The sequence below is a fragment of the uncultured Lamprocystis sp. genome, from assembly GCF_903933125.1.
Classification (GTDB): domain Bacteria; phylum Pseudomonadota; class Gammaproteobacteria; order Chromatiales; family Chromatiaceae; genus Thiodictyon.
In genome coordinates this window covers 1-46,664 of the sequence record NZ_CAIZIZ010000126.1, presented here as the reverse complement: position 1 = coordinate 46,664, position 46,664 = coordinate 1, and the positions used below count along the sequence as shown (strand labels likewise).

Below are 46,664 nucleotides of genomic sequence, written 5' to 3'. Positions count from 1 at the left end.
GACTTCGCAGACCGACTACTCTGCCATTGATCCTGCCAGAAGCCCGCCGCGGTGTCTACCCCCTTGTGCGAACATTAACTTTCGTTAACCACCGCCAGCCCGCGCCGTGACTGCGGTCGCGCGGTCATGCTTCAGGGCTGACCCGCCGCGCGTGCGCGGGTAATCGTCTCGTAAGCGCTGAGAATCTCTTGCGTCTTCTGGGTCGCCATCTTGAGGGCCTCCGCGGGTGCGCCGCGCGAGACCAGCTTATCCGGGTGATGCTGGTTCATCAGGAGCCGATAGGCGTGTTTGACCTCGGCATCAGTGGCCTTGGGCGTGACGCCGAGGACCGCATAGGCCCCGGACAGGGAGCCGGCGGCCGGTCGCTGGCTCGTGCCCGGACGCTCGCCGCGGGTCCCGCCGCCGCGCCAGGCGCCCCCGCCGCCCAGGATCTGGGCCTGAATCTGGATCAAGCGCTCCACCCGGCGGAAACTGGCCGCGGGAATCTGCAAGCCGACCCGGATCTGCTCCAGCACCAGACGCTCGGCCGGGGCCGGCACTCCGCCCGCATAGGCCGCCGCCAGTTGGATTTCAAGAAAAATCAAATGCAACTGAATCTGACCGTCGCTCAGGCGCCGAAATTCAGCGAGGGCGGGCGCGAGCACGAAGCTGTCCGACTTGCCCTCCTGGAAAAGACGGATGGCCGCACGGCGGCCGGAATCGTCGAGGCCCATCCGCGTCATGACCGACTCGGCAAAGGCGATATCGGTCTCGCTGACCCGACCATCGCTCTTGGCGAGGTGGCCCATGACGGTGAAGGTGGTCTCCAGGAACACTTGCTGGAGGCGCGCACGCTCGGGGGCCCGCAACGGCCCGAACAGGTCGACCAGTGCCGTCCCGCGATCCAGCCCATGACCCAGGGTCGCCCCAACCAGGGCCCCCCAGGGTCCGCCGACCAGCAGACCCAAGGTACCGCCTACCGCTTTGCCCCACCAACCCATTGACGCCCCCTGCTGCCGGTCTTGCCCCGCCCATTGCCTGAAACTGAATCAACCGTTCGCGGCGCGCGACCAAACCCCGTCAATTGATGCGCGCGATGATGCGGGTCACATAGGCGCGGGTCTCGGCGTAGGGCGGGATGCCGCCATGGCGCTCGACCGCACCTTCCCCCGCGTTATAACCGGCCAGGGCGAGTTGAACGTCCCCTTTGAAGCGCGCCAGCAGCCAGCGCAGGTAGGCCATGCCCCCGCGCAGGTTCTGCTCGGGGTCCCAAGCGTCCTGGACACCGAAACGCTCGGCGGTCGCGGGGATGAGCTGCATCAGACCCTGCGCATTCTTGGGTGACAGTGCGCGGGGATTGAAATTGGATTCGGCCTCGATGAGCGCCAGCACCAACTCCGGGTCTAGTTGGTAACCCGGGGCCAACTGGCGCACCAATTCGGCAACCTTGCCCTTGGCCGGATGGGGGCGGGACGCAAAACGCGCTGCCGCCGACGCGGGGGGCACGGGCGGGTCCAGCAGACAGTCCGTCTCGCGCTTGGGTTTCCCGTCGACCTTCAACACCTTGAGCAGGTTGATCGCGGTGCTGTCCCGCTTGCCGGCGGCCTGATAGAACCAGGCGGCTGCCAGGTCTTGATCACGGTAGATACCGCGTCCGAAAGCATAGATTTGGCCAAGCTGCACCGCGGCGCGGGTCGCACCCTTGGCCGCGGCCTTGCAGTAGAGTTGAACCGCCTTGCGGGTGTTCTGAGTGACGCCGCGGCCGTTCTCATAGCGCCCGGCCAACTCCAGAAGTTTGGCCGGCGACTTGCTGAGCAGCGCCTTTTCAAAGGCGGGGTCTTTGTCTTGTTCGCCGATCCGGTCCTTGGCGCAGACCGGCAGCGCGACCAACAGGACAAGCAGCAGGCCGATCCGCGTTATCCGGCGAGTGGGCGCTTGAGCGTGCATGTGCCTTTAGTTCAGACTCGATCGGTTGGGCCGTGTTCGGCCACCGACCAGGTGCACCGTGACGGCGGCATGCGAGCTTGGACTCTGGGGAACGACGTCCGCTTTGCGGCGGCCAGGCGAACATCACAGGGCAGTATACATATTTCAGTCGGTCGGGACGAGCGCGCGCGACCGTGTGGGTGCGATCAGAACTTCTGACGCGCTATTAGGGGGAAATCGTGTCCGGATCCAGCCGATAGACCCGTTCCATCAGCTCGGTTAACCCTTGTTGACGCCATGCCGGTGACTCGTCGAGGACATCGAGTTGCCCCAGCACGCTCAGCCGGTAGCGCTCCCCGAACAACTGCCCGACCTCCTGGGTCTGGACCGAAAACGGCGGTCCGGCGCGCCGCGCCTGATCGTACTCCAGGGTAATCAGGAGATGCGGCACCCGCGTCGGGAGCAGCGCGTTCAGATGGGCCGCGTAGCGGATGCGCAGGTCAGGCGGGAGGGCAATCAGCGCGGCCCGATCGTAAACGGCCCCGATGTCGTCAAGCAGCGCCGGGCTCAGATCGAAAAAATCGCCGCAGAGCACTTCGATCTCATCGACGCGGTAACGACTGAAACCGGATACTCGCGTCACCGCGGGACTCAAGCCGTTCTCCGCGAAAAAGGCATCCACGGCGAGTTGGCTGAGTTCGACCCCCAGCACCCGGTCGCCGCGGCTGGCGAGCCACAGCAGGTCGGTGGTCTTGCCACAGAGGGGCACCAGGACCCGGGTCCCGGTCGGGAGGCCGAGCTGGGGCCAGAACTCACACAGGTGGCGGTTGATTTCATCGCGGTGCCAGCCGGTTTCACCGCGGTGCCAACGTTCCAACCAAAAATCGGGGTTCATCGGATATCTCTAGGGAGCGTGCGGCGGTGCGACAGGCGCGCCTGGGTCCGCCTCGGACCCGGCAGTATCACCGTGTTTTTCAAAACGCAGAAAATAGTTTTCGGTGAGGAAATCGGGTTCCTCGACCAACCGGAATCCCGCCTGCCGGACTTCCGCCACCACCTGGTCGCGGTCCGCGCGCACATGCTGCAGCACCCAGGGTGAACTCAGGCCGGGACGACGGCGGTAGTCGATGATGACCAGGGCGCCGCCGGGGACCAGGGCCTGATGGATCGAATCGAGCATCGCACGCGGGTACTCGAAGTGGTGATAGGTATCGCAGACGAAGGCCAGTTCGATACCCGCGGCCGGCAGCCGGGTGTCCTCCTGGGTGCTGACGGCCGGGACGATATTGTCGACCCGATAGCGCGCGGCCAAGTCATGCAGGCCGGCGACGAAGCTCGGCGAAGTATCCACCGCGTAGACCAGTCCGTCCGGTCCGACCGCACGCGCGAACAGCACCGTAAAGAGCCCGGTCCCGGCGCCGATATCAGCGATCCGCATCCCTGGGTGAGGCCGGACCGCATGCACGATCTTAAAGCGCTGGTCGAAGACTTCCCGCCCCGGCCGCTCGAAAACCTGGGTCCACTCGCGCAGATCGCCGTCCTGGTAGTGACGGTTGAGCAAAGGGCTGACCGCCCGGTCGCTGTGGACGGAACTGCTCGGGGCCGACGGCGCCGCGTCCGACGCCGCGGGCTGCTCGCGGTCCGCCGCAGCCGCAGCCGCGGTCGTGGGCAGACTGGTCAAACCGATCAGTAGCAACGTGGTTGCGTGCAAACCGTTCATTCGTGTCGGACCTAAGACCTAAGTAACGCGTCACAAACCAGTGATAGCCATCGGACGTGACAACCGGACCTGGGGGCGGGTTTCAAACCCGCCCCTACACCAAGGCTCTGTCCGGACTCAGGGTTTCAGCTTCCCCATGATACGGGCGACATAGGATTGGGTCTCGGCGAAGGGCGGCACCCCGCCGTGACGATCCACCGCCCCTTCGCCGGCGTTGTATCCCGCGAGGGCCAGTCGCAGGTCGCCTTTGAAGTAGCCGAGCAGCCACCGCAGATAGGCCATACCGCCACGCAGGTTCTGCTCCGGGTCCCACACATCGCGCACACCGAATCGCGCGGCGGTCGCCGGGATCAATTGCATCAGGCCCTGGGCGTTTTTCGGTGACTGGGTCCGCGGGTTGAAGTTGGACTCAACCTCGACCAGGGCCAAGACCAGATTCGGATCCAGCTGATAATCATCCGCCAGGTCCCGAATCAACGCGGCAATCGGCCCCGCGGCCGGCTGGAGACGCGCCGCGCCAGGTCGCGCCGGGGGCCGCGGGGTCGGCAGCAGCCGCAACGCGTCGCGACCGTCGGTCAGCGCACAGACGGGTGCGCGCTTGGGCTTTTTCGCATAGCCCAGATGGCTCAGGATCCGTTTCGACTGCGCGTCATGCTGCGCGGCCGCCAGATGCAGCCAGGCGGCCAGTTCCTCGTCGCGTTTGACCCCGTTGCCGTTGGCATAGAGCCAACCGAGGTAATACTGGGCATCAAGGTCGCCTTGCCTGGCCGCTTTGCAATAGAGCTGGATGGCATTATCCAAGTTCCGCGGGATACCCTCGCCATGCTCGAAGCGCCGTCCCCATTCGGTCAACTGACGTTTATCCAGCGTGGCGTAGGCCTTGGCGAACGTCGCATCGGCGGCGCCGACCACCGGCAGACCCCCAAGCAAGCAGCTCAGTATCCGGCAGAGCAGTCGCTGGAGGATGCCGTGTCGCATGACATAGGGTCCGCGCGGTGTCGTCCCGGTCTAACGGCGTGCAGGAGTCACGGAGCCGGGGCGTCGATCTGTTAGGATGCCCGATATTACCCGAACCCGGCGGATGCAGTCATGCCCAACCACACCGGACGGCTGGTTCTGACGACCACCGATCCACTGGCTTGCCCCGAGGCAAGCTTGCTGATCGAGTCGCTGTCCCGGGCTGGCTTCATCGCCGCCCCCCTGCCCGGCCATCGCCAGGCTTACACCGTCGGGGCCAACTTCCTGAGCCTGCTCGCCTTCAGCGGCTGCGCGGTCGTGGTTCCCACCACGACCGGCCCGGCCCCGTACACCGCGTTCTGCCATGTCCGGATTTCGACCTTGAGCGTCGCACCGCGCTTATTGTATGGTCGCAACACCCGCCCGCCGCGCTGCCCGAACTGCCGCGCGCGGCTCATGGACTGGCGCGACCGGATGATTGCGCAACTGGAGCGCCCACATCCAGGAACCACCTGCACGGCCTGCGGCGACACCCGTCCACCCTGGCGCTGGGATTGGAAGGAACAGGGCGGGTTCGGCCGCCTGTTCGTCTTGGTCGAGGAAGTCTTCCCCGGCGAGGCGGTACCAACGCCGCCGCTGATCGATTTGCTCACCGACGCTTGCGGCCTTGGTTGGCGTCATTTTTATGTACAGGATTGAACGGTGTTCCGCGCAGGTCAGCCGGCTCGGCAAAACCCAGCCCCTCCGGCAGACCCAGCGTCATGCTGAGCGGAAGGTGGTCGGACAAGGGGTAGTCAATGACATGGGCATTCAGGATCCGCAGCGGCTGAGTCACCAGGATATGATCCAGATTGTGGCGCGGACGCCAACTGGGAAAAGTCTTCAGGTTGTAGTCCAAACCCTGCATCCCGGTGCGTCTGACCATCGCCCGCAGGCTGCGTGAGTCGCTGCCGCAATTGAAATCACCCATCAGCACCAGCAGCGGATGCTCCTCCGCTAAGCCTGCCAGATAGTTGAGCTGACGCTTGCGTGCCCGCCACCCCAGGGCCAGGTGGACGATGCCGATCGCCAGCTGCTCACCATCCGCCAGCGGGATCTCCACCACCACGGCACCGCGGCCGGGCAGCCCGGGAAGTTTATGCTCGGTGACCGGACCCGGCCGCAGCCGGCTCAGCAAGCCGTTGCTGTGCTGGGCGAAGGGACCCAGATCCCGATTGATCTGGCGGTACCAGTACGGAAAACCACCCTGCCGCGCCAGATACTGGATCTGGTCGATGTTGGCACTGCGCAGGCTGCCGGCGTCCACCTCTTGCAGTCCGACCACATCAAACTGCTGAATCAATTGGGCGATACGTGCCAGATTGACGAACCGCTCCGGATGCGGCAGCACATGTTTCCAACTGTTCGTCACATAGTCGCTGTAGCGACGGGAGTAGATTCCACCCTGGACGTTGTAACTCAGCAGTTTGATGTGCTGCATGGAAACGTCGATCCGTAGCTCGGGGCCCGGGTAGTGAATGCCTGCCCCGAGCTAACGCTGCGCCCGGCCGCCGGGTCTGCCCCAGCGACGACTGTTGGACGCGGCCCCGCCACCGGAAACAGGGTCTCCGCTTCGCTGCATGCCAACGTGGACGCTGTTACTGGCTGAGCCCCTGAACGTACTGAGCAACCGCCGCAATCTCGTCGTTGGTCAGGCGGGCGGCGACCCCGCGCATCATGCCGTTGGGGTCGTTCGCCCGGCTGCCGTCGCGGAACCAGGTCAGGGTCTGCTTGGCGTAATCCGCATGTTGACCCGCGATGCGGGGAAATTTGGCGAGCCCCACGCCCATCCCGGCAGGCCCATGGCACCCGATACAAGCGGGCACGCCCGAAGTCGCGTTGCCGGCCCGGAAGATGCGCTCGCCCAACACCGCCAGAGCCGGATCGGCGGTCCCGCCGGTCTGGGATTGTTTGGAGAAATAGGCAGCCACATCGAGCACTTCCTGCTCCGACAGCGGGGCGGCCATCGGGCTCATCTGCGCGTTTTCCCGTCTGCCGGCCTTGAAGTCCATGAGTTGTTTATAGATATACTGGGGATGCTGACCGGCAAGCTTGGGCCAGATCGGAACGATGCTGTTGCCCATGGGGCCATGGCAGGCGATACAAATGGTGTTAGCCTTAGCCTCCCCCGCCTTGGGATCACCGACCGGCTGCGCCCCCTCGTTCGCCGCCTGGTTAGCCCAGGCCGTGCCTGAAAGCCCGCCGATCAGGAGTGCCGCCGCCGAAACCGTCTGTAGCCAGTTGCTAGTCATTTCCAGTGCCCGTCTTTAGGTTGTGCGTGACCGCGCCGGATCGCGGTCACCTTGAAGAGTGAGAAAATCCCCGGATGTATATCAGAGGTAGCTCATACGGGTCAATTTCCCCGCACAAATTCTTGTCGATTGAGTGACGTTTCCCCCCTGCCGATGCAGAGACCCGCGACCGCGCGAAAGATTCCGCTAAACACACCGACCGCAGGGATGACGGCGAGGGAGCCCCGGTAGCATGGGAGGTACAGTCCATCGCGCAGTGTAACCAAACCTTCGCCAGGCCCCAAGGCCGCGCCGCGATCACACGACAAGCGATATCAAATAGTGTATATGATCCAGACCAACTGCCAAACATCGTGTCTCGTGATGCCTCAGATGGGGCCTGTCCGGCACCAGCGCACGTTGATGCCCGCACCAACCGGGGTGCGTTCTTGGGCGTGCTGACCCGTTGGTGGCAATCCCGAGTCCTCGTCCGGGAGCGGCGACGCTACCGCCAGTCGGACTGGCGGGCCGCCCGCGCCGCTCTCCCATTGCTCGCCGGATTGAGCGACGAGCAGGATGGCCGGCTCGCCGACCTTGCTCTGCTGTTCCTGCGGGAAAAGCGGCTGGAAGCAGTGCAGGGGCTGCAGTTGACCGCGCGGATGCGGCTCAGCATCGCCCTGCAAGCAGCGCTGCCGGTCATGGAACTGGGGCTCGACTGGTACCGCGGATGGTATGCGCTGATCCTCTATCCAGCCGAGTTCGTTCCAGCCCGCGAGTACGTGGATGCCGATGGCCTGGTCTGGGTGGACGACGAGGTCAAGAGCGGCGAGGCCTGGGAGCAAGGACCCGTGATCCTTTCATGGGCCGACGTGGCGGCCGGTCGGACCCTGAACGGCTACAACGTCGTATTGCACGAATTGGCCCATAAACTCGACATGCGCGACGGTCCTGCCAATGGTCGACCGCCGCTGCACGCCGACATGTCGGGTCAGTCATGGGCAGAGGCGTTCGCCGCGGCCTATGCGGACCTCAACCGCCGGACAGCGGCGGGGGAGGAGCCCCCGATCGACCCCTACGGCGCCGAGTCACCGGCCGAGTTTTTTGCAGTCGCCAGCGAGGCATTCTTCGAGATTCCCGACCTGCTCAACGCCGAATACCCGGCGGTCTATTCTCAACTACGCGCCTTCTATCGCCAGGATCCGCTGGCGCGACTGGGCGCCGGGGCGCGGCCTGGGGGTCGGTAACCGCCGCGCCGGGCACCGCCCGCCCGCGGGCCAAGGCTTTTCCGTCCTTGATGCATTGAAATACGAAAATTGTTGACTAACTTAGTCAGAGTCGCGTTTGGCCGCGCGATCTTCTGGGCTCAACCCACACCTGGCAGGCAATCATTATGAGACTCTCGACCAAAGGCAGATACGCGGTAACCGCCATGCTCGATCTGGCACTGCACGCCGGCAACGGCCCGGTGACCCTGGCGGATATTTCAGTCAACCAGGGCATTTCGCTCTCTTACCTGGAGCAGTTGTTCGCCGCGCTGCGCAACAAGCAACTGGTGCGCGGTGTCCGTGGACCCGGCGGCGGATACTACCTGGGGCGGCCCGCGGCCGAGGTGTCGATCGCCGACATCATCTGCGCCGTGGACGAATGGGTGGAGTTCACCCGCTGCGGCGGACGCGAGAACTGCCGGGATGGCCAGCGCTGCCTGACTCACCACTTGTGGGACCAATTGAGCGACGAGATTTTCCACTTCCTGAGCGGGATCACCCTGGAAGACCTGGTCGAGCGCGGGCGTGCCGACAAGCAGAAATCCCGGCCGGACTTTCTCACCGCGAACGGAAACCGCCGCGCCGCTTGACGGGTCGCACGCGGTCCGGTGCGCAGGGCGGCCAAGTGTTATCCTAAGCATCCCGCCGTCGATGCGGGAGTGGCCCCCATCCGGTGGGACCACTGAACGAACCGGGAAACGCGAGGCGATGGCCGAACAAGCTGATGGATTGATGACGATCCAGGACTATGTCCGCTGGGGGGCCAGTCGCTTCAACAGCGCTGGGGTTTTTTTCGGCCACGGCACGGATAATGCTTTAGACGAAGCGGCACAACTGGTGCTCGCCGCGCTCTCCCTGCAGCCGGACCTCCCAGCCAGCTTCCGCGACTGCCGCCTGACCTCGGCCGAGCGCACGGTGGTCGCAGACCTGATTGAGCGGCGCGTGAGCGAGCGGCTGCCGGCAGCCTATCTCATCGGACGCGCCTGGTTCGCCGGACTGGAATTCGACATCGACGAGCGGGTTCTGGTCCCTCGCTCACCGATCGCCGAACTGATCGAGGCGGGGTTTGAACCCTGGATCGACGCCGAGCGCGTGGATCGCATCCTGGACCTTTGCACCGGCAGCGGCTGCATCGGGATCGCCGCGGCAGTCTACTTGCCGCACGCGGATGTCGACCTGGCGGATATCTCGCAGGCCGCGCTGGCGGTCACACGATGCAACGTGGAAAAGCATCAGGTTGCCGATCGCGTGCGCGTCCTGGAGTCGGACCTGTTCAACGGCCTCGCAGAGGAGCGCTATGACGTCATCTGCTGCAATCCGCCCTATGTGCCGCGGGCGGAACTGGACGGCCTGCCTCCCGAATACCAGCGAGAACCGCGGTTGGCCCTGCTGGGCGGCGAGGACGGACTGGATCTGTTGCTGCGCATCCTGCGTGAGGCCGGACAACACCTGACCGATGAGGGCATACTGGTTCTGGAGGCCGGATCCGCCGCCCCTGGGCTGGAGCAACGGCTGCCACGGGTGCCCTGGACCTGGATCGAGTTCGAACGTGGCGGCGAGGGCGTGCTACTGTTGTCACGCGCACAAATCAAGCAGTACCAACGCGAGTTTGAGGAGGCCTGACCCATGAGTTTGAGACGGGCGCGCTGCGCGGATGAATATGTTGATTGGGTGTGCCAGGCAACCTTCGAGGTCGCTGACCTGCGGGACTGCCTGGAGTACGAACTCGATGACCTGACCCGATTTCCCGTATTTCTCGACCCCTTGGAAGACAGCATCAAGGCGGTCTACCAGTCCATGCAGGAGGGAACCTACCGCTTCGGACGAGATGATTTGCCGTTCATGGACCTGGCGGGGCGGTATGCCGACGAGATCCCCTTTATTACACTGCTGCGGCAAATCAACGAGACGCATCGGCGCGGTCTCGATGTCGCGGGCACCGACACCTGAGCCGGCCCCGAATGAACACATGCAACCAATTTGAGGCGCCACCGTCGGCGCTAGAGGTTTGAATCGATGGAACAGGGTATCTCTTTCGACCTGGACCTGATCCGCCGCTACGATCAAAGCGGCCCGCGTTACACCTCTTACCCGACGGCAGTCGAGTTCCATGAGGGCTTCGATGCGACCGCGTACGCCGCGGCCTGTGCACGCAGCAACGCCAGCAAACGTCCGCTGTCCCTGTACTTCCATATTCCGTTTTGTGACACGGTTTGTTTTTACTGCGCCTGCAACAAGATCGCCACCAAAGATCGGTCGCTGGCACCGCCCTATCTCGACCACCTCTATCGTGAGATCGAGATGCAAGCGGCCCTGTTCGACCGCGATCGGGTGGTTGAACAACTACATTGGGGCGGCGGTACCCCGACCTTCCTGAGCCACGACCAGATGCAGGGGCTCATGCAACAGACCCGTCGCTACTTCACCTTGGCCGACGATGCGACCGGCGAGTACTCCATTGAGATCGATCCCCGCGAGGCGGACGCGGCGACCGTCGCGTTGTTGCGGCGGATTGGATTCAACCGCATGAGCCTGGGGGTCCAGGACTTCGATCCCCGCGTTCAGGAGGCGGTGAACCGCATCCAGACCGAAGCCCAGACCCTGGAGGTGCTCAACGCGGCTCGCGCGGAGGGTTTCCGCTCCATCAGTCTCGATCTGATCTACGGCCTGCCGTTCCAAACGGTTGCCAGCTTCCTGCGCACGCTGGATCGGATCATCGCGTTCGCCCCGGACCGGGTTTCGGTGTTCAACTACGCGCACCTGCCCGAGCGTTTCAAACCCCAGCGGCGCATCAATGAACCTGACTTGCCGGCACCGGAGGTCAAGCTCGATATTCTGCAGAGCACGATCGCCCGCTTGAACGAGGCGGGCTATGTCTACATCGGCATGGATCACTTCGCGCGGCCGGACGACGAACTGACGCTGGCGCAACGCGCCGGAACGCTGTATCGCAACTTCCAGGGCTACTCGACCCATGCCGACTGCGACCTGATCGGGCTTGGCGTGACCTCCATCGGGAAGGTGGACACGACCTACGGTCAGAACCGGCGGGCACTGGACGAGTATTATGCGGACATCGATGCCGGGCGCCTGCCGGTCTTCCGCGGCTTGGAACTGAACCGCGACGACCTGATCCGCCGAGACGTCATCACCCGCCTGATTTGCCATTTCGAGCTCGCGATTCCGACCATCGAATCGACCTGGGACATCGTCTTCGCCGACTATTTCGCCGACGCACTGACGCGACTTACCCCCATGATTGGTGACGGATTGGTTGAGATCGACGCCGGCACGATCCGCATCCTCCCGCGCGGGCGGCTCCTGGTGCGCAATATTTGCATGGCCTTCGACGCGTATCTTGCAAACAAAACCGGTCCGATCGGGTTCTCGAAGGTGATCTGAGGCTCGACCGGCGGGGATTCAGGCGCCTGGTCCGAACATGCTCTGAAAGAAATCGCCCGATCCCCAGTCCCGCCAACACAGAACGCGTGCTGATCCCGGCGCGTCACGCTCGCTCACCGCCGCGAGACAGCGGACCACGCCGAGTTGTCCGTGATCGCTGGCGAAATCACCGGCTTTGCCTTGGATCATGAGGGCAAGCCGGGCTATAATCTCATGCTTTTCATGTCGGGCATCGCTGCCCGATGGACTGAATTGATTCGACCCGCGCCGGGGTGATACCCGGCGCGGTGAAGATCGCCTGGACGGTGGGAGACACGACGCATGCAAGTTACGGTGGAGTCGGGAGAGGGTCTGGAGCGGCGGATGCGCATCGAGCTCCCCTTTGAACGCATTCAGGGCGAGGTGGACAAACGCTTGCAGGGCATCGCGCGCTCGGCCCGTCTGCCCGGTTTTCGGCCCGGCAAGGTGCCGATGAAGGTGCTGCGTCAACGCTACGGCAATCAGGTCGAGATCGAGGTGTTCGGCGAGTTGGTCCAGTCGAGCTTCGCCGAGGCAGTGCAGGATCATGCGCTACGCCTGGCCGGCGCGCCGAGCGTCCAGCCCGAGATTGATCAGGCGGCGCGGAGCTTCGGCTTCACCGCGACCTTCGAGGTCCTGCCCCAAATCGAACTCGCGTCCCTGGCCGGCCAAGTGGTCAAGCGGCCGATCGCGCAACTGACGGATGAAGACCTGGTCCTGATGATTGAGCGGCTGCGCGAACAGCGCAAGACCTGGGTGGCGGTCCAGCGGCCCGGCCAAATTGGCGACCGACTGACCATCTCCTATACGGGCACCCTGGACGGCGAGCCCTTCGATGGCGGTTCGGCCTCCGGCACCACGGTGGAACTCGGCACGGGGCGCATGATCCCCGGCTTTGAGGACGCCCTGGTCGGCGCCAGTGCCGGGGAAGCCCGCACCTTGGATCTGAGTTTTCCGGCGGGCTACCAGCGTGCCGACTTGGCCGGGCGCCCGGTGCGCTTCGAGGTCACCGTCGACGCGGTGAGCGAACCCCTGCTACCCGAAGTGGACGAGGCCTTTGCGCGCGCCTTCGGGGTCGCCGACGGCGATGTCGAGCGCTTTCGTGCCGACGTGCGCGCCAATATGGCACGTGAATTGAAGCAGCGCATCCACGGCCGCATCAAGGATCAGGTGATGGAGCTGATCCTGAAGTGCCACACCCTGGATATCCCCAGGGTTTTGGTCGCAGACGAGATCAACGGGCTGAAACAACAGATGCGCGCCAACCTCGGCGGTGCCCAGTTCGAGTTACCCGACAGCCTCTTCGAGGAGTCCGCGCAGCGTCGCGTCAGCTTGGGCCTGATCATCGCCGAGATCGTCAAGCAGAATGGGATCAAGGCCGATCCGCCGCGCATCCGTGCGGCCGTAGAGGACATGGCGTCCACCTACGAGGACCCCCAAGAGGTCATCGACTATTATTACGCTGATCGCCAGCGCCTCAGCCCGGTGGAATCACTGGTCTTGGAGGAACAGGTCGTAGACTGGGCCCTGAGCCAGGTGACAGTGGAAGAGGAACAGTTGAGTTTCGCGCAGTTGACCGACCCGGCGTCGGCAGCCACCGCCGCGGGGCTCTAGCCCCAACGTCCAGGCATCCTGGGATGCCTGAGCGTTGGATCGAGTGCGGATCGACAGCGTTAAGCAGCAGGCGAGTGGAGTTCATGATCAATCCCGTGAGTCACAGCGAGTGGAGCCCGAAAGGTCTGGGGCTCGTACCCATCGTCATCGAGCAAACCGCGCGCGGCGAACGCTCCTTCGACATCTACTCGCGTCTTCTGAAGGAGCGGGTGATCTTTCTGGTCGGGCCGGTCGAAGACTATATGGCCAACCTGGTGGTCGCTCAGATGCTCTTTCTGGAGTCCGAAAACCCGGACAAGGATATCCATCTTTACATCAACTCTCCTGGCGGATCGGTGACGGCCGGGCTGGCAATCTACGATACCATGCGCTTCATCCGTCCGGACGTGAGCACCATGTGTGTTGGCCAGGCCGCCAGTATGGGCGCTTTGCTCCTGGCGGGCGGAGCCGCGGGTAAGCGCTACTGCCTGCCGCACTCGCGGATGATGATCCACCAACCGCTCGGCGGCTTCCAGGGGCAAGCGACCGATATCGACATCCACGCCCGCGAGATCCTCCTGATTCGTGATCGCCTCAATCGCATCCTGTCGCACCATACCGGTCAACCGATTGAGAAGATTGCCGACGACACCGACCGCGACCGCTTCATGGGGGGCGAAGAGGCCCAGGTCTATGGTCTGATCGATACCGTCCTGACCGAGCGCGGTCCGGCTGGAAGCAAGCTCTAAGGGCATCCGCCGCACCATGAGGCACACATTGCGCACGTGGTGCGGCACTCGACGCCGGTTCCGGCCAGACCGTCGGTCTGGTTTTGTGACTTTCTTGCTATACAGATTCAAACCGTTATGATTGACTTAAACGCTCGAGGGACGGCTTGGTCCCCGGCGTAAACCGACCTCCGGAGTGTCAACCCCGATGAGTGGAAGCAACCACGGTAAGAACGACGAGGGCAAACTCCTCTACTGTTCGTTCTGCGGCAAGAGTCAGCATGAAGTGCGCAAGCTCATCGCCGGCCCTTCCGTGTTCATTTGTGACGAGTGCGTCGAACTGTGCAACGACATTATCCGTGAGGAGATGCAGGAAGGCGCGGGCGAAGCGACCAGCAACCTGCCCAAACCACACGAGATCAAAGAGAGCCTCGACCAGTTCGTCATCGGCCAAGAGTATGCCAAGAAGGTCCTTTCGGTCGCCGTCTACAACCATTACAAACGGTTGGAGGTCTCGGAGGCCAAGGAAGAGATCGAGATCGCCAAGAGTAATATCTTGCTCATCGGGCCCACGGGCTCGGGCAAGACGCTGCTGGCGGAAACCCTGGCACGGGTTTTGAACGTGCCCTTCACCATCGCCGACGCAACCACGCTGACCGAGGCCGGGTATGTCGGCGAGGATGTCGAGAACATCATCCAAAAGCTGCTCCAGAAGTGCGACTACGACGTTGAGAAGGCGCAGACAGGCATCGTCTATATCGACGAGATCGACAAGATCTCACGCAAGTCGGATAACCCGTCGATCACGCGTGACGTGTCGGGCGAGGGGGTTCAGCAAGCGCTGCTCAAGCTAATCGAGGGGACCGTCGCCTCGGTGCCGCCCCAGGGCGGACGTAAGCATCCGCAGCAGGAGTTCCTGCAGGTCGACACCTCCAACATCCTCTTTATCGTTGGGGGCGCTTTCGCTGGTCTCGACAAAGTCATCCAGAACCGACTCAATAAATCAGGCATGGGCTTCACGTCCGACGTCCACAGTAAGGATGACAAGCGTCAGATTGGGGAATTGTTGGCGGCGGGTGAGCCCGAGGATCTGATCCGTTACGGTCTGATCCCGGAATTCGTCGGACGCCTGCCGGTGACGGCCACGCTCGACGAACTCGATGAGGCGGCCCTGATGCGCATCCTCACCGAGCCGAAGAACGCGCTGGTCAGACAGTATGCCCGCCTGTTCGAGATGGAGGGTGTCGAACTCGAACTGCGTGACGACGCCATGCGCTGCATTGCCCATAAGGCGATGGATCGCAAGACCGGGGCACGCGGCCTGAGGACCATCATGGAGCAAGTCCTGCTCGACACCATGTACGATTTGCCGTCCATGAGCAACGTGGGCAAGGTCGTCCTGGACGGCTCGGTGATCAGGGGCGAGAACAAACCCTTCCTGATCTACGAAGGCCTCGAAAAGCAGGTTGCCTCCGGAGATTGATTCCGTGAGCCGCGGTTTTCGCGCGGCTTATCGTGTCCTCGTCTGTTGAAGTCGCCTGTTTCTGGCCTGATTCTTTTCCCCAGCGCATCAGCAATCATTCACCGATCTCTGCGCCAGCCTCGCACCCCCGGCACGATGGAGCCGCTCGGGGCTGCGGGCCAGAGTGGTCGTCGTCACCCCACAAGTTTCCGCAAAGAGAGCGTCAATGGCACAGCACGAGTCCTCACGATCCCCATCCACGGCCCCTCAGGAGGTACCGGTCCTGCCGCTGCGTGATGTCGTGGTCTACCCGCACATGGTCATCCCGTTATTCGTGGGCCGGGACAAATCCATCCGCGCACTCGACGGGGCCATGGCGAACGACAAACAGATCCTGCTCGTAGCCCAAAAAAGCGCGGATGTCGACGATCCGGCCGTGAAGGACTTGCATGAGATTGGTACCCTGGCCAACATTCTGCAGTTATTGAAGCTCCCGGACGGGACAGTCAAAGTGCTGGTGGAGGGGAATCAGCGGGCACGCATCGAACGCTTTCTCACGACCGAAGAGTCGTTCTCCGCACTGATCGAGCCCCTGACCGAGACCCTGGAAGCAGACGATCGTGAGCAGGAGGTGCTGATCCGCTCCGCCGTCTCGCTCTTTGACCAGTACGTCAAACTCAATAAGAAGGTTCCGCCGGAGGTCCTGACCTCCCTGTCGAGCATTGATGAGGCCGGTCGACTCGCCGACACCATGGCCGCGCACATGTCGCTGAAACTCGATGAAAAACAGCGTGTTTTAGAGATGATCGACATCCAGGTGCGCATCGAGCACCTGATGGGGCTGATGGAATCCGAGAACGACATCCTCCAGATGGAAAAGCGGATCCGCGGACGGGTCAAGCGCCAGATGGAGAAGAACCAGCGCGAGTACTACCTCAACGAGCAAATGAAGGCGATCCAGAAGGAACTGGGCGAACTCGACGAGGCCCCCAACGAGATCGAAGAGCTCGCCAAACGCATCGAAAACGCGGGGATGCCGAAGGACGTCAAGACCAAGGCGCTAGCCGAACTCAATAAGCTGAAACTCATGTCGCCCATGTCGGCCGAGGCGACCGTGGTGCGCAACTATGTCGACACCCTGGTCAGCGTCCCCTGGAAGGAGCGCACGCGCATCCGCAACGACATCCGGGTCGCCGAACAGGTGCTGGATAAAGATCATTACGGTCTGGAACGGGTCAAGGAACGGATCCTGGAGTATCTGGCCGTACAGCAGCGGGTCCGCAAGCTCAAGGGTCCGATCCTCTGCCTCGTTGGCCCGCCGGGCGTGGGAAAGACCTCGCTGGGGCAATCCATCGCGCGCGCGACCAATCGCAAATTCGCCCGCATGTCCCTTGGCGGCGTGCGCGACGAGGCCGAGATTCGCGGCCATCGGCGCACCTACATCGGTGCATTGCCGGGCAAGATCATCCAGAATCTGTGTAAAGTGGGTTCTCGCAACGCCTTCTTCCTGCTGGACGAAATTGACAAGATGGCGATGGACTTCCGGGGCGACCCGGCCTCCGCTCTCCTGGAGGTTCTGGACCCGGAGCAGAATCATACGTTCAACGACCACTATCTCGAAGTGGACTACGACCTCTCGGAGGTGATGTTCGTCGCGACGGCCAACACACTGAATATTCCGCCGGCGCTGCTGGACCGCATGGAGGTGATTCGGCTGTCGGGTTACACCGAGGATGAAAAAGTCGCCATCGCGGAGCGTTATCTGATCCCCAAACAGATCAAGAATAACGGGCTCAAGGAAGGGGAGTTGACGATCCGCGAAGCGGCCCTGCGGGATATCATCCGCCATTACACACGCGAGGCCGGCGTCCGCAACCTGGAACGGGAAATCTCCAAGATCTGCCGCAAAGTGGTCAAAGAGGTTCTCCTCAAGAAGCGTGGGACCGGCACGGTGGTTGCCGCCAAGTCGCTGGAAAAGTACCTGGGAGTCCAACGCTTTCGCTACGGGCGCGCCGACGAGCACGATCAGGTCGGTCAGGTCACCGGGTTGGCCTGGACCGAGGTGGGCGGCGAACTCCTGCGCATCGAGTCGGCCTTGGTCCCCGGCAAAGGCAAGTTCACCTACACCGGTCAACTGGGCGACGTGATGCAGGAGTCGATCCAGGCCGCCATGACCGTGGTACGCTCCCGCGCGGATGCGCTCGGCATCGTGCCCGATTTTCACAATACCTTCGACGTGCACATCCACGTTCCTGAGGGGGCGACGCCGAAAGACGGTCCCAGTGCCGGTGTCGCCATGTGCACTGCCCTGGTGTCGGCGCTGACCAAGGTACCCGTCCGATCGAATGTCGCCATGACCGGGGAGATCACCTTACGCGGCGAAGTCTTGCCGATCGGCGGACTGAAGGAGAAACTGCTTGCCGCTCACCGGGGGGGAATCGATACCGTGATCATCCCCAGCGAAAACGAGCGTGATCTCACTGAGATCCCAAAGAACATCCAGCAGAATCTCGATATTCGACCGGTCCGCTGGATCGATGAGGTGCTGGAAATTGCCTTGACACGCAGACCCGAGCCGATCATCACCGCCGCGGAGGGCGGAGACGGGGCGAGTCCGGAAGACGCGACCCCGGAGCAGCCGGCAGATCCGGCCCGTGAGCAGCCGGTGCGGACGCATCACTGATTTTTTCGACGTTTCTTGGGCAGAGTCGGCGAAACCGGGTTGCCCCGTTACGGAGTCCGCTTTAGGATTCGAGAACGCGCGCGGTGCCTCCGGTTTCGGTTGCCAGACTTATACTGACGGGGCCTCGACCGATCGCACGCGGGGCAGGACATGGTTTGCTCGCAGAGCAGTGGTCACGACATTGGGGGAATGAATGAATAAATCGGATCTGATTAAGGCGATGGCGGAAGCGGGTGATATCCCGCCGGCCGCGGCTGGCCGGGCACTCGATGCGTTGACCGACGCAATCGCCGTCGCTCTGAAAAATGGAGACACGGTCTCCATCATCGGCTTTGGGACCTTCTCGGTGAAGAAGCGCGCCGCGCGCGCCGGACGCAACCCCCAGACCGGCGCTGCCATTGAGATTGCTGCATCGAAAAACCCGGGCTTTAAGGCTGGCAAAGCCCTGAAGGACGCGATACAATAAGCGTTCGTCTTTAGGGTGCTTAGCTCAGCTGGGAGAGCATCGCCCTTACAAGGCGAGGGTCGCAGGTTCGATCCCTGCAGCACCCACCAAGGGAGCGGTAGTTCAGTTGGTTAGAATACCGGCCTGTCACGCCGGGGGTCGCGGGTTCGAGCCCCGTCCGCTCCGCCAACACAAGATGCGGGGTATCCGTCCTGGATACCCCGTTTTCGTTTGTGTCGATTTCACGCTATCCCGCGGTGCCCCGGTCACCGACGCTGTCGGCGGCGGTGCCGTTCCATTATCAAGACCCCGTGCGAGTATAGAGACATGCTGCAGACCATCCGGGACCGCGCCCACGGCTGGATCGCCTGGACCATCATCATCTTGATCAGTATCCCGTTTGCCCTCTGGGGTATCAGTTCCTATCTCGACGTCGGCGGTGAACCGGTGGCGGCCTCGGTGAATGGGAATGACATCCTCGAACGTGAACTCGATCGACGGGTTCAGACCGCACGCATCCAATTGCGTGAACGCCTCGGCGCCGCCTACGACCCCGCCCAGTTCGACGATCAGCGCCTGCGCCGCGAGGTGCTCGAGGAGATGATCCGCGAGACACTCCTGACCGATATCGCCAACCGCATGGGTCTGCGCGTGTCGGACCAGGATCTGCGTGCCCAGATCCTCATGGAGCCGGCGTTCCAGAAGGATGGTCGCTTCGACCATGCCTCCTACGAGCAAATCCTTCAGTACCAGGGCCAATCACCCGCCATGTTCGAGGCGCAATTGCGCCAGCGGATCATCGGCAGCCAACTGATTCGGGCGGTCACCGGCAGCGAACTGGTGACTAAAGCCGAGCGGTCCCAGTACCAACGGCTGACCAAACAGCAGCGCGAGGTGAGCTGGCTGCGACTGCCGCTCGAGCGTTTCCAGGGACAGGACCCCATCGACGAGGCGGCGATCACCGCCTTCTATGAAGCAAACACGGCGCGCTTCCAGATCCCCGAGCAGGTGAAGCTGGATTATCTGGTGCTGGACGTAGGCGGACTGGCCGCGAAAAACCAGGTCTCAGACGACGAGATACGCCGCCTCTATGACACGGACCAGACCCGTTTCGGCCAGCCGGAGCGGCGCCGTGTCCGGCACATCCTGCTCACGCTCCCGCAAGACGCCGACGAGGCGACCGCCGCGGCCGTACTGACCGAGAGCCTGTCCGTCCGCCAACGCATCCAGGGCGGCGAGACCTTCGAGGTGGTCGCCAAGGCGGCCTCCAAGGATCCCGGAAGCGCCGCCCAGGGCGGGTCTTTAGGCGAGATCGAGAAGGGCATGATGGACCCGGCCTTTGAACAATCGGCTTTTTCTTTGCCCGTCGGCGACCTCAGCGAGCCGGTGCGCAGCCGTTTTGGCTACCACCTGATTCAGGTGGAAGCCATTACCCCCGCTGCCGTCAAACCGTTTGAGGAAGTCCGCGAGCAACTGCGTGGGGAACTGGCAAAGCAGCAGGCCGAGTCCATGTTCTACGACCTGGGGGAGCGCCTGGCGAACGTCGTCTATGAGTCGGCGGACAGCCTGGATCCGGCGGCCCAAGAACTCGGCCTGGAGATCCAGCACAGCGACTGGATCGGCCGTCAGGGTGGTGAGGGCGTGCTGGGTCACCCGAAGGTGACCGGCGCCGCATTCAGCGACGAGGTCCTCAACGAGGGTCGCAACAGCGACTTGATCGAACCCGAAAAGGACGTGCTACAAGCCGTGGTGGTGCGTGTCGTGGATCACCGCGAGGCCACGACCCGGCCACTGGACGAAGTGCGCGAAGAGATCGTCGCCGACCTGCGCAAGGAGCGCGCACGCACACTCGCCGCGGAGGCAGCGAGCGCCGGCGCGGATCAACTCCGCGGCGGCGCGGACTGGTCGGCCGTAGCGGGCGAGGGAAAAGTCGAGGAGTCCGGGCTGGTCGGCCGCAATGACCCCAAGCTTCCCGCTGCCGTGCGCACGACTGCCTTCACGCTCCCGATCCCGGCCGCCGCAACAAGTGCCAGCATCGGCACCGCCACCCTCGAAAACGGCGATGCGGCCATCGTGCGGGTGAGCAAGGTCGAAGATGGCCCGGTCGAACCGACCGGAGGGGCACCAACGGCCGCCGACCCAGCGTCGATGCTCGGTCAGTTGCTGGGGCGCCAGGCCTTCGACGCTGTGCTCAAGGATATGGAGGCCCGCGCCAAGATCGAGCGCAAGGCTCTCACGGCGTCGGCCGAGGGCAGCGAAGGCTGAGAAGCGCGTAGACAGGCCTTGATCGTAAACCCGGCCAGCGGCGTGCGTAGTCAGGGCTTCCAGCCCTGACGGTGTCAGGCCAGGATGGCCTGACTACGCACCCAGCGAGCCCAAGTGGCCGGAATCTTGATCGAGGCCCGTAGACAAGTCCGTTAGTGAACGCCTTTGGCATCGCGGTCGTTGTCGTTGTCGTAATCGGAGAAGCGAATCAGTTTGGGCATGAGCAGCCCGGATCTCGATTACGACAACGACAGGGAGTGTAAGTTGCTTCGGCCTGGCGGGTACGCGATGCGTAGCCTACGGATTTTCGTCAACACATCAGTTTTGATCGCACCCGGGCGCGGACCCAAGACCGCTACGGGGCGCCCCCGCCGGACGACGATCAACGCCGTCCGGGACGATCGCGGGAACCGACGCAACGTCAGCGAATCTGGTTGATTCCCTGACCGAGCATTTCGGGAGAGACCAGGGTAATCCCTCGTTCCGTAACGAAATACCCGGCGCGGCGGTCCGCCGCGGCATCGAAGCCAATGACACTCCCCTCGGGAATCGAGCAGAAGCGGTCGATGATGGTATTGCGAATACGGCAACTGCGGCCGATCTCCACGTCCGGCAGGAACACCGAGTCTTGAACGTAGGCGTATGAGTTGACGCGGACGTTGGAGAACAGCAGCGAGTGCCGCACCGTGGACCCGGAGATGACGCAGCCGCCGGAGACCATCGAGTCCACCGCCATGCCGCGCCGATCATCATCATCGAAGACGAATTTGGCGGGCGGTAACTGCTCCTGATAGGTCCAAATGGGCCAGTCCCGGTCGTAGAGATTGAGCGGCGGAGTCACACCGATCAACTCCAGATTGGCCTCCCAGAAGGCATCCAGGGTTCCCACGTCACGCCAGTAGGCTTGCTCGCCGCTGCGCGGGTCGCGGAAACGGTGCACCATCACCCGATAGCGGGCGATGACGCCGGGGATGATGTCCTTGCCAAAATCATGGGAAGAATCCTTGGTATCCGCGTCTTTGATCAACTGCTCAAACAGGAAGCCGCGATTGAAGACATAAATCCCCATGGAGGCCAGACAGCGATCTGGTTGTCCGGGGATGGTATCCGGCACGTCCGGCTTTTCCTGAAAGCCGATCACCCGACCGTCCGCCTCGGCGGTCATGATGCCGAACTCGAGGGCGCGCTCCCGCTCCACCTCGACGCAGCCCACCGTCATGTCGGCACCGCTCTCGACATGCTGGGCGATCATGGCCCCGTAATCCATCTTATAGACGTGATCGCCGGCCAGAATCAGGACATAGTCCGGATTGTGGTTGCGGATGATATCCAGGTTCTGGAAGACGGCATCCGCGGTGCCGGCGTACCAGGAGGTCTCGGCCACCCGCTGCTGCGCCGGCCACAGCTCGACGAATTCGCCGAATTCGCCGCGCAGGAACCCCCACCCCTTCTGGATGTGCAGAATCAGGGAGTGGGCCTTGTACTGCGTGAGCACGCCGATCCGCCGGATGCCCGAGTTGATGCAGTTCGACAGCGGAAAGTCGACGATGCGGAACTTGCCGCCGAAGGGAACCGCCGGCTTGGAGCGCCAGGCGGTAAGATGCTTGAGACGCGAGCCCCGCCCGCCGGCCAGGATGAGGGCCAGCGTGTTGCGGGTCAGGCGGCTGACGAACCTTGGGTTCGATGCCGACATAGATCCTCCTGGTGGAACCGTCGTGATGATCATCGGTTGATCGTCGTTTTGATCATTGGTCGGCACTGGGGCGTCCCCGCCGACAGCCTTATGGTACCATCCGAAGTCGTCGAGGCATCCACTCGCGGAGGATAAAATCACAATGACCACCCCCAAGCCCGCCGCCCCCAAGCTTCCCGAGCCGCTCGCGCGAATCGTCGAGGCCCGTCACCACGACCCCTTTGAGGTACTGGGACGGCATGCGGCCGGTGATCGTGTCACGGTCCGCGCCTTCCTGCCGCGTGCCCAGTGCGTTCGCGTCGTCGAAGCCGACGCGGAACTGACCCGGATCGAGGGCACCGACCTGTTCACCTGGGAAGGCGAGGCGTCGCAAGTTCCCGAGCGCTACCGCCTGAGCTGGGAGGACAAGGCCGGCATCCAGGGTGTGGCCTATGACCCCTACTGCTTCCCGCCCCAACTCGGCGACCTCGACTTGCATCTCTTCGGTGAGGGCAAGCATTGGGACGCCTTCCGTTTTCTCGGCGCGCACCTGAGCGAGGTGGACGGCATCAGCGGCGTCCAGTTCGCCGTCTGGGCACCTAACGCCGAGCGCGTCAGCGTGGTGGGCGACTTCAACCACTGGGACGGGCGCGCCCACACCATGCGGGTGCGCGGCGGTTCCGGGGTCTGGGAGCTGTTCATCCCCGGCATCGGGGCGGGCGGGTACTACAAGTACGAAATCCGCGACCATGCCGGCAACGCCCACGTCAAGATCGATCCCTATGCCAACGCCTTCCAGGCGCGCCCGGAAACCGCCGGGCTGATCATGGCCCCGAGCGATTACCAATGGCGGGACGCCGCCTGGCTGAAAGAACGGGCGGCGATGGACTGGCAGCGTCGCCCCTTCTCCATCTACGAGATTCACCTTGGCTCCTGGCAGCGGGATGAAGAAGGCAACTTCATGAATTACCGCGAGCTGGCAGTCCAGCTCGCGGAATACGCGCTTGCATTGGGCTTTACCCATATTGAGCTGCTGCCGATCACCGAGCACCCGCTGGATGCCTCCTGGGGCTACCAGTGCACCGGCTACTTCGCGCCGACCAGCCGCCACGGCACCCCGGACGACTTCCGTTTCTTTGTCGATCACCTGCACAGTCACGGCATCGGCGTGCTGCTCGACTGGGTGCCCGCCCACTTCCCCAAGGATGCCTATGCCCTGGCCCGTTTCGACGGCACGGCACTCTATGAGCACGCCGACCCGCGATTGGGCGAGCATCGCGACTGGGGCACCCTGATCTTCAACTTCGGCCGTAACGAGGTGAAGAATTTCCTGCTCTCCAGCGCACTGTACTGGCTGGCCGAGTTTCACATCGACGGACTGCGCGTCGACGCGGTTGCCTCCATGCTATACCTCGACTACTCGCGCAAGGCCGGTGAGTGGGTCCCGAACAAATACGGCGGCAACGAGAACCTGGAAGCAGTCGACTTCATTCGTCAGCTCAACGCGGTCACGCACGAGCAGCATCCCGGCAGCCTGATGATCGCCGAGGAATCGACCGCCTGGCCGGCCGTCTCGCGCCCGACCTATCTCGGCGGCCTGGGCTTCAGCATGAAATGGAACATGGGCTGGATGCACGACACCCTCTCCTACATGGAGAAGGACCCGATTTACCGCCATTATCACCATGACCTGCTGACCTTTGGCCTGCTCTACGCCTTCACCGAGAACTTCGTCCTGCCCTTCTCCCATGACGAGGTGGTACACGGCAAGAAGTCCATGCTGGACAAGATGCCGGGTGATGCCTGGCAGCGCTTCGCCTCACTGCGTCTGCTCTACACCTTCATGTTCTCGTATCCCGGCAAGAAGTTGCTGTTCCAGGGGTGTGAGTTCGGCCAGGGCAAAGAGTGGAACTTCGGCGAGGCCCTGGATTGGACGCTGCTGGAGCGCCCCCAGCACAAGGGCCTCAGCGCCATCGTCTCCGACCTCAACCGACTCTACCGCGAACAGCCGGCGCTGCACGAAGTGGACTTCGACGGCGCGGGCTTCGAATGGATCGACTGTCACGACAGTTCCCAATCGGTGCTGAGCTATGTCCGCAAGGACCGTGTCGGCGGGGCCTTGGTCGTCGCCGTGTTCAACTTCACCCCGGTGCCGCGCACCAATTACCGCATCGGTGTCCCACAGGCAGGATTCTGGCGCGAGGCGGTGAACTCGGACGCCGAGGTTTACGGGGGCAGTAACGTCGGCAACCAGGGCGGTGTCCGGTCGGAAGAAGTCAGTTGGATGGGCCGGCCGCACTCCATCCCGATCGCCTTGCCGCCCTTGGGTGGCCTGATCCTGGTCCATGAACCGCTGCCGGAACCCAAGAGCGCGGTCGCGGCCACTGTTCCGTCCGCGGTGAAAGGCGCGGCCGAACCGGCTGCACCGGCCGTGGCGGCGCCCGCTGCCGACTTGACCGCGGCACCGTCCGCGGGTCAGACCGAGGAAACCCCGGCCTGACACCGAGCGGCGACCCGCCCGGGTCGCCGCTTGGAGCCTCATCCCCATGCCGATCTAGGTCGACGCCGACGCCTGCCCCAAGGCGATCATAGACACCCTGCGCGGCAGCGGCATCGACACCGGCAGCCCCGCTCCCCTGGGTCCCAGGGACCGACAGGCCTTCGCCAATGCCCTGGACAGTTGGCTGGCACAGCGTCTGCGGTAGGGTTTCGCGGCGCGACTCCGGCGGCAATGCGTCGGCAGGCCGAGGCGTCAGCCGTTTCCTACACCGACAGGCGCATTGGGCCGGCTCGGACACGCGATCCCTGATCTTGCGCAACCGGCCTGTACCAACCAAACTCAATCCACAGCGGGCCAGGTATCGTACAGCCGTCGGACGTGATAACCGGACGTAGGAGTGGGTTTCAAACCCGCCCCTACATCAAGAGTCTGTCTGGATATCAGGTACGAAGGCGATACCATGCTCGGCCTCTGCGCACCGTTTTCACCCACGCACTGAGATCCTCACCATGAATAAGAAGGCACTCTGCATCGGTATCAACGACTATCCGGGCACCAACAACGACCTTTCCGGGTGCGTGAACGATGCCAATGACTGGGCAGTGGAACTGGGCAAACGCGGCTTTTCAGTCACCAAGCTGCTGAATGGGCAGGCCACCAAGTCGGCGATGGTCACGGCCATCCGCGGCCTGATCGGGACCGCGCGCGAGGGCGACACCCTGGTGTTGACCTATTCCGGTCATGGCACCTGGGTCCCGGACAGCTCCGGCGACGAGCCGGACGGCCGCGACGAGGCCCTCTGCCCCCATGATATCGGGACCCGCGGCCCCCTCCTGGACGATGAGATCCGCACCCTGTTCGCCGCCATCGGCACGGGGGTCCGTCTCCTGTTCCTCTCCGACAGTTGCCACTCGGGCTCGGTGATCCGCGGGCGCGAGGACGATCTGGACGCCGGCGGGCCGCGCGCCCGTTTCATGCCGCTGGAAGACTGGATGCCAGAGGACGAATTGCCGCGGCGCGCCGCGCAAGCCCCGCGGGTCGTCAGCGGCCTGCGGCGCACCGGCGGCGACCTGCTGCTTGCCGGCTGCAAAGATACCGAATACTCCTACGACACCAGCTTCCAGGGACGGGCCAACGGCGCCTTCAGCTATTACGCGCTCAAGACCCTGCGCGAACGCAAGCCGGCCAACTATGATATTTGGTTCAACGCCATCCGCGAGTATCTGCCCAGTTCCCGCCTGGGCCAGACGCCGCAGATCCTGGGTTCAGCCACGGCCCGGCGCTTTGGCGTGTTCGAGTAGCCCACTGGGCTCACCCGAACCGCGGCCGGAAGCGGGAGTGTCGGCGTCCATGCCCGGCGCCGGGCTGGGCTTTGAGGAGGTCGAGGCTTTACCGTGAAAGTCGCGCGGCGACCCCGTGGGAGCGGCGTCCCGCCGCGATGGGGTCGGGCGTGTCACCCCAGCGTTCAAGATCGCCGCGGCACCGCATCGCGGCGGGACGCCGCTCCCACGGGGGCCATTCATCGTTCGGCGGCTGAGGTTCCTTCCATGGCAGTTCGCCGGACCGTCGACCGGCTAAGTGATTTCCGACAATTTGGATACCGGTCAATGTAGGTGCGACTTTAGTCGCACCTAAGTACGAATCGGTGCGGCTGAAGTCGCACCTACATGTCGCCCCTACCTGTTGGTAGAATCGTTCCCGGCAATCGCCTAAAGCCTCCACCTCCGGTTTTCTCGTGGCCGGAACCATGATCAAGGACCTTATTTCCGGCTCATTAACCTGTATCAGGCCAACGGGAGCAGCGCCATGGCAGAAAATCTGATGGTCCGCGTCCGCGGTGACTCACAGGCAGCCGCTCTGCCGACCACGCGGCTGGTGACAGTGCAGACCGCACGGCGACTGGTGCCGGGCAGCGGCCGGGCGAGCAGCGGCGAGACGCGTCTGGCCGCGGACGAGGTGGTGCGCGTCACCCTGACCAATGGGTTCGCCCTCTGGACCCGGGCCGACGACCTGATACGCGAACGGGGGCATCAGACTGCAGCCCGCGGGGACGCCATCGACCGGGGCACGACCTGGGCGCTGGACACCCGGCCGCCCGAGCAGGCGCGCGGCGCCACCCGCGGCGGCTGGGGTCTCGGGGTCTCGGTCCTGGACTGCTTCGGCGTCGACCTCAAAGATCAGAGCATTCGTCCCCTGGGCGAGCGACTGGAAGAGCACCAGCTTCAGGGTCAGTTGCCGGGACTGTATCACTGCGCCTTGGGAGACAGCTTTGCCCTGACGCCAGTCACCGCAGAGACGCCGATCGCCGTTGACCAGGGGCCGCTCCTGGTTTTCATTCACGGCACCGGCTCCAGTTGCCAGGGATCCTTCGGCGCACTCTGGGCCGGGTCCACCGCCGCGACGGCGGCGCGCGAAGACTTGAGCCGGCGCTACGGCACGCGGGCACTCGCCTGGGAACACCGCTCGCTCACCGAGAGCCCGATCGTCAATGCGCTGGGGTTGGTGCGCGCACTCCCCGCCGGAGCGCAGTTGCATCTGGTGACCCATTCGCGCGGCGGTCTGGTCGGTGAACTGCTATGCCTGGGCGAGCGCGACCGGGCGATCGATCCACTGCAGCCGGACCTGCTCGACACCCTGTTCGCCGCGGACCACACACTCGCGGCGCAGCTCGGCCTGAGTCCGCTTGCCGCGACCGCCCGCACCGAGCGCGACCGGGCCTATCAGGCGGACCGCGCGGCGCTCACGGAACTCCTGACCCTGCTCGCGGACGCGCGCCCGCGGATCAGCCGCTTCGTGCGTGTCGCCTGCCCCGCCCGCGGCACCACCCTGGCCTCCGGCCGCCTGGACCGCTGGCTGTCGGTGCTCGCTCATCTGGCCGGCTGGACCCTGACCGACGCGACCATGGACTTTCTGCTGGCGGCGGTCAAGGCGCGCACCGACCCGCGCACGCTGCCCGGCCTGGAAGCCATGATGCCCGGCTCGGCCCTGACCCGACTGCTCCAGCACCCGGACCTGATGACCCGCGCGGACCTGACCGTCATCGCCGGCGACGCGCAGGGCGACTCGCTCTGGGGTCAGCTCAAACTGTTCGTCGCCGACTGGTTCTACGGCTCCGATCACGACCTGGTCGTCAATACCGGGTCGATGGCGGGTGGTCTGCGCCGCCCCCCGGGCGGGGCGCGGTTGCTCCGCGATCAAGGTCCGGAGGTCAATCACTTCGGCTATTTCAGAAACGAACGCAGCCTGCGCTGGCTGACCGCCGCGCTCGCCCGCGCCGAGGGCACGGATGCCGGTTTCCAGCCCATCGAGCAGACCCCGCGGGAGGCGCCGCGCTGGCGCGAGACAGTGCGCCGCGCCCGCTCGGCCGGGACACCCAAGCCCTTGGCGGTGCTCGTGCCCGGCATGATGGGCAGCACCCTGGCGGTCAATGGGCACACGCTCTGGCTGGACTACCAGGCCTTGCGGCGCGGCGGCATCGCGCAGCTGCGGCGACACCCAACCGATCACGTGGAACCGATCGGACCGCTGGACGCGCGCTACGGCCCGTTGATCGCGTTCCTGGCGCGCAGCCACCGCATCGAGGTCTTCCCCTACGACTGGCGGCGCTCGATCCTGGACGCCGCGCAGACCCTGACCGAGCACCTGGACGCCTGGCTGCCCGAGGCCGAGCGGACCAAACAACCGGTCCGGCTGATCGCCCACTCACTGGGCGGACTGGTGGTGCGCGCCATGATCGGCGATGGTGGCACGGGCGCGGCACTGTGGCGGCGCATCGTCGCCCTGCCCGAGTCGCGGCTGCTCATGCTCGGCACCCCCCATCAGGGCACTTGCGAGGCCCTGCGCTGGCTCACCGGCCGGCATCCGACCCTGGCACGGCTGAGCCTGCTCGATCTCACCCAGGGGCCGGATGCGCTGGTCGACATCCTGCGCGCCTATCCGGCATTCCTGGAGTTGCTGCCCGGCACGACACGGGGATCAGACCTGCTCCGGATGGATGCCTGGAACGAACTCAAGCAGACCCTGCATACCGACTGGAACCCGCCCACCGCGGCGGCCTTGCGCCAGGCACGCGCGACCTGGAGCCTGCTGCGTGACAGCCCGGTCGACCCGCGACACCTGGTCTCGGTGGCCGGCCACCAGGCGGCAACCATCGCGGACTACCGGCTTCAACCGGCGGACGCGTCCGACCCGGCGGCCGCCGGACAGCTCGCCTTTCTCGCCACCGCCCAGGGCGACGGCACCGTCACCTGGCGCTCCGGACACCTGCCGCAGGTGCCGCTCTGGTATGTCGGGGACACGGCCCACGACGCACTCTGCACGCGTCAGGCCGCCTTCCCTGGTTACCTGGATCTGCTCATGACAGGCACCACCACCCGGCTGACCCAAACGCCGCCGGGGGCGGCCCGCGCCGGTGCCGCGGACGATTCGGACGCCGGTGAAGCACTGTTCCCGCTGCCCGCACAGCCGCCCACCGACGACATCCCGGATCAGTACGCGGTGGAATCCTTCGGCTTCGGATCAAGCCCCTCGACCGACGACACGGAAGACGGGGAGGCGGCACCCGCCATCCAGGTCTGCATCCGCCATGGCGACCTGAGCTATGCCCGCTACCCGGTGCTGGTCGGACACTACCTTGGCGATACCATCGTCAGTGCCGAACTGGCCCTGGATGAACGGCTTGCAGGACGCTTGAGCGAGAGCCTGCAACTGGGGCTCTATCCCGGCCGGGCGGGCAGTTCCGCGCTCTTCATCAACGAACGCCCGCGGGCGATGCCGGCCGGTGCCGTGGTGGTCGGACTCGGCCAGGTCGGGGAGCTGACGCCCGCGTCACTGGAAACGGGGGTCCGGGATGCCCTGCTCGACTTTGCGCTGCGCGTCGCCCGCTGGTCGAGCGACCGTTTCGGTGCGGCCGACGCGGTGCGCTCCGCGGCCTTCTCGGCCTTGCTGGTCGGTTCCGGTGCGGGCGGACTGCGGGCCGCCGATGCCGTCAAGGCGATCCTGCGCGGGGCCTTGGCCGCCGCCGATCGACTGGCAGAGACCGGGCTCGGCGATCGGGTGGCCCTGGATCACATCGAGATCATCGAGTTGTATCAGGATTTGGCGCTGGTCGCCGCCGAGGCGCTCGAGGAGGTCTTGCAGGACGACCAACTGGCCGCCCGCCTCGTCTGGCAACCGCGGGTGGTCGAGGAGGGCGTGGGCGGTCTGCGGCGGGTGCGTTGTGAGGAGGCCCCGGAATGGTGGCAGCGCCTGGAAATCACCCAAGAGCCGCGGGGCGAGGCCCTGCGCTTCATCGCGGCTACCGATCGGGCGCGCGCGGAGGTGACTCTGGCGGCCGGTCAGTTACGCCTGGCCGATATTTTCATCGCCCAGGCATCCCGCTCGCCAGCCACCAATGCGGAGGCGGCCAAAACGCTGTTTGAGATGCTCCTGCCCACGCGGCTGCGCGAACTCGCGCCCAAGCAGCGCCATCTGGTGGTGCTGGTGGACGAGGTGTCGGCCCGCTTCCCCTGGGAACTCCTGGAGGACCGCTGGAGCCACACCGGCCGTCCGCCCGCCGTCAGCGGCGGACTGGTGCGGCAGCTCAAGACACCGAGCTATCGCTCCCACATCGCGCATGCCCAGGAGGCGAAGGCCTATGTCGTGGGCAATCCGGATCTCGATGGCTGGAACGCCTTCACCGACCTGCCGGGGGCCCGTGAGGAAGCCGGCCGGGTGGCCCAGTTGCTGCGCGACCACGGCTTCCAGGTCACCGACCGGATCGACGAAAAAGCCGATGCCATCCTCAACGGGCTGCACAAGGACGCCTGGCGCATCCTGCACCTGGCCGGCCACGGTGAGCACGAATTCCCGCTGGCCGGGCGGGCAGTCGACACCTGCCCGGCCTGTGGACAGACCCCGACGGCGGTCGTCGAGCGGATCTCCGGCATGGTCATCGGCAAGGAGACCTTCCTGACTCCCGGCGATGTTGAACAACTGCGGTGGGTGCCGGAGTTGGTCTTCATCAACTGCTGCCACCTTGGTAAGACGCAAGCGACGGCCCCGACCCGCTACAACCACCTGGCGGCCAACCTGGCGGTGCAGTTCATCTCCATGGGCGTCAAAGCGGTGATTGCGGCGGGATGGGCGGTGGACGACCGCGCCGGCCTGGCCTTCGCCGAGGGCTTCTATGCCCGGATGCTCGCCGGCCAGCCGTTTGGCGAGTCGGTACGCGCCGCGCGCGAGGAGGTCTGGCAGCGCTTTGCCGACGTGAATACCTGGGGTGCCTACCAATGTTACGGCGACCCGGCCTATCGCTTGCGGATGGTGCCCGCGCCCGCGGTCGCGCCGGCGCGCCGCCCCTACCATGCACCGCTTGAAGTGATCGCGGACCTCGGCAATCTGAGCGAATACATCCGCACGCGGGTGCGCGAGCGCGACGCCGATCCCGCGACACTGACCGCCCTGCGCACGCGGATCGAGGATCTGATCGGCGCGATCCCGGAGGCCCAGCGCGACCCCTGGCTCGCGCGGGCGGACCTGGCGGCGGCCATCGGCTTCGCCTGGGGCGAGACCGGCGCCTATCAGGAAGCGGTGACCTGGCTGGAAACCGCCTTGGGCGCGGAGACCGGCGATTGTTCGCTGCGGACACTGGAACAATGCAGCGACTTCGGGGTGCGGCTCATCGGCGAGCAGTGGCGCACGCTACGCCATGAACCGGAGGGATACCACAAGGAGGACCGCCGCCAGGAACTGACCGGGCGGATCGAACAGTACATCCTGGAACTGGCCGCGGTCAGCCAACGCGCGCCCACGGCGGAGCGACTGACCTTGCTCGGCCAGGCCTGCCGACAGCTCGCGTGGCTCCAGACCGAAGCGCGCGGCCGGCTGGAAGCCCTGGCCAACATGGCGAACTACCTGGCCCGGGCAAGCGCGGAATCCACACGACCTGACCCCTGCCCCTTCGCACTCTGGGCCGCGGCCAAGCTGCTCGCCCGGTGGCTGGATGCGACCTGCGGCGGCGACTGGGAGGCCAGCCTGCCCGACCGGCTGCGGGCGATGATCGATCTGGCCGCCGAGCGCAACACCCGGGAGCCGAGCTTCCGTCATGGGGTGGCCGAAGCCGACAACGCGACGGTCCTGCTGCTCACCCAGGCAAGCCCATCGGCCGCGGCCGTGGAACGCATCATCGCGCGCTACCGGGAACTCTTCCGCCGCGGCGCGAGTCCGCGCGAGGTTGCTTCCGTACACGAGACTCTGGACTTTCTCATCGCCATCGTCGGCGAACTGCCCACCCCGCTGCCCCTGGTGCTGGCCGCCCTCACCGCGATCCGGGATGCGCTCTGATCATGGCCAACCGGGCACGCACCAGACTCGATAACCTGACGCTCGCGGGACTGGACCCACAGGATCACATCGCCACCAATTTTCGCGTCTACGAGCTCAGCCGCTGCGAGGTCGCCGCCCGCCTCGGCATCGGCAATGCCCTGCCGGACGATCAGGTTCTGCGGGCCGCGGTCCAATTGGTGCGCGAGGTCATGCAGCCGATCCGTGACGCGCACGGCCGCTTCTCGCCCATCAGCCTCTATCGCTGCCAGGCACTGGAGCGAGTCCTCAAGAAGAACCCTCCGGACTGGATCAGCCTGAGCCCCCACACCGGCGGCTGGGCCTGCGATCTGCGCATTCCCGGCCTCACGACCCTGGCGCTCGCGCAATGGGCGTCCACCCAGCTGCCGGTTTTCGATGCCGTGTGCTGTGAATGCGTCGACCCCGACCTGGGGCCGAGCTCGGGCTGGGTCCACATCGCCCTGCGCCCGGCGGCCTTGGGTCCGAATCGCGGGCAACTGCGCAGCCAGATCCGGGATCGGCGCAACGGGCGCTGGATCATCGTCGAGGGACTGCGGGACCAGATCGCCTGAATTGCGCCGCCCTGACACCGCAGCAGTTCCAAATTTGGGTGGCCCCTGCCAGCAATGCGTCGGCGGCGAGGCTGATGGTGGATGCGCTGCGCTTATCCACCCTACGAAACCGGCTCCGTTGAAGGGTGGATAAGGCGCGCCACGCGGTGTCAGGGACCCGCCACAGCGGTCGCGCGCGCCGCATCCACCAAGAGTCGCGCGATGCTGCTCAAATTCGGAACTGCTGCCTACCCTGTGGTTTGGTTGCCGAACCCGGTTGTGCGCCCCACAATGCCGGGTATCGCCGCGCCAACGAGATTCACTATGTCCGACGACCTGAAGCAGAACGCACTCGATTATCACCGTTACCCGAAGCCGGGCAAGCTGGAGATCAAGGCCACCAAACAGCTCGCCAACCAGCGCGACCTGGGCCTGGCCTATTCACCGGGGGTCGCCGCCGCCTGCGAGGAGATCGTGCGCGACCCCCTGAACGCGGCCCTCTACACGTCCCGCAGCAATCTGGTGGCGGTCATCACCAACGGCACCGCGGTGTTGGGCCTGGGCGCCATCGGCAGCCTGGCGAGCAAGCCGGTCATGGAAGGTAAGGCGGTGCTGTTCAAGCAATTCGCGGACATTGACGTATTCGATATCGAAATCGACGAACTGGACCCGGAGCGTTTCGTCGAGACCGTGGCGCGGCTCGAACCCACCTTCGGCGGCATCAACCTGGAGGATATCAAGGCCCCGGACTGCTTCATCATCGAACGTGCGCTCCAGGAGCGCATGGGCATCCCGGTATTCCATGACGATCAGCACGGCACGGCGATCGTGGTCAGCGCGGCCATCATCAACGCCCTGCGGGTGGTGGGTAAGGACATCGGCACGGTCCGTCTGGTCACCGCCGGGGCCGGCGCGGCGGCCCTGTCCTGCCTGGACCTGCTGGTGGCCTTGGGACTCAAGCCCGAGAACGTCATCGTGACCGACATCGCCGGTGTCGTCTATGAGGGCCGGGTGGAGGTGATGGACCCCTACAAGAGCCGCTACGCGGTGGCGACCGACCTGCGCACGCTGGAGCAGGCGATCGTCGGGGCCGATGTCTTTCTGGGGCTCTCCGCCGCCGGCGTACTGAAACCCGAATGGCTCATCCACATGGCGGAGCATCCGATCATCATGGCCTTGGCCAACCCCGATCCGGAGATCATGCCGGACTTGGCCCGCGCCGCCCGCCCGGACGCCATCATCGCCACCGGACGCTCGGACTTCCCCAACCAGGTCAATAACGTTCTTTGTTTTCCCTTCATCTTCCGCGGTGCCCTGGACTGCGGGGCGACCCAGATCAACGAGGCCATGCAAACCGCGTGCGTCTATGCCATCGCGGATTTGGCGCGGGCTGAACCCTCGGACATCGTGCGCGCGGCCTATGGCGGACAGGGTCTGAGTTTCGGTCCCGACTACCTGATCCCCCGGCCATTCGACCCGCGCCTGATGGCCCATCTGGCCCCCGCGGTAGCCCAGGCCGCCATGGAGTCGGGCGTGGCGGCCCGCCCCATCGCGGATCTGGATGCCTATCGGGAGAACCTGAGCGCGCGCGCCTACCGCAGCGGCATGACCATGAAACCCGTCTTCGAGCATGCGCGCGCGGCGCCGCGGCGGGTGGTCTTTGCCGAGGGCGAACAGGAAAAAATCTTGCAGGTGGCCCAGCAGGCAGTGAGCGAGGGCATCGCCCGGCCCATGCTGATCGGCCGCCCGGAGGTGATCCGGGCAGGACTGAGCGACCTGGGACTCTCCATCCGTCCGGGTCACGATTTCGATCTGGTGGTGGCGTCAGAAAACGACCGTTTCGATGTGCACTGCGCGACCGTCTTCGAGCGCGTCAAGCGGCGCGGCTACACCCTCACCGAGGTCCGCGAGTATGTGCGCAAGGCACCCACGGTCCTGGCCGCCGCCCTGGTGCGCTCGGGGGACGCGGACGCCATGATCTGCGGTGTCGTGGGGCGTTATCTGCGACACCTGGAGCACGTGGAAGCCATCATCGGCCGCGCACCCGGAGTGCGTCGGCTGACGGCCATGAACGCGGTCATCCTGGCCCAGGGACCGCTCTTCATCGCCGACACCTATGTACAGGAGGACCCGAGCGCCGAAGATCTGGCCGAGATCGCGCGGCTGTGCGCCGCCCAGGTCGCCCGCTTCGGTCTGGAGCCCAAGATTGCCCTGGTCTCACACTCCAACTTCGGCAGCCGTGATACGCCCTCCGCGGCCAAGATGCGCGACGCCCTGCGGCTCATCCAGGAGAGCGCGCCAGAACTGGAGGTCGAGGGCGAGATGCACGCCAACCTGGCACTGGACGCGGCCATGCGTGAAGTGCGCTTCCCCGGCTCCCGGCTCACCGGGCGCGCCAACCTGCTCATCATGCCCAACCAGGATGCCGCCAACATTGCACTGAACCTGCTGCGCACCCTGGGTGGACCGAGCGGTGCCATCAATGTCGGGCCCATGCTGCTCGGGGCGGACCGCCCGGCACATATCGTCAGCACCAGCACCTCGGTACGCGGTCTGCTCAACCTGACCGCGCTGGCCGCCGTGCAGGCCGGCTGATCCATGGCTCGGAGCGCCAGGCGGGGCACGACAAAAACGCGTCATCTCTTGACGGCGCATTGCGTCACCTTTCGGCGGATCATCACGCAACAGGCTCTTCTTATTGAATCGAAACACATGGCACGCAGCGTGCGTTAGATCAAAGTGAGGGCAAGGACGCCCCGCCAGGATACGCAGCCAAGGGCATAGCCAGAGCCTATCATCCGACAAGACCCAAAATCGGGCTCAACACGCACGCCGCCAGGGACCCGCGACCCAAGACCAGACCGATCCCTGTCACAGCCAGGGTCAATACGATAAAGATCAACGCAGCCGCCGCAGACCACAGCCAGGGTCCAAGCGAGCAGCACCGGTCGCCGAGGGACGCACACCGCCGAAGGCGCACAGAACGCCACATCCGTAAACCCACCGAAAATACGCCAGGGACGGCAACAGAGACGACACGCAGCTTTTTTGGTAGCCTGATCGCCATCCCGTTGTCCGCGCGCCGGAGCACGACCAGCCGCGTCTGCACCCATGAATTCGACTCATCTCACCAGGAACTGCCCATGACCCACGCCCCGCATCCGGAGCTTTCGTCACTCACCGCGCTGTCCCCGGTGGACGGACGCTACAGTTCCAAGATCGCGGATTTGCGGCCGATCTTCAGCGAGTATGGCCTGATACGCCATCGGGTATTGGTTGAGGTGCGCTGGCTCCAGGCGCTGGCCCGACACGCCCGGATCACCGAGGTGCCGACCCTGTCGGCGCACGCCGTGAACCTGCTGGACAGCATCGTCTCGGGCTTCCAGGTGGAAGACGCCCAGCGGGTCAAGAACATCGAGCGCACCACCAACCACGACGTCAAGGCGGTGGAGTATTTCCTGAAAGAGCGGATCGCCGGGAATCAAGAGCTGGCCGCGGTCAGCGAGTTCATCCACTTTGCCTGCACCTCGGAAGACATCAACAACCTGGCCCACGCACTGATGATCCGGGAAGGGCGTGGTCAGGTTCTGCTGCCGCAGATGGATGCCTTGATCGAAGCCATCCGCGACCTGGCGCACCGGTACGCGGACCTGCCCATGCTCGCGCGCACCCATGGTCAGCCCGCCACCCCAACCACCCTGGGCAAGGAAATGGCCAATCTGGCCTACCGGCTGCGCATCCAGCGGGGACGGGTCGCCTCGGTCGAACTCCTCGGCAAGATGAACGGCGCCGTCGGGAACTATAACGCCCACCTGGTCGCCTATCCGGAGGTGGATTGGCCGGCCTTCGCCCGCGAATTCGTGGAGACCCTGGGCCTCGGCTGGAACCCCTACACCACCCAGATCGAGCCCCACGACTACATGGCCGAGATCTTCGACGCCACCGTGCGCTTCAATACCGTGGCGCTGGATTTTTGCCGCGATGTCTGGGGCTATGTATCGCTGGGTTATTTCAAACAGCGAACCGTGGCCGGGGAGGTCGGCTCGTCCACCATGCCCCACAAAGTCAATCCGATCGATTTTGAGAATGCCGAAGGAAACTTCGGTCTCGCCAATGCCATTCTGGAGCACCTGGCGGGCAAGCTGCCGATCTCGCGTTGGCAGCGGGATCTTACGGACTCGACGGTGCTGCGCAATCTTGGAGTCGGTTTAGCCCACACCAGCATCGCGCTGCAATCCGCGGTGAAAGGGATCAGCAAGCTGGATGCGGATCCGGCGCGGCTGGCAGCCGACCTGGAGGCGAACTGGGAGGTTCTGGCCGAGCCGATTCAGACCGTCATGCGTCGCTACGGTGTCGCCGAGCCCTATGAGCGACTCAAGGAGTTGACCCGCGGCCGGCAAATCGGGCCGCAAGCCCTGGCGGCTTTTATCGACGGCCTGGAGATCCCTGAACAGGCTAAGGTACAGTTACGGACACTGACCCCGGCGACCTACATCGGCAACGCCGCCGAACAGGCGCGGGCCATCCGATCCTAGCTCCATCGAAGAAAAAACCGGTCCTCGGGAGACCCGGGGACCGGCCGTCCTTTAAGCCTCGGTCGGGGGGAATGAGGCCTATTGGATTGGTGTCATCCTTGTTTTCCGACCGCACCTCACCGCCCCGCACAAACCCGCGGAGTGCGGTGATCGATCGATGACACGACCAGGGACGCTGGCCCGGGTGCCGGTGCGGTGGATTCCCTGGGGCTCGTGGACCGGCGCCCTGCGGGCGCCAGTCCACGGCCGGACGACTGGCTAATTCTTGAGCTGATCCGGTCCCAGTTCGGTCACGACCACACGCCGACGCAGGGGGTTGTTCTCGAGCGGACCCAGGTCGATGACAGCACCGTCAGCCGCGACGTCGTCGCCGCCTTCCCAGGCGACACCTTTGACGGAACGAATCGCGCGCTCCGGGTAGCCCTTGTCCATCATGTACCGCTTGATGGTGGCGGCACGGTTCTCGCTCAACACGACATTGTGTTCCCAGGAACCGAGCTTGTCGGTGTGACCGACGATGGTGACCACTTCCTCACGCGGGGTGGACTGGAACTCGGCAATCAGGTCATCGACCTTGCGCAGTTCCTCAGGGTTACGGATCTCGTTGAGCTGATAGCGGTCCAAATTGAACAGCAGGCGCATGACCAGGGGGGCGCGCGGCGTGAAGGCGCCGCAGGGCTCCAGGTTCTCGCCGTCAACCCCCTGCCAGCACTCACCATAGGGGTTGACCCAGGCGGTCGTGGTCGGCGCGGCCTTCCAGTAGGTGTCCATTGCGTCGGCGGCCTTGGCGGGGGCAGCCATCATCAGGGCCATGGCCAACGGGGCGGCCAGGGCGGCGACGCGGTAGGTCTGCTTGTCTTTGCGCATCTTTCGTTACCTGTTGCGATTGATTGAGGGAGTGTTCAGACGACGGCGTGGTTTGAAGGTTTAGCCCATGTCAGGATAAAACAACGCGGCGTAAAGCGTTGGGCCACCCTTGCTTGTTTCCCATGTCATCAGCCTCCCGACACGGCGGTTGCGGTCATGTGGGCCTGAGCGAGGTTCGCTGACTGAACCTGCGGACATTGAGATTTTAGCCCACAATGAGTACAAAAGTGCAACTATTTTTCCCGTGAGCAACATATTTGCAACGAATAGAACCCCGAGGCAACATGATGACTGGCAAAACACCTTGGATTCTCAGATGTAACGATCTCCAACACATCTTGATCTGTTGCATGATAGACACAACTGCCCTTCAGTCGAGCGAACCAGGCAAGGGCACCGGTCGGCATTCTCTGTTACGCCAGGTCGAACGATGACAGACGCTCTCAACCAAGTCCAAACCGACATCAAGGCCGCTGCTACGCCACCTGACCCTGACGAGAGCGCACGGATCGGCGGTCCACTCCTGCTCTCCGATCGGTCGTCGATCCGCGCGGCCGCGGTGCAGTTGGCGGACCAGGCGCGGCGGGAACTGCTGATCGTCAGCCGCGATCTCGATCCGGACCTCTATGATCAGCGCCCCTTCCTCGACGCCGTGCGCCGACTCGCACTGGCGACACCCCGAACGCCGGTGCGGGTGCTGGTGACCGAACCGCGGATTCCGGTGAGCGGCGGTCACCGACTGATCGAATTGACCCGCAGGCTCAGTTCCCGCATCAGTATCCGCCGGATCGGGGACGATTTCCGCGACCAGACGGACTCTTTTCTCGTCGCCGACGGCCGCGGCTATTGCCTTCACCGCGTGGCCGACCGCCACACCGCCCGGATGGAACGCGACGCCCCGCGCGAGGCCCGCCGGCTGCGCGCCACCTTCGAACAGATTTGGGAGCAGAGTGATGGCGACAGCGAACTGCGACGGCTCTACCTCTGAGCGGCTCGGCCGCCGGAGCCCGCGTCGACCCTGGCGAGCGCTGATCTGGGTAGGGCTACTGCCTACCCTCTGGTGCGGCGTACAGGCCGGAGACTATCCGCTGGAGGTGATCGAACTACGCGCCCGTTTCCCCGAGGACCTGATCCCAACCCTGCGACCCCTGGCGGGACCGGACGGGACCCTGGTGGGGGCCAACCACAGCCTGTTCGTGCGCGCCGCACCCGCACGCCTGGCCGACATCCGCCGCGCACTCGCCGTCCTCGACCAGCCGGCGCGCGATCTCCTGATCCAGGTGCGCCAGCGCGGCAGCAGCGCGTCCCAGGGCAGCGCAGCGGGAGCGCGCATCGACCAGCGCGTCGGCGGGGACGGCAACGGACGCGTCCGCATCGGCCCCCCCGGACCGGGGGGCAGTGCAGTCGGCGCCTGGGCGGGCCAGCGTTCCCAGCAACGCGACCTCACCCAGGAAGTCCGTGCCCTGGACGGACAGCGCGCCTTCATCGCGATCGGTGAGGAACTGCCGCTATCCTACCGGGAGCTGGCCGTTGGGCCAGACGGCGGGGTGGTCCGTGAGGGCCGCACCTACCGCCACGCGGAGAGCGGTTTCTACGTGATACCGCGGGTTCTGGGCGAGCAGGTGACCCTGGATATCTCGACCCGCGACACGGCCCGGGGGACGCGGGGGACCCTGGAGACCAGCGCGATGCAGGGCCGGGTGCAGGGCCGCCTCGGCGACTGGATTCCGCTGGGCCTGAGCAACACGGCGCAAAGCAGCCAGGGTGGCGGACTCCTCACCTACGGAACGACCAAAGGCGGCGCCGAGCAACGGATCGAACTGCGGGTTCTACCGCTGGATTAGAATCGCCTGAGTTCACGCACGCGAGCGAACACCCATGCCGAATGACCAAACCGAACCCCTGCTGCACCCGATCGAAGCCCGTATCCTCGGCTGCCTGATGGAGAAACAACGCACCACCCCGGAACAGTATCCCCTGACCCTCAACGCGTTGGTCAATGCCTGCAACCAGAAGAGCAGCCGTCACCCGGTGATGACGCTTGAACCGGGTGAGGTGGGTCATCGGGTCAATCAGCTCCGCGAGCGGGGCATGATCCACGCCGGCAGTTCCGGACGCACGGAGCGCTATGACCACAAAATGGTCGGCACCTACTATCTCAGTCGTGAGGAACAGGCGGTGCTGACCGTGCTGATGCTGCGCGGACCCCAAACCCTGGGCGAGTTGCGCACCAACACGGGGCGTATGGCCGAGTTCCGGGACCTGTCGCAGGTGGCGGAGGCGGTCCGCGGACTCATGGACCGCGCGCCGGCCCTGGCGATGGAGCTGCCCAGACTGCCCGGCAAGCGGGAAGAGCGCTATATGCACCTGCTGTGCGGAGCCCCCGACCCGGCTGAGTTCGCTGCCATGCAGGCCGCGGCGACGGCTGGCCCGGTCCTGTCGTCGCCGACGGGCGGCGGCCGGGACGAGCGCATCGAGGCGCTGGAAGCGGAGGTCGAACGCCTGCGCGGGGAGTTGGAGCGGCTATGGGAACTGACCGGATTGGCGGATCAGCGCGACGACTGAAGGCGCGGGGGACGCCGGGCCTTGATCATCGTTCCGGCCGTAGGGTGGACAAGCGCTAGCGCAGTCCACCGAATCCCGCGCCGTCGCCGGTAGACTATGCTGCGCTTGTCCACCCTACGATGTCGCGTGGCCGGAGCCGTGACCAAGGGCCGGCTGCGCAGCCATTCCGGCCTGACTCTCACGCGTACCGAGGAGCCATGCCATGGCCGCCTCCAAACCGATGGACCGCAATTCCAGGGAATCTCCTGCGCTGAGTTGGATACGCGTCCAGAAAGCCCCGCCGCGGCGGTACATCGTGGCATCGCCCGTGGTTGGATCGAGCAGCAGATACTCATCAAGGGAGGCGAGGGTCTGGTAGTTGATACGCTTTTCGCCGTCATCGTTAGCGGCGGTACGCGGCGAGAGCACCTCGACGATCAGCCGCGGTGCGGTCTCGTAATAGGCATCCGGCTCCGCGTCGACCGGACCGCAGCACACCATGACATCCGGGTAATAAAAGCGGTTGGCCGCCTCGACACGGACCTTCATGTCGGACTGATAGACCCGGCAGCCGGAGCCCTCCAGGTGGTTACCGAATAACCGGGCGACGCGGGTCGTCAGCAGGTTGTGAGCGCGTGAGCCGCCCGACATGGCGACCACCTCGCCGTTCAGGTATTCATGCCGACAGTCGCCGTCGCGCTCGCCCAGCAGGTAATCGTATGGACTCAGATGGGGAATGATCGTAGCGGTCGGCATGCACGCGGCCTGATCGCGGGTTAGGTTCTCCCAACGCTAGGCCGGCGGCACTTCGCCGTCAAGACCCGTGACTCACCACCGCACGAGCCAGATGGCCATGGGTCCCAGCACAGCCGCAATGGCGAGCGGCAGCGCAACGGTCAATCCCAGCCGGCGACCGCCGATGACGCTCGCCATACCGCCCTTGACCAGACAATTGGCCCCCGCCGCGATGACGATGCCGGTGACGGCGGTGTTCAGGTCCAGACCCGTGCCGGCCATGCCCGCCAGCGAGAGCGTGATGGCATCGACATCGGCAATCCCCGAAGCCGCCGCCAGAACCAAAACACCCGCGTTGCCAAGCCAGACCTCCACTGCCTTGGCCAGCACCATGACCAGGGCCAGGAGCGCCCCAAAACCAATGGCCACCGGCAGTTCCAGCGGGTTGGTCATGGTGGTGGCGGCCTCCCCGGGCGGGTCACGCAGCGCCCACCATTGACGCAATGCGGCCCCATAGATCACCAAGGTCATCAGCCCCAGCGGGAGCAGCGCCGGCAGCAGCAAACCGGGGGCGACCACCGCCAGGACCACGGCCATGCGCGGGAACATGGTGCCGCAGGCGAGCAGGATTCCCATGGCGAGCATGGGGCTGAGGTCCGGCTGGCCGCGGGCCAGGCGCGAAAAATGCAGGGTCAGCGCGGTGGACGAGGCCAACCCTGCAAATAACCCGGTGAAAACGGCGCCTTTGCGCGCCCCGGCTTCCTTGACCGCGAAATAACCAACGAAGGACATGGCCGCGATCAGGACGACCATCCACCAGATGCGGTACGGATTCAGCGCCTGCCAGGGCCCGTAGCCCTGATCCGGCAACAGCGGCAGAACCACCACCGACAGGAGCAACAACTGAAGCCCGGCCGACAACTCGTGACGCCGCAGGGTGCCGAGCCAGCGGTGCATGGCCGGTTTGGCGCTCAGCAGCAAGGCGGCCACCACCGCCGCCGCGGCGGCCGCGGCAACCTGACCCGAGGCCGCCAGGGCACCCAAGACAAAGGTCAGCAGCCCGGCCACCGGAACCGTGATCCCGAGTTGATCCGGCCGGGTATGGGCGTGGACTACATGGGCGGTGGCGAACAGCCCCCCGAGCGCGAGCAGACCCAATGCCACCAGCCAGGCCCCCAGGGGCGGCGCCACCAGAACCAGGGCGCCGCCCAACAAGCCGATCAGGGCGAAGGTCCGCACCCCGGCGATCCGGGTCCCTTCCTGTTCCTCCCGTTCCGACCAGCCGCGTTCGACCCCGATCAACAGCCCGATCGCCAGGGCGACACCCAGATGGTAGAAGGTGGCTTGCTCAGATGACATGGCGGGACCTCTGGATTGGGAATGCGGCACGCTTAAGGCTACCCCATCGGGGCCGGGCCTGGGCAAACGCAAACGCCAAGCCCCTGATCCGACGCCCCGTTTTGGGGCAGAAACCAACATGGACGGGGGGCGACCCGCCCGGCTACCATGCTGGGCTGTGCTGGAACGATTCCTGCTGCATGTCTTTGCCTTCCCTACGCCCAATTTCGGAGTCCGGACCCCCATGTCGATCCTTGTCCAGATCAATCACAAGACCGAGTACCAGTTCGACCGTCCGGTCAACCTGTCACCCCATGTGGTTCGGCTCCGCCCCGCCGCCCATTGCCGTACCCCGATCAGAGCCTATTCGCTGAAGATCGAACCCCAGGAACATTTCCTGAACTGGCAGCAGGACCCTTTCGGCAACTATCTGGCGCGCCTGGTCTTTCCGGAGAAGACACGCAAGCTGACGGTGGAAGTGGACGTGATCGCCGAGATGATCACGATCAACCCCTTCGACTTCTTCCTGGAAGAATACGCCTTCAAGTTCCCCTTCGCGTACGACGAACAACTCAAGAAGGAACTGGCGCCCTACACTGAGATCAAGGAAAGCGGCCCGCTGCTGATGAAGTGGCTGGAAGGGGTCGACCGCACCCCGCGTGAGACCGTCTATTTCCTGGTCGACATCAACCAGCGGCTGCACGAATCCATCGGCTACGTGATCCGCATGGAACCCGGCATCCAGACCTGCGAAGAAAGCCTGGGCCTGGCCAAAGGCTCCTGCCGGGACTCCGCCTGGGTGCTGGTCCAGGCCCTGCGTCACCTCGGGTTCGCCGCGCGCTTCGTCTCCGGCTATCTGGTGCAGTTAACGGCCGACGTGAAGTCACTGGACGGGCCCTCGGGGCCGGAAGCGGACTTCACCGACCTGCACGCCTGGGCCGAGGTCTATTGCCCTGGTGCCGGCTGGATCGGACTCGACGCCACGTCCGGACTCTTTGCCGGCGAAGGACACATCCCACTCGCCTGCTCCCCCGATCCATTGAGCGCGGCGCCGATCACCGGAGCCATGGATGCCTGCGAGGTGGAAATGTATTTCCACAACCAGGTCCGGCGCATCCATGAGGACCCCCGCGTCACCAAGCCCTACACCGATGAGCAGTGGCAGGCGATCGAAGCCCTGGGCCACCAGGTGGACGCCGAGTTGAAGGCGCAGGACGTGCGCCTGACCATGGGCGGAGAGCCGACCTTCGTCTCGATTGATGACATGGAAGGCGCGGAGTGGAACACCGCCGCCCTGGGGCCGACCAAGAAGCCCCTGGCCGAAGACCTGATGCGGCGCCTCAAGACCCATTTCGCCCCCGGCGGGCTGCTGCATATCGGTCAGGGCAAGTGGTACCCCGGAGAGCAACTCCCACGCTGGGCGCTCTCCTGTTACTGGCGCAAGGACGGGGAACCCGTGTGGCGCGATCCCAGCCTGTTTGGTCTTGAGACGACGAGTTACGGCCATGGCCCACAGGACGCGGAGACCTTCATCCGCACCCTGGCCAAGCACTTAGGCGTCGACCCGGCGCACGCGGAGCCGGCCTACGAGGATGTCTGGTACTACCTGTGGAAGGAACAGCGCCTGCCGGCCAATGTCGACCCGCTCGACAACAAGCTCAAGGATCCCAACGAGCGCAAGCGCATCGCCCGGCTCTTCACCGAGGGACTCAACCGCACCGCCGGCTATACGCTGCCGTTGCGCTGGTGGGGGTTCGGCGATCAGGGCGGCTGGAAGAGCGGCAAATGGACCTTCCGCGACGGACGCCTGTTCCTGGTCCCCGGTGACTCGCCGATGGGCTTCCGCCTGCCGCTCGACAGCCTGCCCTATCTGCCTGAGAGCGAACTGGACCAGGTACCGGAGCGCAACCCCTTCGAGCCGGTGACGCCGTTGCGCTCGCCGACCGACCCGGTCGCGCGCCGCTACAGCCAGTTGGTGGCGCCGCTCGAGGCCCCGCAGACGCTGCGCGAACAGGGCGGCGACCCGCGCGGCATCGCCGCACGCTATGGCCGGCTGGCCCCCGCCGACCAGTCGCATCAGGGGCTGATCCCGCAGGTCGCCCTGCCGGATGACCTGCACCCGGATTTGGTGCGCACCGCCCTGTGCATCGAGCCCCGTGAGGGCCGGCTCTACTGCTTCCTGCCGCCGCTCACCCATCTGGAGCACTGGCTGGATCTCGCCATGTGCCTGGAGGACACGGCCGCTGAACTCAAGATGCCCATCATCATCGAGGGCTACGAGCCGCCGCGCGACCATCGGCTGCAGAAGCTCGCCGTCACCCCGGACCCGGGCGTCATTGAGGTCAACATCCACCCGTCCGAGGCTTGGGACGACATGGTGCGCGACACCCACATCCTCTACGAGGAAGCGCGGCTCGCCCGGCTCGGCACCGAAAAGTTCATGCTCGACGGCCGCCACACCGGCACCGGCGGCGGCAACCATGTGACGCTGGGCGGCCCCACCCCGACCGACAGTCCGCTGCTGCGCCGTCCGGACCTGGTGCAAAGCCTGATCACCTACTGGCAGCACCACCCGAGCCTCTCTTATCTGTTCTCCGGGATGTTCATCGGCCCCACCAGCCAGGCGCCGCGGGTCGACGAGGCGCGCGACGACCGGCTCTATGAGCTCGCCATCGCCTTCCAGCAGATGCCCCAGGGCCAGGTTCCGCAGCCCTGGATCGTCGACCGGGTGCTACGCAACCTGCTGACCGATGTCACCGGCAACACCCACCGCACCGAGTTCTGCATCGACAAGCTCTACTCGCCCGACAGCGCCTCCGGCCGCCAGGGGCTGGTCGAATTCCGCGGCTTCGAGATGCCACCGCACGCGCGCATGAGCCTGGCGCAGATGAGTCTGATGCGCGCCCTGGTCGCCCGCTTCTGGAAGGAACCCTACAGCCGCAAACCGGTGCGCTGGGGCACCGAACTGCACGACCGCTTCCTGCTGCCGCACTTCGCGCGGGTCGACTTCGACGACGTGATCTGCGATCTGCGCCGCGCCGGCTACCCCTTCGACCCGGCCTGGTTCGATCCCTTCTTCGAATTCCGCTTCCCGCACTATGGGGACCTGGTGACCGAGAACGGCATCAACATGGAACTGCGCGCGGCCATCGAGCCCTGGCATGTGCTGGGTGAAGAAGTCACCGCGCAGGGCACCGCCCGATATGTCGACTCCTCGGTCGAGCGGATGCAGGTCAAGGTCAACGGCATGGTTGGCGACCGCCATGTGCTCGCCTGCAATGGCCGGCGGGTGCCGCTGCGCCCCACCGGACGCAAAGCCGAATTCGTCGCCGGCATCCGTTTCAAAGCCTGGAACCCGCCGTCCGGCCTGCACCCCACCATCCCCGCGCACGGCCCGCTGGTGTTTGAAATCGTCGACCTCTGGAACCGTGCGAGCCTCGGCGGCTGCACCTACTATGTCGCCCACCCCGGCGGGCGCAGTGAAAGCAATTTCCCGGTCAACAGCTATGAAGCCGAGAGCCGGCGTATCGCCCGCTTCCGGCTGATGGGCCATACGCCGGGAATCATCGACGCGCCGCCGGAGGAGCCGGCGGGGGAGCATCCTTATACGCTCGACTTGCGGTATCGGGCGGGATGTTGAGCGGTTAATTCCGCGCCGTCAGTTCGGCAGGATGGCGGAATCCAGTGCCAGGGACGGTCACTCGCAGGCGGCTCTGACCCGGCCACGCAAAAAGCAGTTGTACCCCTCGTGACACCGCTCCGGAGATTGGGCAAGTATTCGGACCGTGGTCGGCACCTGGGGTACACTGTCACGCAAGACGAAACCAAGGGGTTGGGGAAGCAATGGACAGGCGCTACAAGCAGGGCACGGCGCGCGGGTACGAGG

The 46,664-nt window shown here is 64.9% G+C and carries 34 protein-coding genes, 2 tRNA genes and 1 pseudogene; 26 read left to right on the top strand and 11 right to left on the bottom strand.

The annotated features are described in order from the left end of the window. Positions 1-131: 131 nt before the first annotated feature. The 5 genes from djlA to QZY03_RS06120 all read right to left on the bottom strand — a co-directional run bounded on the left by djlA (position 132) and on the right by QZY03_RS06120 (position 4,603). Positions 132-980: a co-chaperone DjlA gene (gene djlA / locus QZY03_RS06140; protein WP_295579122.1), complete on the bottom strand. Its 849-nt coding sequence runs from the start codon at positions 978-980 to the stop codon at positions 132-134. A gap of 79 nt (positions 981-1,059) precedes the next feature. After that, on the bottom strand, positions 1,060-1,926 hold the full coding sequence (locus tag QZY03_RS06135) for a transglycosylase SLT domain-containing protein (protein ID WP_295579119.1): 867 nt from the start codon (positions 1,924-1,926) through the stop codon (positions 1,060-1,062). 205 nt (positions 1,927-2,131) lie between these two features. Continuing rightward, complete coding sequence (locus QZY03_RS06130; protein ID WP_295579116.1) at positions 2,132-2,800, bottom strand: thiopurine S-methyltransferase; 669 nt, start codon at positions 2,798-2,800, stop codon at positions 2,132-2,134. Between the two features lie 9 nt (positions 2,801-2,809). Then, positions 2,810-3,625 (bottom strand): class I SAM-dependent methyltransferase, encoded by an 816-nt coding sequence (locus tag QZY03_RS06125; RefSeq protein ID WP_295579113.1) that lies wholly within the window; start codon positions 3,623-3,625, stop codon positions 2,810-2,812. Between the two features lie 117 nt (positions 3,626-3,742). Next, entirely contained in the window at positions 3,743-4,603 is an 861-nt protein-coding gene (locus QZY03_RS06120) for a transglycosylase SLT domain-containing protein (protein WP_295579110.1), read from the bottom strand. A 111-nt stretch (positions 4,604-4,714) separates the two neighbouring features. Between QZY03_RS06120 and QZY03_RS06115 the strand changes: the two genes are divergently transcribed. Beyond that, positions 4,715-5,281, top strand: coding sequence for a hypothetical protein (locus QZY03_RS06115; RefSeq protein WP_295579107.1), 567 nt, complete (start codon positions 4,715-4,717; stop codon positions 5,279-5,281). On the opposite strand, the gene QZY03_RS06110 is transcribed toward QZY03_RS06115, so the two are convergent. Then, a complete protein-coding gene (locus tag QZY03_RS06110; RefSeq protein WP_295579104.1) occupies positions 5,232-6,062 on the bottom strand; it encodes an endonuclease/exonuclease/phosphatase family protein in 831 nt (276 codons plus the stop codon). The two genes, QZY03_RS06115 and QZY03_RS06110, sit on opposite strands and share 50 nt — an antisense overlap. Positions 6,063-6,219: 157 nt before the next feature. Further along, positions 6,220-6,873 carry a c-type cytochrome gene (locus tag QZY03_RS06105; protein WP_295579102.1) on the bottom strand — a complete coding sequence of 218 codons (654 nt, stop codon included), beginning with the start codon at positions 6,871-6,873 and terminating at the stop codon, positions 6,220-6,222. Positions 6,874-7,307: 434 nt separating this feature from the next. On the opposite strand from QZY03_RS06105, the gene QZY03_RS06100 reads away from it, so the two are divergent. The 14 genes from QZY03_RS06100 (at position 7,308) to QZY03_RS06035 (ending at position 20,713) form a co-directional block, all read left to right on the top strand. Further along, positions 7,308-8,096, top strand: coding sequence for a M90 family metallopeptidase (locus tag QZY03_RS06100; protein WP_363182324.1), 789 nt, complete (start codon positions 7,308-7,310; stop codon positions 8,094-8,096). A gap of 146 nt (positions 8,097-8,242) precedes the next feature. After that, positions 8,243-8,707, top strand: a complete 465-nt coding sequence (locus tag QZY03_RS06095; RefSeq protein ID WP_026199718.1) for an Rrf2 family transcriptional regulator — start codon at positions 8,243-8,245, stop codon at positions 8,705-8,707. 118 nt (positions 8,708-8,825) lie between these two features. Beyond that, positions 8,826-9,740, top strand: a complete 915-nt coding sequence (gene prmB / locus QZY03_RS06090) for a 50S ribosomal protein L3 N(5)-glutamine methyltransferase (protein WP_295579097.1) — start codon at positions 8,826-8,828, stop codon at positions 9,738-9,740. A gap of 3 nt (positions 9,741-9,743) precedes the next feature. Continuing rightward, on the top strand, positions 9,744-10,067 hold the full coding sequence (locus QZY03_RS06085) for a general secretion pathway protein GspF (RefSeq protein WP_295579095.1): 324 nt from the start codon (positions 9,744-9,746) through the stop codon (positions 10,065-10,067). Between the two features lie 66 nt (positions 10,068-10,133). Then, positions 10,134-11,519, top strand: a complete 1,386-nt coding sequence (hemN, locus tag QZY03_RS06080; protein ID WP_295579093.1) for an oxygen-independent coproporphyrinogen III oxidase — start codon at positions 10,134-10,136, stop codon at positions 11,517-11,519. 150 nt (positions 11,520-11,669) lie between these two features. Continuing rightward, complete coding sequence (locus QZY03_RS06075) at positions 11,670-11,795, top strand: hypothetical protein (protein WP_295579091.1); 126 nt, start codon at positions 11,670-11,672, stop codon at positions 11,793-11,795. A 45-nt stretch (positions 11,796-11,840) separates the two neighbouring features. Continuing rightward, positions 11,841-13,151 carry a trigger factor gene (gene tig / locus QZY03_RS06070; protein WP_295579089.1) on the top strand — a complete coding sequence of 437 codons (1,311 nt, stop codon included), beginning with the start codon at positions 11,841-11,843 and terminating at the stop codon, positions 13,149-13,151. Between the two features lie 83 nt (positions 13,152-13,234). Next, complete coding sequence (gene clpP, locus QZY03_RS06065; RefSeq protein WP_295579087.1) at positions 13,235-13,879, top strand: ATP-dependent Clp endopeptidase proteolytic subunit ClpP; 645 nt, start codon at positions 13,235-13,237, stop codon at positions 13,877-13,879. Between the two features lie 187 nt (positions 13,880-14,066). Next, on the top strand, positions 14,067-15,341 hold the full coding sequence (clpX, locus tag QZY03_RS06060) for an ATP-dependent Clp protease ATP-binding subunit ClpX (RefSeq protein ID WP_295579085.1): 1,275 nt from the start codon (positions 14,067-14,069) through the stop codon (positions 15,339-15,341). Between the two features lie 205 nt (positions 15,342-15,546). Continuing rightward, positions 15,547-18,003, top strand: a complete 2,457-nt coding sequence (lon, locus tag QZY03_RS06055; RefSeq protein WP_295579083.1) for an endopeptidase La — start codon at positions 15,547-15,549, stop codon at positions 18,001-18,003. A gap of 193 nt (positions 18,004-18,196) precedes the next feature. Next, positions 18,197-18,469: an HU family DNA-binding protein gene (locus tag QZY03_RS06050; protein ID WP_295579081.1), complete on the top strand. Its 273-nt coding sequence runs from the start codon at positions 18,197-18,199 to the stop codon at positions 18,467-18,469. Positions 18,470-18,482: 13 nt separating this feature from the next. Continuing rightward, positions 18,483-18,558, top strand: a tRNA-Val gene (locus QZY03_RS06045). Positions 18,559-18,560: 2 nt separating this feature from the next. Then, positions 18,561-18,637: transfer RNA gene (locus tag QZY03_RS06040), tRNA-Asp, on the top strand. Positions 18,638-18,775: 138 nt separating this feature from the next. Beyond that, positions 18,776-20,713, top strand: coding sequence for a SurA N-terminal domain-containing protein (locus QZY03_RS06035; RefSeq protein ID WP_295579079.1), 1,938 nt, complete (start codon positions 18,776-18,778; stop codon positions 20,711-20,713). Positions 20,714-21,134: 421 nt separating this feature from the next. Here the strand turns inward: QZY03_RS06035 and glgC are convergent, their stop codons facing one another. After that, positions 21,135-22,406: a glucose-1-phosphate adenylyltransferase gene (glgC, locus tag QZY03_RS06030; RefSeq protein WP_295579076.1), complete on the bottom strand. Its 1,272-nt coding sequence runs from the start codon at positions 22,404-22,406 to the stop codon at positions 21,135-21,137. A gap of 142 nt (positions 22,407-22,548) precedes the next feature. On the opposite strand from glgC, the gene glgB reads away from it, so the two are divergent. The 7 genes and pseudogenes from glgB to purB all read left to right on the top strand — a co-directional run bounded on the left by glgB (position 22,549) and on the right by purB (position 37,294). After that, entirely contained in the window at positions 22,549-24,885 is a 2,337-nt protein-coding gene (gene glgB, locus QZY03_RS06025; protein WP_295579074.1) for a 1,4-alpha-glucan branching protein GlgB, read from the top strand. 88 nt (positions 24,886-24,973) lie between these two features. After that, positions 24,974-25,090 (top strand): annotated as a pseudogene (locus QZY03_RS06020) (DUF188 domain-containing protein); the annotation flags it as partial. 304 nt (positions 25,091-25,394) lie between these two features. Next, positions 25,395-26,186: a caspase family protein gene (locus QZY03_RS06015; protein WP_295579072.1), complete on the top strand. Its 792-nt coding sequence runs from the start codon at positions 25,395-25,397 to the stop codon at positions 26,184-26,186. 505 nt (positions 26,187-26,691) lie between these two features. Then, on the top strand, positions 26,692-32,208 hold the full coding sequence (locus QZY03_RS06010) for a CHAT domain-containing protein (protein ID WP_295579069.1): 5,517 nt from the start codon (positions 26,692-26,694) through the stop codon (positions 32,206-32,208). A gap of 2 nt (positions 32,209-32,210) precedes the next feature. Next, positions 32,211-32,780 carry a hypothetical protein gene (locus tag QZY03_RS06005; protein ID WP_295579067.1) on the top strand — a complete coding sequence of 190 codons (570 nt, stop codon included), beginning with the start codon at positions 32,211-32,213 and terminating at the stop codon, positions 32,778-32,780. A gap of 303 nt (positions 32,781-33,083) precedes the next feature. Beyond that, complete coding sequence (locus QZY03_RS06000; protein ID WP_295579064.1) at positions 33,084-35,354, top strand: NADP-dependent malic enzyme; 2,271 nt, start codon at positions 33,084-33,086, stop codon at positions 35,352-35,354. 548 nt (positions 35,355-35,902) lie between these two features. Continuing rightward, complete coding sequence (gene purB / locus QZY03_RS05995; protein WP_295579062.1) at positions 35,903-37,294, top strand: adenylosuccinate lyase; 1,392 nt, start codon at positions 35,903-35,905, stop codon at positions 37,292-37,294. A gap of 258 nt (positions 37,295-37,552) precedes the next feature. Here purB and QZY03_RS05990 read toward each other — a convergent pair whose 3' ends face one another. Next, positions 37,553-38,161, bottom strand: a complete 609-nt coding sequence (locus QZY03_RS05990; RefSeq protein ID WP_295579061.1) for an OmpA family protein — start codon at positions 38,159-38,161, stop codon at positions 37,553-37,555. A 430-nt stretch (positions 38,162-38,591) separates the two neighbouring features. Between QZY03_RS05990 and QZY03_RS05985 the strand changes: the two genes are divergently transcribed. Genes QZY03_RS05985 through QZY03_RS05975 form a run of 3 tightly spaced genes read left to right on the top strand, consistent with a single transcriptional unit; the run spans position 38,592 to position 40,726 of the window. Further along, positions 38,592-39,149: a hypothetical protein gene (locus tag QZY03_RS05985; protein WP_295579060.1), complete on the top strand. Its 558-nt coding sequence runs from the start codon at positions 38,592-38,594 to the stop codon at positions 39,147-39,149. Beyond that, positions 39,115-40,005: a hypothetical protein gene (locus QZY03_RS05980; protein WP_295579059.1), complete on the top strand. Its 891-nt coding sequence runs from the start codon at positions 39,115-39,117 to the stop codon at positions 40,003-40,005. The genes QZY03_RS05985 and QZY03_RS05980 overlap by 35 nt, the downstream gene beginning before the upstream one ends. 34 nt (positions 40,006-40,039) lie before the next feature. Then, the gene (locus tag QZY03_RS05975; RefSeq protein ID WP_295579057.1) at positions 40,040-40,726 is read left to right on the top strand and encodes a YceH family protein; all 687 of its coding nucleotides are present in this window, start codon (positions 40,040-40,042) and stop codon (positions 40,724-40,726) included. 114 nt (positions 40,727-40,840) lie between these two features. Here QZY03_RS05975 and QZY03_RS05970 read toward each other — a convergent pair whose 3' ends face one another. Continuing rightward, positions 40,841-41,461, bottom strand: a complete 621-nt coding sequence (locus QZY03_RS05970) for a Uma2 family endonuclease (RefSeq protein WP_295579054.1) — start codon at positions 41,459-41,461, stop codon at positions 40,841-40,843. Positions 41,462-41,533: 72 nt separating this feature from the next. Then, positions 41,534-42,799: an MgtC/SapB family protein gene (locus QZY03_RS05965; RefSeq protein ID WP_295579052.1), complete on the bottom strand. Its 1,266-nt coding sequence runs from the start codon at positions 42,797-42,799 to the stop codon at positions 41,534-41,536. 223 nt (positions 42,800-43,022) lie between these two features. Between QZY03_RS05965 and QZY03_RS05960 the strand changes: the two genes are divergently transcribed. Continuing rightward, positions 43,023-46,418: a DUF2126 domain-containing protein gene (locus QZY03_RS05960; protein ID WP_295579050.1), complete on the top strand. Its 3,396-nt coding sequence runs from the start codon at positions 43,023-43,025 to the stop codon at positions 46,416-46,418. The last annotated feature ends 246 nt before the right edge of the window (positions 46,419-46,664 follow it).

Excerpts from the sequence above, each read along its gene's own strand:
- djlA (WP_295579122.1), bottom strand. The coding sequence starts at position 980 with ATGGGTTGGTGGGGCAAAGCGGTAGGCGGTACCTTGGGTCTGCTGGTC.
- QZY03_RS06135 (WP_295579119.1), bottom strand. The coding sequence starts at position 1,926 with ATGCACGCTCAAGCGCCCACTCGCCGGATAACGCGGATCGGCCTGCTG.
- QZY03_RS06130 (WP_295579116.1), bottom strand. The coding sequence starts at position 2,800 with ATGAACCCCGATTTTTGGTTGGAACGTTGGCACCGCGGTGAAACCGGC.
- QZY03_RS06125 (WP_295579113.1), bottom strand. The coding sequence starts at position 3,625 with ATGAACGGTTTGCACGCAACCACGTTGCTACTGATCGGTTTGACCAGT.
- QZY03_RS06120 (WP_295579110.1), bottom strand. The coding sequence starts at position 4,603 with ATGCGACACGGCATCCTCCAGCGACTGCTCTGCCGGATACTGAGCTGC.
- QZY03_RS06115 (WP_295579107.1), top strand. The coding sequence starts at position 4,715 with ATGCCCAACCACACCGGACGGCTGGTTCTGACGACCACCGATCCACTG.
- QZY03_RS06110 (WP_295579104.1), bottom strand. The coding sequence starts at position 6,062 with ATGCAGCACATCAAACTGCTGAGTTACAACGTCCAGGGTGGAATCTAC.
- QZY03_RS06105 (WP_295579102.1), bottom strand. The coding sequence starts at position 6,873 with ATGACTAGCAACTGGCTACAGACGGTTTCGGCGGCGGCACTCCTGATC.
- QZY03_RS06095 (WP_026199718.1), top strand. The coding sequence starts at position 8,243 with ATGAGACTCTCGACCAAAGGCAGATACGCGGTAACCGCCATGCTCGAT.
- prmB (WP_295579097.1), top strand. The coding sequence starts at position 8,826 with ATGGCCGAACAAGCTGATGGATTGATGACGATCCAGGACTATGTCCGC.
- QZY03_RS06085 (WP_295579095.1), top strand. The coding sequence starts at position 9,744 with ATGAGTTTGAGACGGGCGCGCTGCGCGGATGAATATGTTGATTGGGTG.
- hemN (WP_295579093.1), top strand. The coding sequence starts at position 10,134 with ATGGAACAGGGTATCTCTTTCGACCTGGACCTGATCCGCCGCTACGAT.
- tig (WP_295579089.1), top strand. The coding sequence starts at position 11,841 with ATGCAAGTTACGGTGGAGTCGGGAGAGGGTCTGGAGCGGCGGATGCGC.
- clpP (WP_295579087.1), top strand. The coding sequence starts at position 13,235 with ATGATCAATCCCGTGAGTCACAGCGAGTGGAGCCCGAAAGGTCTGGGG.
- clpX (WP_295579085.1), top strand. The coding sequence starts at position 14,067 with ATGAGTGGAAGCAACCACGGTAAGAACGACGAGGGCAAACTCCTCTAC.
- lon (WP_295579083.1), top strand. The coding sequence starts at position 15,547 with ATGGCACAGCACGAGTCCTCACGATCCCCATCCACGGCCCCTCAGGAG.
- QZY03_RS06050 (WP_295579081.1), top strand. The coding sequence starts at position 18,197 with ATGAATAAATCGGATCTGATTAAGGCGATGGCGGAAGCGGGTGATATC.
- QZY03_RS06035 (WP_295579079.1), top strand. The coding sequence starts at position 18,776 with ATGCTGCAGACCATCCGGGACCGCGCCCACGGCTGGATCGCCTGGACC.
- glgC (WP_295579076.1), bottom strand. The coding sequence starts at position 22,406 with ATGTCGGCATCGAACCCAAGGTTCGTCAGCCGCCTGACCCGCAACACG.
- glgB (WP_295579074.1), top strand. The coding sequence starts at position 22,549 with ATGACCACCCCCAAGCCCGCCGCCCCCAAGCTTCCCGAGCCGCTCGCG.
- QZY03_RS06015 (WP_295579072.1), top strand. The coding sequence starts at position 25,395 with ATGAATAAGAAGGCACTCTGCATCGGTATCAACGACTATCCGGGCACC.
- QZY03_RS06010 (WP_295579069.1), top strand. The coding sequence starts at position 26,692 with ATGGCAGAAAATCTGATGGTCCGCGTCCGCGGTGACTCACAGGCAGCC.
- QZY03_RS06005 (WP_295579067.1), top strand. The coding sequence starts at position 32,211 with ATGGCCAACCGGGCACGCACCAGACTCGATAACCTGACGCTCGCGGGA.
- QZY03_RS06000 (WP_295579064.1), top strand. The coding sequence starts at position 33,084 with ATGTCCGACGACCTGAAGCAGAACGCACTCGATTATCACCGTTACCCG.
- purB (WP_295579062.1), top strand. The coding sequence starts at position 35,903 with ATGACCCACGCCCCGCATCCGGAGCTTTCGTCACTCACCGCGCTGTCC.
- QZY03_RS05990 (WP_295579061.1), bottom strand. The coding sequence starts at position 38,161 with ATGCGCAAAGACAAGCAGACCTACCGCGTCGCCGCCCTGGCCGCCCCG.
- QZY03_RS05985 (WP_295579060.1), top strand. The coding sequence starts at position 38,592 with ATGACAGACGCTCTCAACCAAGTCCAAACCGACATCAAGGCCGCTGCT.
- QZY03_RS05980 (WP_295579059.1), top strand. The coding sequence starts at position 39,115 with ATGGCGACAGCGAACTGCGACGGCTCTACCTCTGAGCGGCTCGGCCGC.
- QZY03_RS05975 (WP_295579057.1), top strand. The coding sequence starts at position 40,040 with ATGCCGAATGACCAAACCGAACCCCTGCTGCACCCGATCGAAGCCCGT.
- QZY03_RS05970 (WP_295579054.1), bottom strand. The coding sequence starts at position 41,461 with ATGCCGACCGCTACGATCATTCCCCATCTGAGTCCATACGATTACCTG.
- QZY03_RS05965 (WP_295579052.1), bottom strand. The coding sequence starts at position 42,799 with ATGTCATCTGAGCAAGCCACCTTCTACCATCTGGGTGTCGCCCTGGCG.
- QZY03_RS05960 (WP_295579050.1), top strand. The coding sequence starts at position 43,023 with ATGTCGATCCTTGTCCAGATCAATCACAAGACCGAGTACCAGTTCGAC.